Genomic DNA, 57671 nt, shown 5'->3' with positions numbered 1-57671 from the left:
GCGGTGCCGGGTATCCGGATCTAAGCCAACTTCTTCCATAACGCGTATCACTTCTTCTTCCCGCTGCCGGACGGTCAATACCGGCTGATGAACGCGCAGACCCTCTTCGACAATCTGTAATACGTTCAGCCGTGGGTTAAGCGAGGAGTTTGGATCCTGAAACACAACCTGCATGCGGGGACGAACGGGCAACATCTGGCGACGGTTCCAGTTGTGCAGCGGCATACCGTCAAAGAGGATCTCACCCTGCGAGGCGATTAAGCGCAGCAGTGCCAGGCCGGTGGTGCTTTTTCCCGAACCGGACTCGCCCACCAGCCCCAGCGATTCGCCCGGACGCAGGGAAAAATGGATATTTTTCAATACCGGATTCTGGTCGACGATGCGCCGCAGAATCCCTTTGCGAACAGGAAACGACACGCCCAGCCCCTCAACGCGCAGCAACGGCGCGCTGTCAGCCGGCAGGGGAACCGGGTCACCCGTGGGCTCGCTATCAAGCAGACGCTGCGTATAGGGGTGCTGAGGCGCTTTCAGCAGGGTGGCTGCGGTGTTCTGCTCGACGCAGCGTCCGTTTTGCATCACGGCGACGCTGTCGGCGAGCTTTCTCACAATGCTGAGATTATGGGTGATAAACAGCAGGCTCATGTTCAGTTCGTCACGCAGCTCCCGCAGCAGCCGCAGAATTTGCGCCTGCACCGTCACGTCCAGCGCGGTGGTGGGCTCATCGGCAATCAACAGTTCGGGTCGCGTGAGCAGGGCCATTGCAATCATCACCCGCTGACGTTCGCCGCCGGAAAGCTGATGGGGGAAATCGTTCAGCCGTTTTGCGGCATTGCGAATGCCGGTTCGTTCAAGACAATCCAGAATCTCCCCCCGCGCCGCCTCTTTGCGCATGCCCCGGTGCAGGGACAGCACTTCATAGAGCTGTTTTTCCAGCGTGTGCAGCGGGTTAAGGGAGACCATCGGCTCCTGGAAAATCATGGCAATGTTATTGCCGCGAATTCCGCGCAGGGTTTTTTCGTCGGCATGCAGCAGCGAGCGACCGTGAAACAGAATGTCGCCTTGCGGATAGCTGACGGGCGGAGACGGAAGCAGGCGCAGGATCGACAGTGCCGATACGCTCTTGCCGGATCCTGACTCGCCTACCAGCGCCAGCGTTTCGCCGCGCTGGATCTGCAGCGACAACTCCGTGACCACGGTACGCGCCTCACCCTGTTTTGAAAAGGCAATCGACAGGTTATCAATACTGAGAAGGGGCTGCGTCATCTTATACCGCCTTGTTGGGATCAAAAGCATCGCGCACGGCTTCGCCAATAAAAATCAGCAGTGAAAGCAGCACGGCCACGGCAAGAAAGGCGGTGATGCCTAACCACGGTGCCTGCAGGTTGTTCTTGCCCTGCAGCAGTAGCTCGCCGAGCGACGGGGAACCGAGAGGGAGCCCGAAGCCAAGGAAATCAAGCGAGGTGAGGGTAGTGATGGAACTGCACAGAATAAACGGCAGGAAGGTGAGGGTCGCTACCACGGCGTTAGGAAGCATATGGCGGAAAATGATCCCGCGGTCGCTCACCCCCAGCACTTGGGCAGCGCGAATGTAATCGTAATTACGGGTGCGCAGGAATTCCGCCCGCACCACACCTACCAGCGCCATCCAGCCGAAGATGACGGTAATGCCTAACAGCCACCAGAAGTTTGGCTGTACCACGCTTGAAAGCAGAATGATCAGAAACAGCGTCGGCATGCCTGACCAGACTTCAATAAAACGTTGGCCCCACAGGTCGATTTTCCCGCCGTAGTAGCCCTGAACGGCACCTGCTACCACACCCATCACGCTGGAAAAGACGGTCAGCATCAGCCCAAAGAGGATCGAGATCCGCGTGCCGTAGAGGATGCGTGCCAGCACATCGCCACCGTTGGCATCCGTTCCCAGCCAGTTTTGCGCGGAAGGCGGGGAAGGGAAGGGGGTGGTGGTCGCAAAGTTAATGCTGTTTGCGCCAAAACGCACCGGCGCCCAGAGTGCCCAGCCGTGCTGTTCAATTTGCTGGCGAAGCCACGGATCCTGATATTCAGCGGGCGTCGCAAACGGGCCACCAAAATCGCTTTCGCTGTATTGGGTGAGAACGGGCACATACCAGCGGTCGTTAAAGTGCACCAGCAGCGGTTTATCGTTGGCAATCAATTCCGAACACATGCTTAAGACAAACAGGACGGCAAAGATCCACAGCGACCAGTAGCCGCGGCGGTTGTGGCGAAAACGGGCCCATCGGGCCTGGTTGACGGGGCTTAAACGCGGCATCAGCGGCCCTCAAAATCAATTCGGGGATCAACCAGCGTATAGCTGATATCGCTGATGATATTCAGCAGCAGGCCAATCAGGGTGAAGATATAAAGTGTGCCAAACATGACCGGATAATCGCGCGACACGGTGGCTTCATATCCCAGCAAGCCCAGTCCATTGAGGGAGAACATCACCTCTATCAGCAGCGAGCCGGTAAAAAACATACTGATGAACGTGGCAGGAAATCCGGCAATCACCAGCAGCATGGCGTTGCGAAAGACATGTTTCCACATGATCTGCTTTTCGCCGACGCCCTTCGCACGGGCAGTCACAACGTACTGTTTACGGATTTCATCGAGAAAGGCGTTTTTGGTCAACATGGTCAGGGCCGCAAAGCCGCCAATGACGGTCGCAAGCACCGGCAACGTGATGTGCCAGAAATAATCGGAGATCTTCTTGTACCAGGGCAGGGTGCTGAAATCCGCTGACACCAGCCCCCGCAGCGGAAAGATATCGAAATAGCTGCCACCGGCAAAAAAGACAATCAACAGAACGGCAAACAGAAACGCCGGAATGGCATAGCCGATGATGATAAACGTGCTGCTCCAGACATCGAAGCGGCTGCCGTTGTGAACCGCTTTACGGATCCCCAGGGGGATAGAGACGAGATAAATAATCAACGTTCCCCACAGCCCCAGGGTAATCGACACCGGCAGACTTTGCTTAATCAATGTTAAAACCGACGCGCTGCGAAACAGGCTGTCGCCAAAATCAAAGCGGAGGTAGTCCCAGAGCATGTTGAAATACCGCTCGTGAAGCGGTTTGTCGAAGCCATAACGATGGGTGATCTCGGCGATGACTTCCGGATCCAGGCCACGTCCGCCGCGATAATGGCTTTCACTGATATTTCCCAGGCCGGTGCGGGCATGGCTCGCGCCCATTCCTTCGCCACCGCCGCCAGGCATGCCGCCGCTGTTGCCAAATTCAATGGCTGCAATAGCCTGGTCGACCGGGCCGCCGGGCGCGATTTGCACAATAAAAAAGTTAATCGTGATGATTGCCCAGAGGGTCGGGATAATCAGCAGGAGACGGCGGATCAGATACGCACCCATGATGATTCCTTATCGCCGCTCAGCGGGAAGTCTGGCGGCTTTGTTAACGTCATACCACCAGGTGTCGAAGCCCAGTGAATAGACAGGGCGTACGGCAGGCTCGGAGAACTTGTCCCAGCGCGCAAGCCGGTCTTCGCCCATATACCACATTGGCAGCATGTAGTAATTCCAGGTTAAGACCCTGTCGAGGGCGCGTCCCAGCGGCAAGAGTTTTTCTTTATCACCCTGCGCCGCCACGATTTTCGCAATCAAGGCATCAATCGCCGGGCTTTTCACCCCCGGCGCATTGTAGGAGGAGTCGATATAGCTGGATGCCCAGGAGATTTGCAGATCCGAACTGGGCCACGGCTGCGCGGGCCACAGGGTTTGCATCATGTCGTAATCACGGCTGCGTTTGCGGTTGGTGAGCTGCGCGTTGTCGACCTGGCGAATGTTCATGGTAATCCCCAGCCGTTCAAGATTGTGCTTAAACGGCAGCACCCACTGATCGTTGCTTCCGGACGCAAGCAGCAGCTCAAAGCTTAACGGTTTGCCCGTTCTGGAATCGACGCGTTTTTGATTCTTCAGTGGCCAGCCTGCGTCATCCAGCAGTTTACTGGCTTTAAGCAGGTTGTCGCGATCGTAGCCGTCACCCTTTGACGCCGGAGGCTGAAATACCGTCGTGAACACCTCCGGCGGCAGTTCTGCTTTTAGCGGTGCCAGCAGGACAAGTTCGTCCGCTTTTGGGTAATCGCGAGCGGCATATTCAGTGTTCTGGAAATAGCTATTTGCCCGGCTGTAAGCGCCGTAAAATAGCGCTTTGTTCATCCATTCAAAATCAAAGGCCAGGGTAATGGCTTCCCGCACCCGACGGTCAGTAAATACCGGACGCTGAATATTAAACGCCAGCCAGCGCGTATCCTGAGCGGACGCGTTTTTATGCTCGTCTTTAACGATATACCCGTTAGCGAAGTTTTTGCCGATATACCGTGTCGCCCAGTTTTTAGCGCTGCTCTCCACGCGCATATCGAACGCACCAGCTTTGAAGGCTTCAAATGCCACGTTATCGTCAAGGTAGTAATCGTAGCGAAGGGTATCAAAATTCCAGCGGCCACGGTTTACCGGCAGGTTTGCCGCCCAGTAGTCTTTGACCCGGGAATAGACAACATACTGCCCCATGCGCCAGTCGGTGATGCGGTAAGGGCCACCCGCCAGCGGGGGTGTGGAGAGCGGGTCGCTAAGTTTGTGATCTTTCCAGAACGATTCAGGCATCACGGGCAGGGAGAACAGGCTGAGCATGTTCTCTTTATTCGGCTCACTCAGCTCAATACGCACCGTGAGCGGGGCAATGGCTTTGACCGTCACGCCTTTGTAGACAATGCGGAACTGGGGAACGCCCTCAGTCATAAATTTGTGAAATGTGAAGGCAATGTCGCTGGCTTTGACCGGCGTCCCATCGTGAAAACGCGCCCGTGGGTTAATCGAAATTTCCGCCCACGCAAAGTTATCCGCGTAACGCACGTTGTCCGCAATCAGCGGGTAGTAACTGCCGGGTTCATCATCAGACGTAACAAACAACGTATCGTAGAGCGATTCTGTTCGCGCTGCCGCCACGCCGCGCAGGGCGAAGCGGTTGAAGTTGTCGAACGTCCCCGTGGCGGAGAGGGTCACGTTTCCGCCTTTTGGCGCGGCAGGATTGACGTAATCAAAGTGCGTAAAATTGACCGCGTACTTTGGCTCACCAATCACAGAGAACGCGATGTTCTCTTTGATGGTTTGCGCCTGGCTGGACAGGCTCGTTAATGCCAACAGCAGCAACATAAAGCGCATAAGCATCTCGCGGCGGCTCCCTTTCGACTGACCGGCTCAGTTAAGCTGAATAATAAGTGACGTCACGGGCAATGTGAAATCATTCAACGTTCAGGCTGCCATTGGCGGAACTGCTCCAGCGGCATCGGGCGGCTAATCCAGTAACCCTGAAGGAAAACAACGCCATGTTCGCGCAGCCAGGCTGCCTGCTCCGGCGTCTCCACCCCTTCGGCGACGGTCGACATATTCAGTCGTCTTGCCAGGGTGAGTACGGCATCAAGCACCGGGGAGGTGACGGTTTCCGTCCCGATCGCGTTGACAAAACCCCGGTCAATTTTGATGTAATCCATGGTGAAACGCTCAAGGTAAATCAGCGCACTGTGGCCGGTACCAAAATCATCAATCGCAATTTCAAAGCCTTCATTGTGCAGCCATTCGAAAAGATTGTTGGCTTCCCGATGGTTAACCATGTCGCGTTCGGTGATTTCCAGCACGATCTGGAAATGATCCGGCGGCATTAAGTCCAGGAAAGTGCGCATATCCTCTTTGAAGCTTTCTGCATGCAGATGCCCCGGCGCAATGTTAATGCCCAGTTTTGCGCCCGGCGGCAGAAGGGTCTGTAATACCGGCGCGTCGCGAATGATGAGGTCAAAGAGATGCAGCGTCAGCGGCACAATCAGCTTCTGCGCTTCGGCGAAGTTGATAAAGGCATCAGGCGGAATTTCCCCCATCGTCGGGTGTTTCCAGCGCATCAGGACTTCGACACCACGCATTTGCAGCGTCTCGGCATCCACAACAGGCTGATACACCACATAAAACTGGCCGCGTTTAATGGCGCTCAGGATCTCTTTGCCTGGGTTAAGACGCGTAGTGAGGATATAGAAATTAAGCGAGCCGGCCGCGATCCCGCAGACCAGTCCAAAGAACACCGCGAACAGGATTTCATCGCTCGTCCACTCTTCGGCGTACAGTTTGATCGTCAGCGGAACCTCTTTTAGGGTCGCGGTACGCGCCGGCGTTTCATGTAAATCCTGTGCCTTCACCAGTGTGGCGGACCTGGTCGACAACGCATTGTCGCCAATGATGATAGCAATACCCGCGAACTCGTTCTGGCGTGCGGTATAAAGCATGTACGGAGTCAGGTTGATGTTTACCGAAGTAAACACGCCGCCGTCCTTCACCAGCGGATTTCGATACCAGATGGCAATCGCGGGTCTGTGCGGCATCATCGGTGTACCCGGCAGTAACGCCATATCAATCTGTTTATCGATGTGCAGCTCGGGTATCAGCTCTTCCATCGGGACGTTCATCGGACCGGTGGCTGAAGAGCAGTACGCCAGTTTATCCCTGACCAGCAAAAAGGCGCGCACGTTAAGGCTAAAGGCCGCGCGAGAGGTCAGCTCAGCGTTGACGTCGTGGCAGCTGTTCAGCGTGAGCGGCTGAAGGAGATCGATAGAGCTTTTTAACTCATCGAAGTAGCTTTCCATGTAGATGCTCACGTCGTCAATCAGGGTGTCGAATCTGACTTCCCGCTTGTGGTAGCTCCAGAAAAATTGCAATGAACCCAGGAGCAGGGCTGTGATCAGGCCGGTGATAAGGCTGAGGAAAAGTATCTTGCGATTACTGGAGAAGTAGCGGGTGAACATAGACGTCGTGGTTCCTGGATTGCCGCTGAATGTATTCAGTGTAACGGGCAAAAAAAAACACCGCCGAAGCAGTGCTTTTTTTTATCATATCGCCGGCCAAGGGATAACCAACGATACAATGATTATTTTAACTGCGGGTCAGTACGCGGCGCGCTTCGTTATAGCGCTTCTTCCAGTAAGGTTCGTTCATGCTGGAAATGGTCACACCGCTGCTGGTGGAGGCATGTACAAACTGGTCATTGCCAATGTAGATGCCAACATGTCGACCTGTCGAACCCGCACGGAACAGGACTAAATCCCCGGTGCGCAGTTTAGTGCGTGAAATCGACTTGCCCATCTCCTGCTGTTCGTAAGTTGAACGCGGAAGATCTAACCCAAACTGCTCACGGAAAGTACGCTGTACGAAACCGGAACAATCAATGCCTTTTTTGGTGCTGCCGCCAAGACGATAACGCACGCCTTTCCAGTCAGCATACTGGTCCATAATACGGGACTTCACGTCCAGATTACGTACCATATTTTCAAATTCATCCTGAGAGGCTTGCAGTGACGAGGAATCTTCCATTCCCACAACACGCGTCTCAGGATGCATATTCTTTGCGGTGTTCGATGTACTACATGCAGATAACAGTACCGCCACTGCTATCGCCGGGATCCCCCGTAAGATATATCTCAAAATCGGTTGAGATTTGACCATTTTGTTTATTATCCCTTGAAGTCCTTAACGACAAATATCGTTATAAAAAATGCCAAACGTGACGAGACTAATTATCTGTTCACAATGAGACAATTCTTTCTGATCACATTTGTGGCGTAGCGCACAAATTTATTCACCAGCGAAATAATTATCTCTATGGGGCAAAACGAGTTCGAGATTAACCGATTGCCTGGGGTATTGCGAGCAAAAAAAGCCTTTTTTTTATAAGAAATTGTGATACAGAAAGTAAAAATTGATAATTGTTCAAAAAACGCACGATAAAGGTTAAAAACCGTGCAACACATTCATTTTTATCACGAATATTGTGACGAAATGATGACGGGAGGGGGCGGAAGGAGAGAAAAATACATCAAGGATCAAAACGATCCCTGATGCATAGTGTTAATTAAGGTTAATTATTGGTTTCTGATTTGTTGCGTTTTGCCGGGGAGGTAGCGATCGAACACGGCTATTATCTTGTCGCTCAGCGGTGTCATCAGACACCACGGCAGCGCAACCAGCACAGAAGAGAGCGAACCGACAGCAATATCAGTAAACCAGTGAGCGCCAATCATTACCCGTGGGAAGGCAAAAACCACAAAAATAATCAGGGCTATCGCAAAGGCTTTTCGGCCGAAATAGCGGAGCATCACGCCGGAAAAAATAAGCAGCATCATTCCGTGATCGCCCGGGAAACTGGCCTTCGACGCATCTTTCGTTGGAATATGCAGCAGCTCGCTGACGCGATAAATATCGGGGAAGAAGAGCGTTGGGCTGGAACGCTTAACCGGAATAATGGCCGTTGCCAGCTGGTTAATTACCACCGCAAGCAGCAACATCATCAAACCAATAATCAGAATACGGCGGCGTCCTGTTTTGTCCTCTTTCAGCCAGAAAGAGAGCATCAGGCCGCCCATCGCCAGCAGCGAGCAGCCGTCAAAGGCGCGGTTATTCGTGATAGCAACCAGCCACAGGAAGGCTTCGCTCTTCACCAGTTCCTGGTTGAAGAAGTGAAAAATGGCAGAATCCAGCGGAAACCAGACACCATGATTCGCCGGGATATACCAGGAGAAAAAGAGCGCCAGACCGGCGACATTAAGCAGTAATATCAGGGGAAGTCGAGTCGTCATAACATTCAGCATAGAGTGAAATCTGGGGCAACGTTAGCCGCCCAAACTTAAACGAAGCTTCAACAGGCTGGACTGCAGGGCATTCCAGTCGGCGTTAACCGCACTAATTAACTCTATTCGGCTATCAGGTGGCGCCAGATTTTGCGTTTCGATAAAGAAATCTTCGCCCTGACGGTTGATCCGCACCAGCCCGTCCGGTGTGCGCATGATCCCTTTAACACGATCGACCGGAGCCAGTCTGGCCCATTCGAGTATGCCGATGGTGTCGAATACGGTATCCGCATCGAAAATCCATCCGCAGGCCTGATAGCCCTGGCCGCTGTTAAGGTTACGACGCCAGCGCTGGTGCTCCGGCAGACTCAGGGCAGCCAGACCCTGTTTTTGCGGATGGCTGTGGGCATGTTCCGCGCTTGCCGGGAGCGCCGCCAGGTTCAGGCGAGGCAGGTCAAGCAGGGCGTTATCAATTTTCCCCTGGGTGGTCTGCACCCGCTGACGGTTGCCACCGAAGTGCTGCCACCATGTCTCCAGCGCGGACTGGCTTTCCGCCGTTGCGCGATCCTCTTTATTGGCGACGATAATATCTGCCGAGGCGAGCTGGTCGCGGAAGTTCTCGTTGGTCACGGCTTTTTCATCCAGCAGCTGACGGGGGTCCAGCAGGCACAGCGTGGCACGCAGATCGATCCACGGCTCGTAGACCGGTGCGGTCAGTAAATCGAGAATTTGCTTCGGATGACCCAGCCCGGTCGGTTCAATCAGCAGACGGTCTGGTTTGCCCTGACGCAGCAGCGTATTCAGCCCGACCTGCATCGGCAGACCATTTACGCAGCACATGCAGCCACCGGGGATCTCTTTGATCATCGCGCCGCTGTCTGCCAGTAATGCGCCATCAATACCCACTTCGCCAAATTCATTGACCAGTACGGCCCATTTTTCTGCCGGATCCTTATTGGCCAGCAGGTGGAGAATTGAGGTGGTTTTACCGCTGCCGAGAAAACCGGTAATGAGGTTGGTTTTGGTCACGTGCGCTCCAGTCGATAATTGTGATGCTATAACAATTATCCATCATCCTGGCGAAAAACGGGCGCAATGAGAAGGGGGAGGGCGAACGGAGGCAATCGCCGTTCGCCTTAAGCGCAATAATCGCTAAATATTTAACGTTTCGATAACAGCCTGACGCGCGCCATGGCGGGCGATGCGCTGATAGGCCTGGCTGATGGCCTCCACGAAAATGCTATTTTGTGCGAGATCGTGACCAAAGATTTCACTCAGCCCCAGCAGGGCGTTGACGCGCTCAGCGTCGCTGCTGGCTGCAACAAGGGTGCGGATTTTATCGCTCAGCGGATCGCGCACATCAATTGCGTCGCCACGCTCGTCGGTTCCGCTGACGTAGCGGATCCAGCCTGCAACGCCCAGGGCCAGCAGCGGCCACGCGGTTTTACGTTCAAGATGGATGCGGATCCCATCCAGCATGCGTTGCGGCAATTTCTGGCTTCCGTCCATCGCAATTTGCCAGGTCCGGTGCTGCAGTGCCGGATTGGCAAAGCGTTCAAGCAGGCTATCGGCATAAGCCGTGAGGTCGACATCCTTAATACGCAGCGTAGGAGCCTGCTCATTCAGCATTAACCGACGTGCGGCTTCGCGAAAAGCGGTGTCTTCCATACATTCGTTGATGTGCGCATACCCGGCGAGGTAGCCCAGATACGCGAGGAAAGAGTGGCTGCCGTTGAGCATGCGCAATTTCATCTGTTCCCACGGCAGCACGTCCTGCACCATTTGTACACCAGCCACTTCCCATGCCGGGCGTCCGGCAACAAAGTTGTCTTCCACTACCCACTGAATAAACGGTTCGCAGCTGATAGCACAAGGATCTTCTACTCCAAGCTCTTTCGTGATTTCTGCCAGCGACGCCTCGGTCGCGGCAGGGACAATTCGGTCGACCATGGTCCCCGGAAAGCTCACATGTGAATTAATCCACTCTGCCAGCGCCGGGTCGCGTTTCTGGGCCATCCCTAGTACCGCGTTTTTCACCACATGGCCGTTATCAGGGATGTTGTCGCAGGAGAGGACGGTAAAAGCGGACAAACCGCGTTCACGGCGGCGGTGGAGCGCCTCGACCAGGATCCCGGGTGCGGAGTGCGGTTCAGACGGGTTCTCCAGATCGTGAACGATCCGGAGGTTGTGCAAATCCAGATTACCGGTGGCGGGATCGATGCAATAACCTTTCTCTGTGATGGTGAGCGACACAATGGCGACCTGAGGTTCACAAAATTTCTCAATGATGGCAGGCAGAGAATCCAGTTTTGCGTTCAGACATTCATGGACGGCACCGACGATAATCGGCTGGTTTCCCTCCGCCCCTTTTTCCAGCACGGTGAAGAGATGATCCTGTGCGCGCAACTGGCTCATCAGCACGTCGCCGCTGAAGAGGCTAATCTCACAAATACCCCAGTCGCCGCCTTTCTCATTCAGCACCCGGTTTGTTAACAAGGCCTGATGCGCGCGGTGAAATGCGCCGAAGCCAAAATGGACGATGCGAGAGCGTAACTGCTTACGATCGTAGCGAGGGAGCTGGACATGGGCAGGAAGCGAGGTGGAGGCAATTGTCTTCATGAAATACACACCTGATTAACCATTAATTAACAACGCCAGTGTAAAGTTATATGACAGCAAATAAAATTGGTGAGCCGTAAATATCCCCGAAGTGTGAGTTTGATCAATCAATGTGTGGCGGTGTGTTGACCCTTTACGGCAAACATGTATGGTAGTCGTCATCGTAGTCATCCATATTGGTATAACAACTTTAGAGGTGAGGCAATGGAACAGACCTGGCGTTGGTACGGGCCGAACGATCCGGTTTCTCTTGATGATGTGCGTCAGGCTGGCGCAACGGGTGTCGTGACGGCGCTGCATCACATTCCTAATGGTCAGGTATGGCCGATTGAAGAAATCAAAAAGCGTCAGGCGCTGCTGGCGGAAAAAGGCCTGACCTGGTCTGTGGTGGAAAGCATCCCGGTTCACGAAGATATCAAAACCCATTCAGGTGATTATCAGACCTGGATTGCCAACTACCAGCAGAGCATTCGTCACCTGGCGGCCTGCGGTATTGATACTGTTTGCTATAACTTCATGCCCATTCTTGACTGGACGCGCACCGATCTTGAGTACACGTTGCCGGACGGCTCAAAAGCGCTGCGTTTCGATCAGATTGCCTTTGCCGCATTTGAGCTGCACATCCTGAAACGTCCTGGTGCAGAAGCCGATTACACGGCTGAAGAGCAGCAGCAGGCGCTCGCGTGGTTTAACGCAGCCAGTGACGCCGAGATTGAAAAGCTGACCCGCAATATTATTGCTGGCCTGCCGGGCGCTGAAGAGGGCTATACGCTGGATCAGTTCCGCGCGCGACTGGCGGAATACGGGAATATTGATAAAAACCAGCTGCGTGAAAACATGGCGTTTTTCCTGCGCGCTATCGTACCGGTAGCGGAAGAAGCGGGCGTACGCCTGGCTGTGCACCCGGACGATCCTCCGCGTCCTATTCTCGGTTTACCGCGAATCGTGTCCACGATTGAAGATATGCAGTGGCTGAAAGAGACCGTGGACAGTATCTATAACGGATTCACCATGTGTACCGGCTCTTACGGCGTGCGTGCGGATAACGATCTGGTGCAGATGATTGAAACCTTCGGCGATCGTATTCACTTCACGCATCTGCGTGCGACCTGTCGTGAGGATAATCCAAAAACCTTCCATGAAGCAGCGCACCTGGGCGGCGATGTGAATATGGTCGCGGTAGTGGATGCGATTCTGGCGGAAGAGGTACGTCGTAAGCACGCGGGTGACGTTCGTCCTATCCCGTTCCGTCCCGATCATGGTCACCAGATGCTGGACGATCTGCGTAAGAAAACGAACCCAGGTTATTCGGCAATTGGTCGTCTGAAAGGCATGGCGGAAGTGCGGGGCGTTGAGCTGGCGCTGAAGATGACGAAATACCCGGAACTGCTGTAACGTCTGTTGCCCGGTGGCGTTGTGCCACCGGGCGAATATCGCATTAGTCTGCGCGACCCATATAGCGTTTTTCTTCGATATGGATGCGGATTTTCTCGCCCGCGGAGAGGTATTCTGGCACCTGCACCACCAGACCGGTCGTCAGGGTTGCTGGTTTGTTGCGGGCACTTGCGGATGCACCTTTGATGCCCGGAGCCGTTTCCACGATTTCCAGATCTACGGTCTGCGGCAGCTCCAGCGCCAGCAGCACGCCATCCCAGGTCAGAACCTGCATGTCAGGCATCCCGCCTTCAGGAATAAAGAGGAGTTCTTCTTCAATCTGATCTTTGGTGAAGATATACGGGGTGTAATCTTCTTTATCCATGAACACGTATTCGTTGCCATCAATGTAGGAAAAATCAACATAGCGGCGGGTCAGGGTCACGGTATCAACGATATCGTCACCTTTAAAACGTTCTTCCACTTTCAGACCGGTACGCACATCGGCGAAACGCATTTTGTACAGCGTTGCTGCACCACGGGCGCTCGGGGCCTGAATATCGATATCTTTCACAATCAGCAGCTTGCCGTTGTAATTCAGTACCATACCTTTCTTAATTTCGTTCGCTCTTGGCATTGCAGTAATCCTGTTTACGGGTGGTAAAAAATATCGCGCCAAATTACTCGTGCTCGGCCTTTCAGGCAAGCGGAATTCGTGGCTTTTGCTATCAATACACAAAAGGTGTTACTGTGCGCGCAATGCCCGACTGCGCGGGCGTTCTTCAGCGAAAGAGAGCCTGTATGGATTGTCGTCCCGATTGTGGCGCGTGTTGTACCGCACCGTCCATTTCAAGCCCCATTCCTGGCATGCCGGACGGCAAGCCTAATGGTCAATTATTCGCAGTATAAAAATGACAAAGCTAAGCAGAAATGACTTTTTTGCTAAGAGTTTCGATTGAATGTGAAAAGCTTTCTCCATAGCCAGTTTTAGACAGTTGTAATAACTCATTTAGTCCAGAATGACTTGTAAACGAAAGGTTTTCATACAGACATATAGGAAGTTCTGAATTGTCTTTAAATCTTCTGTCTGGGCCTCCAGACTTGTTCACATACTTCCATGTCCTGCCAACGACTATGGCATCTCCAGGTACACCTTCGCTTTCAATGAATCGGCTATCACCAACATTAACGAATAGCTGGTTATAACCAACAGCGCCTACACCTTCACGGTCATAAACGAGTACTCTGTCTGGAAAAAAATGTAATGTTTGGCGACCGACATTGATAGCAATCGTCTCAATATTTGTTTTAACAAAGGGAGGCTTTGATTTGCTGATAGAGGTTACTTTTCTGCGTAGTAAGTTACCAGCTCCGGCATGATACTTGGGGTCATAAACGGCTCCAGAAGCCTCTATATGCCATACTTTTGAGCAGCTTGCGAGCTTTGCTCCACTATCATGAAGTTGCTGGTAACATGCCATCATTTGATCATCAAAGTCATAAAAAAGCACAGTAGTCTTTCTTAGCTGATCGTACATGTAAGCAAAAACAGAGATTGCTACCCCTGCGATAAATCCTATAGCGATGCACCACTCAGGCCATGCCTGTGAAAAACCGTAAAGTAACAGCGCAATCGAAAGGCACATGACCAAGGGCCATATTTGTGACTTCTTACGTTTGTTGTTCAACTCTTCAAGTAGTTCTCGGGAACTTGAATCAACGATTTCCGAGATATGGGATGACTCGATTTCCTCAAGAGGTGCATGTGTAGTGGCATGTTCTATTGGGGAGTCGTCTGGTAAATGTTGAACCTTCTTTCTGTTCTGTGGGACCAGGCTTGGTGAAAGCGAAGCACGATAATAGACCCCGCCAGCGCCGATGTGGATGTAATTTCCTCTTGGGCCAGTACCAAACCTCAGCCCTTTTATACCAATAGATGCACCGACTCCTGATTTGGATAGGTTGAATCTCATCGGTCCAACGCGAATGCTCTTCTTAACATAAAAGCTCATAGTAACTCCTTGTAATAAGTTGCATGAAAATGCATCTGAGCAAGATTTTACACTGAAAAAATGAAGAGGTTAAGAAAAGCATATGGGGGTATTTATGCTTCTATTCCCATATTTTCAATACATTGAAAATGAATAGTCACATTACTTTAAAATGTGGACATATACGGCAAACTATCAGCCAGTAAGACATTCTGTTACTGTCAATGACCAATGGACGATGAGCAAGGAATCAGTAATGAAATGTCGTACCGATTGTGGGGCTTGTTGTACTGCCCCATCGATTTCAAGCCCAATCCCAGGAATGTCGCAGGGTAAGCCTGCTAATGTAAGATGTGTTCAGTTATCTGAAGATAACCTGTGTAGCATCTTTGGGTCGCCCCTACGCCCAAAAATATGCATTAGTCTTAAACCATCAATAGAAATGTGTGCTACGAACCGCGATGAGGCTATGATTTACCTTATACAGTTGGAAGAGGCAACAGCGCCTTCGGATGAGAACGGCGTCCACCTATAATTTTATGTGACATTGTTTTGTTTTTTTAACCTCTCATTTTCTTTGCGCAAAGTTTTAACTTCCTCTAATAAGGAGGCGTCGGAAGCTGCAGTTAGCGACGATTTCTCAATCTTCGATGGCCCACGTCTTTTCGTGACAAGTTTATATTCAGAATCAAAACGCAAGTTAACGTAACTATGCTTCGAATCGGGTTTGGTGGCCTTGTAGGTCGTTTCATAAACCGAGCATCTTTTTGTTGAGCTTATGAACATAGAATCGCCACAGAAAACCATTTCAGGTGCTGACAGGTATGCTACGTTGCCTTCACAGACGAAAAGATAACACAACGCTGATTGGCGATTTTTTAATATAGTTATGCTCAGGCGAGCAACGCCTATGTGTTTGTGCTGAGGAAGACGTTGTTTAATCTTTCTAACTCGATCTACTTCGCTTTTATCGAGTCCCCGTCTTTGGGCTATGGTTGAGAAAGAACGCTCAAAATCGAGATGTAAATCAACTTCTTTATTGTCAACCCGGTTCAGTTTTACGTTGGAATCGCGAAGAAAATAAGATTCGCTTTCTGTTCTTTTGGGAAAGATTGTAAAGTACAATTTCATGGTTACATCCACTTGGATTTGTTGTTGATGCCATTATTTATCATCTTTCACGGACAATCAAAATTTGTATGTCCCATAAGTCGTGACATATAAAGACATGCATTTATAACTTATTGATATATATGTTTTTTTATTTGCGTTAAAACCCTTGAATGAGACATGCAAAGGACATCTATTTTTGTATGTTATTGTTTTTTAATGTTTTAATTTTTCATTATAATATATAGCAACTTCGGCTGCGCCTCGTTGAAATCATACCCAAGCAATAATTCTGAAAGAACTCGAGCGAAGCGAGTTCAGACGTGAGCGTAGCGAACGGATGACAGGGATCAGCCTAATCAGAACTTTTAATAACATAATATAACTACTACGAGTCGCGTAGCGACGAAGTATCACGCAGTGAGCGAAGCGAACAAGTGATAGTCCTACTGTTAACATTCAAAAATGCTGTGTGTCACTTCGGCTTCGCCTCGTGAAACTTCGTCGCTACGCGACTCGTCGGTAATAATTAGGTCGGTAGATTTGGTAAGGTAAAAGACAGTGATCTGAATATACGTTAATTGTATTTGTTTAAAGCTGTAATGTTCTTCGTTCGTGATTCATCATCCTTCCAGATCTCACACATTGGTTTTCCTGTATCGTTTCATTGCTGTGCTCCCCAATTTCAAAGAGGATACAGTCTTCGATTGGCTCAACCTTTTCGCTCTAACGAATACATACGCAAACTGTTCAAACGATTACGTGCCCGCCTGGAGTCAGGGAACAACGGTTTATCGGAACCTATTATCGATTTTGCTTACGGTTGGGTTTGCGAACAGGAAAAGGCTTCACAGCCCCATTACCATTGCTGGATTGCACTTCCACATCGTTCGGTAAGGTGGTTTGGAACTCCTGAAAGAGGGATCGCTGGTATTATTACGGAAATCTGGATGAAACTGACAGGTGGTAAAGCAACGCTGGTAAACTTGTCTAAAGCCACTAAAGACTATCCCGAGCACTACGTCATTCATGGAGATGCTCATGAATCACTTGATGACCCGGTATTCTGGCTTTCTTATCTGGCAAAAGAACGAGGGAAGTCGCAAACAGGGAAGGGAACGCGCTTGTATTCAACATCAAAATTGAGTAGTAAAGCACTGAATTCGTAAATATCGCACAGGAAGCCCGTAGAGCGTTTTTCTTTACAAGGCATGCAATTGTATTACCAATATCATAAAAATCGATTACAGCTTAGCTCAGAGCGTTTTAAGGCATGATTTGAACCTGATTAACTTTGGCTTCGGTCAGTTGCTTGATAGTTCAACGATAGTTGCTTTGCTTATAGATTCATACATTTCTTCAAAATTCCGAGCGAAGCGAGGGACTCGAACGTAGTGAGTGTCTAATGTCTACTATTATATTTTTATATTTTATATATAGAGAAAAGTAGACATATCCGTATGCTTTTTAACCAGCTTAGCTATCCGTCTTCGCTTCGCTTGACGAAACTCGCTTCGCTCGAGGTCTTGTCTTTTTAGTTGATCTAAACGAAGTAAAGGAGGGGGATGATGAGTTTCAATCAGTCTGATTTGGATATTTAACTTGATACCCTTCAAAAAACGTACTTAGCGTACGGTTGAACTTCAGACCCCGATACTATCAACAAGTATAAAACTTGAATATCCGGGAAACAGCTGAAGCAACTGGCTACAGCTCTTCACAGGCCTGTCGGATACAAGCATCTTATCGAGATATGCCAGTGAATAAAATCAATAAGCAATAAAAAGCAAACTCAATTCAATCAGTCAATAGGTTGCGTTTACATTTATTTACATAAATTCACTTTATCCATACATTTCTGTCGTGTGATAGTGCAATCGCACTTTATGTTAAAATGTAAAAGAGGGATTTTTATGTCAAATATCAAAGAATTAACTTTAAGTGAAATAGAACTAGTTAGCGGTGGTGGAAACTCTGGTGACCATGAACATAACTTCAACAGTCACTCTGAAACTGGAGCACGTAACACGCTGGGACGGAATGCACCGACACATATTTACAGTGATCCGGACACATCTAGGTGTGGTGATGCTGTGTTTAGTGGGATGGTCGGTGGTGCAATCAAAGGTGGCCTTGTTGGAATGGCAAGAGGAACTATTGGTGGAGCAGTTACCGGCCAGTGTCTCTCCGGTGGTGGAAATGGTAACGGGGGAGGAAATACAGCCGGTTCCAGTCATTGTTCAGGAGGTGACATCGGCGGTACTTGTAGCCGATAAGTAAGTATCAACGGAGGATGCTGCAATGGTTATTAAAATATTGTCTTTTATATTAAGTTTATTACTGGGTTTTGCGCTATTAAGTGGCTCCTCCATTATTGACCTATCCTGGTTTTCCTTACCTGAGGAGTTTTCAAAGATAGTAATTACATTGATTACTCTGTTTTCCACTGCTAAATTTACAGATATGATTTTAGCAAAAATAAAAACTTTCATAAAGTGACGCCTTGTAATGAATGAGCGTACGGGCCAAGTTATATATAGTAAACAAAGTGCTATCGTTTTTCTTATAGTGGTTGTTATATCAACCGTTGTAACCCTATCCCCGGCTTTTATGCTGCGCTATGTCGGACTGGATACTGCTTTTACTATTATATTTATTACCGAAATTCTAATTTCAACTTTCGTTTATTTTTTTTATCTGAAAAAGATTCCTGGATGTATAATAAAAATGAGTGGAAGTCCGGCTTCAGTTAAATTTTCAGTATTTTCATTCCTCATAATTATTTTTATACAACTTACTGTTTATTGCTACAGAAACTATTTATACCATTACGAACCATCACAGATAAACTGGATAACGGTTATAGTAATGACATTAGTAGTTCCCTATTATGAGGAGATCATCTACAGAGGCTGTGCCTTCGAGGTTGCATGCTCAATTTACAGAAAAAACCTGGTCATTCCGTGTGTAATAACTTCTTTGTTTTTTTGTCTAATGCATGGGCAGTATTACAATATGCTGGATCAGATGATTCTTTTTGTTGTATCGATGTTATTATTTGCTGTTAAAATAAAAAGTAGATCTCTTTTCTACCCTATATTAATACATTCAAGTATGAATGCATTTGTTATATTATTAAATATTCAGAGTGTTTTATAACTATGAGTATATTCAGGGAAGAAGCTTTAAATCATCACAGTGATACTGGGTACGGAGATATTGTCTTACCCACATCATTCGGCATGACAGTATACGCCCTTACAACAATATTCCTGGTTTTGAGCATCGCATTATTTATTTATTTTGATAGTTATACCCGTAAGGCACATCTTACAGGCATCGTTATGCCTTCATCAGGACTGGTGAAAATAACACCTCAATATGCCGGATACGTCACCCGACAGACTGTTTCAGAAGGTCAGCATGTCATCGCAGGTGAGCCCGTTTACCATATCAGCGGCGAGCATTATAACGAACAGGGCACAGGTACGCTGGCTGCCATGGGCATGTCCCTGAGAACTCAGTATGCCATGCTGTCTTCTCAACAGGCTCTCGAAATGCGTGACAACAGTCAGCAGCAGCACGCCATAAAACAGCGAATTGCCTCCCTGAAACCTCAGATTAAAAGTGCAGAGCAGCGCCTGTCGCTTGCCGGGCATCAGGTTGCGCTGGCCGTGTCCGTCATGGAGCGTTATAAAAAACTTGCCGGTACGCATTACGTTTCAGATATCGAATACCAGCAGAAGCAGATTGACGTCTCCACGGCACAGCAAAATGTTGAGGATCAACGTCAGGGGCTTCTGCAATTACGCACAGCAATGGAGGCCGCTGAAGACGACCTTATCCATCTCATCGTTCAGGGCGAAAGCCGGAAAGCTGAACTGGACAGGCAGTTACAGGGGATAAGACAGCAGCAGGGCGAACTGGCCGGACAGGAGCATTTTACGCTCACCGCTCCGGTATCCGGAACCGTTGCCGCCGTGCTGGTCAGGCAGGGGCAGTCGGTCAGAGCATCTGAACCTGTCATGACGCTGGTCCCCGACAATGCGCGTCTGCAGATAGAACTCTATGCCACCAGTCAGAACGCCGGATTTGTCCAGCCGGGGCAACGTGTTGCACTCAGGTTCGCTGCTTTCCCCTATCAGAAGTTTGGTGTTCAGTACGGGACTATTCGTGAGATAAGCCGTACAACGCTGACGCCGTCAGATTTACTCTCCGTATCCCCTGTCACCTGGAGGGAGAATGAAGGGCACTACCGTGTGATTGTCGAACCTGAGAATACTTTTATTCTGGCTTATGGCAAAAAAGAACCTCTTCGTCCCGGTATGACCCTCGAAGGGGATGTCAGCCTGGATACACGTCATTTGTGGGAGTGGCTGACAGAACCGCTCTGGAGCCTGAAAGGAAAACTGTAATGGGAGCATTGAACTGGACAGGGAGAAGACAGCTTCCCCTCATCCGCCAGACAGAGTCAGCGGAGTGTGGCCTGGCGTGTCTGGCAATGATGGCCAGCTGGCACGGTCTGCAGACGGATCTTCCCACCCTTCGTGAACGCTTCAGTATCAGTACTCAGGGAATGACCCTGCAGAGGCTGATTGAATGTGCTGCCGGTATCCGTTTGTCTTCCCGCGCCGTCAGGCTGGAGCCGGAAGACCTGAAGTCTCTTTCTCTACCCTGTATTCTCCACTGGAACATGAATCATTTCGTTGTACTTCATAAGGTTCGTGGGAGCAGGCTGGTTATACATGATCCCGATAAGGGGAAGGTGACAATTTCCCTGACGGACGCAGGGAAGCACTTCACCGGCGTCGCGCTGGAGCTAATGCCGGCAAGCGATTTCACTGCAAGTGATGAAAGAAAGAAAATTCGTCTACGCCAGCTGACAGGAAAAACACCCGGCCTACTGGCGGCAATGTCCCGCATCATCGTTTTTGCCCTGGCGCTGGAGATACTGACATTAGGAAGTCCTCTTCTCAACCAGCTGGTTATCGATGAAGTCCTGGTCGCCGCCGATCGAAGCCTGTTGACCGTTATTATCATCGCCCTATTACTGCTGTCACTTACCCAGATGCTGCTGTCGTTGGCCCGTCAGTGGGCCAGTATTACCTTGTCCGTTAATTTTAATATGCAGTGGACTGCCCGGGTGTTCCATCATCTGGTTCGTCTCCCTCTCTCCTGGTACGATGCACGCAGTAAGGGGAGTATTAACGCGCGTTTTGATGCGGTAGACACCATCCAGCAGGCGCTGACCACGCAGGTACTTGAAGGCATTCTGGATGTGCTGCTTGTGGTGACTGCGCTCTGCATGATGTTGTTATACAGTCCTGAAATGACGCTGATAGCGGTACTGGCAGCAGTCATTTACGGCGTGCTGAGAGCGCTCTGGTATCCGTCTCTTCGACAGTCTGCAGAAGACGTCTGGGATGCTGGGGCCAGGGAATCAGGATATTTTCTTGAAACCCTTAACGGGATCCTGAGCCTGAGAATAAACGGTGTGACTGCATTTCGGGAAGCCGCTTGGCTGAATCTTAACGTCACCCGGAGAAATACGCAGTTGCGCCAGAGTCGTCTGCTGATGTGCTATGACATTGCGCACACCCTGACCGGCAGTGTGGTATCGGCGGTTATTTTGTGGAAAGGTGCCGGTGAAGTGCTGAATGGCACCTTTACCGTCGGTATGCTGGTTGCCTACTTGTCTTATCAGATGCGTTTTTCTTCAAGTATTAGCAGCCTTACTGACAAGTTTTTTTCGTGGCGAATGCTTGCTGTTTATAATGAGCGTCTGGCTGACATTGTGCTAACCCAAACAGAAGGGCATCAGCAACGGCCCGTTCATGAAGACGTCAATACTTCTGTCATTACCTCCGTAGTCAGTGGGAATCCGGAAGCTCATCCCCCGTTATCTATCGAGCACATCTTATTCAGCCACAAGGGCGGGAACAAACCGATACTTCGCGGAATTTCACTGGCGCTGCAGCCGGGTGAAGTGGTGGCCATTACGGGTAAATCTGGGTGCGGAAAATCGACGCTGGTGAAACTTATCCTGGGGATTCATATTCCTGATGAAGGGACAATCAGAACATTTGGCATACCGCAAACGCACCCCGATTATTTTCAGGTACGACGTCGGATTGGTACCGTATTGCAGGATGATCACCTTTTCAGGGGATCCATTGCAGATAACATCATTTTCTTCAGCGAAGACCGCAATCAGGAAAGAATGATCCAGTGTGCCCGTCTTGCGCTGATTGACACTGATATCATGGCAATGCCAATGGGATATCAGACATTAATCGGTGAAACCGGTGGTGGACTCTCCGGAGGGCAAAAGCAACGTATTTTGCTGGCAAGAGCGTTGTACAAACAACCGGGGTTTTTATTACTGGACGAAGCGACCAGCCACCTTGATGTTGAGAGTGAAATCCAGATAAGCCAGACACTACGCCAGTTGGGGCTACCTGTCCTGCTGGTTGCCCATCGCCCGGAAACCATTGCCTCTGCAGACCGGATTCTGTATCTCGCAGATGGATATTTGGAAGAACAGAAATGCCAGTACACAGGGGATAATGATTATACAGCTTATGAAGCCAATGATGATAATGTGGTTAAGGAGACCTGACTATCAAATATGCTATATTCAGCGGGATATTTACACTTGAATGACCAAAAGATAGTATGCAATGTCTGCACCTTACTCAAGGCGGGCGGTCATATCCGAGAGCATTCTTCCGATGTAATTCTAATATAATTAGCTTACTAACTCCTTCTTGATTCGGTAGAAGGTGGCACGGCTGATATCTGCCGCTTTCATGATGTGGGCTGGTTTAACGTTCTGGGCCAGCATTTCGCGAACAGTCTCACGGGCTTCCATATCTTTTTCTTTCCCCGTATATAAACCTGCCTGTTTTGCTCTCTCGATCCCCTGTGCCTGGCGTTTACGGCGGGTTTCATAATCTTGTCGTGCCATTGTCGCAAGGATATCGATCAGCATAGAGTTGACTGCCCGAAGAATGCCGCTGGTAAGGTCGTTACCGGACATTTCAACCATCTGCCAACTCGTCGGTAAGTCCATTGATACGATCACCAGCCCTTTACTGTTCAACGTAGCTTTGAGTTCAGCCCATTCTTCATGTTGAAGACGACTGAGACGGTCAATCGCTTCAATTAGAAGCAAATCGCCAGGCTGTGCTTCCGCAAGTAGGCGCATCAGTTCCATACGTTCCAGCTTCGCACCACTTGCATTCTCAATGTATTCTCCGGCAACCGACCAGTTTTTGCTTTGCGCAAATTCGCGCAAGCTTACTAATGCACGATCAGCATGTTGGCCTTCAATAGATGCACGGCAGTAGATTCGGATATTCATTATGAATTCTCTTTTGAATATCGAGTTGATACCCATATGATACATCACGTCGTTATGCTGTCAATAGAGTTTAATTTAACCCTATTGAGACTTTGTATCATGGTCTTAATCAGGTATACCCAAAAGAGATATCTTATCAGCAATTTCCCTTGCGGATATTTGGGGGCTTGATGGTACAAAACAGGGTAGTCAAAAAATCTAGGCTAAATTCATTCTCCAATCGCGCCCCTATATGGGCTTCCTTGTAAGTGTTGTTGCGCATCATCATTGTTCAGGTGTAATTTTAGGTAACCTCCTAAAAACACAGAACATCAAATGATGAAACGCCTCGTAAGAAATCCTGGAAAATTTGAAGCTCTGGAAGTATTTACAGCATTTAGCCGTGAACATGACTACAAACTAAAATCACCAGAGGACACTGAAAAATTTCTTGAACAGTTTGGCGAATCGCTCAAAGCTTCACAGGAAAATCAGATACTACTTCACGGGAAACGCATGGAAGCGTGTTTTGGTCAAGTTGCCGCCGGACTACAAGGGTGTCGCCTGATAAAAACTGAAGACACTGGTGACGTCATTTCTGATGATGCTGATATTTTACTACCTGACTATAGACTCGTCCTGAAGGACGGTCGGCAGATATTCGTTGAGGTGAAAAATACTAGTGTCCCAAACCCAACATCAACATACCTACTGAGAAAGGACTACGTAGCAAAACTTCAACGCTATAGTGAGCTAAATGGTGTTCCATTGTATTTTGCAATCTATTACCGTTGTCTCAGGATGTGGACATTGCTGCCTGTGAATTCATTTATTGAACTGAAACACAAGTACGAAACAACACCGATACATTCACTTGCAAACAATGAAATGGCGATGCTCGGTGACGTGAACGTCGGGACTAAGCCCCCTCTTGTTTTCGAACTGGTAGCTGACAATAGTAAAGATGCCTCTGTCGATGAAGAAAATCGTGCAAGTTTCATTTGCGGTGACGTGAAGATGTACTGTGCCGGGAAAGAGATTGAAGATCACGATGAGAAGAATATTGCTTTCTACCTGATGCGGTTTGGTCGCTGGGAATGTGGCGAACCAGAGGGAGAAATGGATGAAAACGGGAAACTTCACAGCGTGCGCTTCACGTTTAACCCTGAATCATTAGAGGACTTTGAACGCAACGGTTTTGCCATGTTTGGTAGCCTCAGTTCGATGATAACTGAAGCATACAACGAGCATACCGTATATGAGCAAGAAGTGACTGCTATAACTCCGAAAGCTGACCCTGACGTATTCTCTGTTGAGATTCCCAAGGATTACAAAGGTAAGGCTCTTGGTTTGTGGTGTTTCATTATGCAAGCAAATCCTGATTTCAAAATAGGGTCTGAGGAGAAAATGCATTACGAGTACACGGTGGATAAATCATGACATTCACTGACTGGCTAATTCTAAACCAGCACACCAGCGATATATCTAAAGCCATTGAGTCATTACGACCAACAACAGATTATGTGAAAGATTACATCTTCCCTGTTACGATGGCATTTGCTTCAGCCTTTCTGGGAGGGGTGTCAGCGGTCTATATCAACAAAAGACAAGAGCAACAAAAAATCGCTAGAGATAATCTGATTACTTCCATACAAGCTGTAGCGCTAGCACAAGATTGCCTGAGTAACCTAGTTGCCATCAAAACCAATTACCTTAAGATAGACAGTGATGAGCCACTTGTAAGGGCTGGTGCTTTTACAACGATAATCACTAAGTTTGATGATGTAACATTTAGTACAAACAGCTTGTATTTTATACGTCCAATACCGACCGCGAACAAAAAACTGTATGAGTCAGTCGTATGGAAAATTAAGCATCGTATTTTACGAATGAAGATTAGAGCCCCGTCATCTGAAGAGCTAAGGGGAACCTGGCGAAACAGTGTCAGAGTAGGGGCTTTGTTCGGAAACTACAACGAGGCAATGGGTTTACTCAGATACAGAAACGAGTTGAACGAACAAGTTAAAGATAAGATTTCGATGTATGGTGACATTCTGACGCTCGAACATGTCCAACAGACGCTTGGAAAAAAACTTTGTGGGGGCTTCATTGACATCACTGAAACCTCTATCGCGCTGATAGATCATGTAATCGTTGAACTTTATCACTTTCTTTCTGAGTTTCCTGCTATCGCAGAAAGCAACATTGAGTTAAGTCGAGTCAGGGAATGGGGAGGTGTGCCGACTTATGAGAACAAACAAGCGGCGTTTTTGAAGTGTATAGAACCAATTAAGAAACCAGACTTTAAAAAGTTCTTTGCTTACACAGGGATGTCAGAGCAGGAAGCGCGGGACAAGTACACGTTCAAGTCATGGTTTGACTAATAGAGAAGCGTAATCTTAGTGTTAAGTATGACTCTCGTGACACAAAATGTCCCGTAAACTTGTTCCAGTTACATTGCTGTAGATGTGCAAGAAACTTGTTAATGGTTAGTCAGATCAGAAGCAAATACATACCTACTACAAATGAGATACAGAATGGGATACATTGTGGGCTACAACCCGCATTCCACCGCCCCTGGTGCCTGATGAAATGGGATACAAAGCTGACTTATCGGTCGGGTATACTTTTTTATCGAATCCTAAACAGCAGAACATGTATTGATTAAATAACTTAATCCGTTGGCGAGTAATGCAGGGGGGATTCGCCCCTGCATTTGAAAATCCTGTAGAACGTTACTTATGGCAAATTTCCCGGTCATAGACTCCACCATTTACAGCCAGCATTTGCCTTTTCTTCTTTGAAATCATACCCGTCATGATTTGCGAGCCATCTAAAAAAATACCTTCAAATGTTCCAGGGCGTGCATTCCTTCCGGCAATAATCACAGTATCTCCCACGTTTAACGCAGCAACTTTATCGTTATCATAATCCGTATTTTCGAAAATGAATTTTAATCCTTCATTCGAATCAGGGACATATAACGTTACTAACGGTTTTTTACTGAAAGTGGCTGTACCGATGCTTTTAATTTTACCAATCACCATCAAACGACACTTCTTGAAGTCATTCGTTGCCCTGAATTCGTGTTCTTTAAACCGCGCATAAACTTCCCCGGTAGTATACGCTCTTGGAAGTATATCGATTATTGATGGTTTGGATGGTTGTTGTTTTTGTTGAAAATAAGTTGAGCCTCCATTTGATACCTGTATTGATTCGGATGTACTGGCTTGGCATGGTGTTATTAATAATCCGTTCAACACATAAAGCCCGAAGGAGATGGCGACAGTTGCAATCGATTTTTTAAAGTGACGTTTAGAGTGTGCTCTCATTTTGCTTTTCCATAACTTCTATCTTAACAATATGTTCCCCATTGCGGTATATTTTCACGTTGTCAGTTGGGGACTTAACTGCATTACGGATCTCATTCATTGTATCGTTAGATAACATACCGCAGCCTTCCATATACATAACCTTACGGATATTGGTATCTGATGTATTAGTGAAGCAGCTGCTTATCCATGAAACAGGTATTTCGACTCCATGTATCAGCTTCATATATTCAACGATAAACGTATCTGTCAAGTGAAAATGTCCAACCATGTATTTCCCGTTATAGGTTTGACTAGAAGACGAAGTTATCCAGTCGTTTTTTAAAACCAAAGTCAGTGCATTATTTTTCATTTTCAGATTCTAGTTCAATAATACGGTTGTTCGTCATGTCGGTAAGACATTTCTGTTCATTATTGCAACCGGATTTTTGCTTTATCCATTCTCTTTGGGAAGGGAGTAATCGTTTTCTAGTTTCAGGGCTAAGGTTTTTCCAGACCGAATTTAGTTTCTCATCGCTTGCTTTATAACTATGTGTATCGACATTTGAGGTTACTGCATTGTTTTTGGTGGCTTCGCGGTTGTTATTATAGAAAATGGGTGCGCGAACTCCTTGAGCGTAGTCTTTAGCTGCTTTGTCCCACACACCTTGACCATTGGCAGTCAGTATTTTTCTGAACTCTGTAGTGTTGAAACTGTAACTGCGGATCTCGCCATTGAAATCTAGTTTCACGTTGACGGTGGTTGAGTTCGCAATGCCAGTCAAGAAATCCCCAGCTTCTGAACCAAGTGAACAGACTAATTCCTTCGTATCGTCGTTATTCTTTGGGCGTAGTCCGTGCATCGTGAATCTGCCGTTATCAGTTGTAGCAGTGATATCTACCAGCGGCACGATCGAGGATGATTGCTTTGTTATCGCGAAGCATATTCCCTTCAGATTTACATCCCTGTCCATTCCGAGAAACATCAGGGCGTTTTTGTCGTTGCTGGCGACACCTGCTGATTTCGCCTCTGGCAAGAAATAGACGGTACTGGAGGCGGCGGTAATACCTGAAATGAGCACAACGCCTGACGCCATGATTTTTAATGTTTTTATAAGGATAGTCATTCTGGATACCTTCTTTCTACTGCAGTCCATCGGGGGGCAGAGCACCATCCCGTGAGTCTTGCTTGTAAGAAACACTACTCGAAGAATCATGATCTTACATTGATCTGTAAAAACTATCAATAACTTGAAATTGATCTATAAAAACGATCATTTATGGTGTGAAGAATCCCGAGAATGCTTTGATGTAACTGAAACGGAGATAAGGCTATTGGGAGCGTTGGTAAGCTCCCCCTTGACAGGTATGCAAGGGGAGAGTGATTTACTGTGAGAGTTTTTTTAAGTCTTCCAGAGAGTTAATCTCGTATTTAATACCGTTGACTGTTGCATACGATTTACTTGTCGTACTATCTACCTTGATAGCCAATCCATTGCCTTCGTCTTGGTTTACACCATCCTCCAGCTTGGTTATAAACGTCGGGTTTAGAATGCTGACTTCATGCTTGTCCTTAATATGCTGTGCAAATTTTTCAGGTGAAATCAGTTCATCAATGAAGGAGTGCAACACTAGTCCTTGCATTTTTAGTAAGTCATGATCATTTACTGTCTGTGCTTCTACATACGAAACACCAGGTGATCGGTTTCGATTGAACTTAATCACGATTCTCTGTTTTGTCTCGTCGGCGAAGGTTACTTCAAAATGACTATGCCGCCCATCAATGTCATAACAATCAATACGTTTGATAGCTTGCTTAATCTTCAGCCTAATTCGCTTACGGTCAGGGTTCTTAGTGTCATGAACATCGAAATTTCGAAATTGATCCCAGCCAGTAGTTTGGATTTCAGAGCGACGGATTTTGTACTGCTGAAATTCTCGCTCAAGCGTTATTTTTTTCTGGTTATTGGCATTAATCTGATCTGCCAATTCTTCGAGTTCATCTGTCAAAGTTGCAAGCTTTAGCAGCTTTTTAACAGCTTCTGATGCCTTTTCAATTTCAGATTCATACCAGGCCGTTTTATCTTCTTGGTGATTGTTCCAGACATGATCAGCGATTAGTTGCAAAACAGTGTGCTCAAGCTGGTATGACGTAAAACCTTTTTTACCGCAAGGTTTACCCTGAACAATTTTCGAACCACATATATAACGGTACTTGTTTTCACTTGAACCAGATTTGAACATGAAAGAACCACATTTGCCGCAAAAAAGAATACCGATACCTGAGAGTAGCGGGATTTCTGGTTCAGGGTTACCTGCTGGGTATTTTGATGAATTACGAGTGATGGCGCGGTGTCGATCTAATTTCGAAAGTGTCAAGTAGTCCACTTCCGACATAAGAGCAGGGTAGTAATCAGGAATAATGAAGGTTTCTTTTAACGGCTCATCTGATTCGGAATCGTATATGATGACACCTGATTCATCGCGTTTATCCAGCGTGAAGGTTTTTTGTCCATGAACAGTGGGGTTCAAAAAGGTTCTGATCAAATGTTTACCCCATTGTTCAGTTTTGGGGGGGAGCGCTTGACCGGTCTGGTCTTTATAAACCCTCTTTTTAGGGGCAGGGTAATGTTCGTTAAGATATCGTTGGATTCCAAGAAGAGTTTCGCCGTTTTGTTTAAGTTCGATAATCTTCTGAGCAGCGGTAAAATATATAGGATGTGGAGTAACGTATCCTGATTTTGTATCTACCCACCAAACATTCTGACCGACAGATTCTATTGCTTTTGCTGGTGTGCCCGATTTTCTTGTCAGGTTCTGTCGTATCAACGAACGGGCCTGGGCTTCAACTCGATTCTTTTTTGTCAACGATTCGTCGTGGGCGCGTGTGAACATCAACAATGAAATGATTAAATCAGTTGGATTATTCTTTACGTCAGCGTACTTATAGACCTTTTCATCCATGCCAGTAACAACGACTATCCCCCTGCTAAGTATGTTCTTGAATATATCCAAAGCGCTCCAGGCATCATCACGACTAATGCGGTCAAGATTTTCGACTACTAGCCACGAGCCAACGGGAACTTTAGCCCCAATCTGCTTGATGAACTCCGATAGCTTCCCTTCATGAGCATTTTTTCCTTTGAACGCAGACATGCCGAGATCGTGGAAAGCCGTTGTATCAAGTTCGAGATTATAGCGGGCCGCAATTTTTAAAGCGGTATCTTGCTGACGCTCCAGGGAGTTACCTTCCCGTTGTTTCACAGATGAAAAACGTACGTATGAATACAGCTTGGGTTTCATTGAGTGTGATTCCCTTCGGATGATATTGATTGATCAGATAGACCTGATGCTAACAGCATGAATGTGAATTTTAAACAGTGAATAATTATATGTTAGTCAAGCCAGCAAATGTAAGGTGTGTTCAGTTATCAAAAGATAATCTATGTAAGATTTTTGGATCCAACCTTCGTCCTAAAGTTTGCAGTAGTCTACAACCGTCTCTGGGAATGTGTTCAACAAATCGAACAGATGCCGTGACCTACCTTATCAAACTTGAGAATCAAACTTGCCCTGTAACCGTAAGCATCTCACATAATAGTTTCATTCACATTTAGAGAGACGCGGGCATAATCAATCAGCCAACAAAGGAGATCGCCATGCGTATAGTCCGTTTTACTGAATAGCAGATCATCGCCATGATTAAGTCGGTTTAAGCCGGACGAAATGCCAAAGGTGTAGGGCTGAAGGCAGACCTTTCTGAAGACACCTGCTACAACTGGAAGCCCCATTACTGCGATATAGACGTTTCTGATACTAAAGATACTGGATCTTAAGTACGAGAACAGACATCTTAAACAGATGATTACCAGCCTCTAATCCTGAGCTGGTCATTTATCTAATCAATACATCCGGACTCAGTATCCGTCAGCCCAGTAGTTGTATAAACTAAGCTGAGGGGTTTTACCATTACCGTCCGGATATCTCATGTGACGAACCCGTTATTGCTGCATTGCAGGCGGTAGTAGAATGATATCCACGATACGATTTTTGCTAGCTGTACTTGATTCTGCGACGACAGGGATACCCGTGGCATCACAATAGGATCCACCCTATTTATACTCTGCTGAAGCTGAATTATTGCCGTCAGGGCAAACAACTGTTATCGGTGTGTAATCCCTCAACACTTGTCCTTATGGAAACACTAAACCAAAGATGATCGATTTTATGCATGATTCCTTAGTCTGTTGTCGTCGTTTTCGAACGTTTAAAGTAGTTCCAGAATGTAACCGAGAGGAGTTGCCGATTTAAATTGGCCTTATTTACCCGCTCCATGAGTGGTCTAGGGATCCGATAGGATTACGATAAAGTGCGGCTATCCGGCTATGGTGCGCATGGATAAAGGTCCGGAGTGTATTTTGCTGGTAATGACGAATGTACAGAGAAACATACTGAAACTGGAATTTAACCAGTCGGGTAAACCGAAGCAGATTGCTTTCAAGAGCATTTTAACCGGAGATACCATATAGGAGAACCTGATTATTATCTGTACAAATCACTGAATGAAGCACGAGAAATGACGGAAAAAATTGTTGTCAGAATATAGCCGTGAACGCCTGCATTAATTGTTGAATGATATGATAACGGAGGAATACTGCAAAAAAATATCTGGTCGGGATCTCAAAAATGCATGGGACAAAAAGGATCTATTAACAAATTTTACTAGGAAGTTTAGCAACGTTAGTGACAATTATGTTAAAAAATATAAATACATTATATTATTAAGAAATTGTATGCTATTTGTTCATGTTAAACAATTGTCTTTGCATTTCCTCGCGTGTAAAATGTACAAATGTATTAATGAAATGTTAGGTTGTATAAAGTTTATAACATTAATAGAAAGTATATTTGGATATTGATTTATAAAAAGCATGTTGCTTACGAGGTAAGGTTTTATGATCATTCGAGTATGCTTGATTATATTAATGCACTATCAGTTGGTTGTTCTACAGAGGGGGCAATCACTTATTGTTGAGCTTCTTGAGGAATCTAATGTTTGTCCGATAGGAATTGATAGTGTATCTCACGAATGTCGATGATATATCAGGTGGAAAATTTTTAAGTATAAACTGACATGATGGCTTATATCCATGATATTAATCTAGGTTATGCATGTCAGTAATATACACTATATACAGAGAAAATGCTATTCTGTTACTAAAATTGTACTCGAATCAAGGCTGAGTTATTCTTATCAGAAGTAAGTTTATTGTTAAATCAAAAAAAGATAATAAATACCAGCAGTTTATCTGCTGGTAATTTATAAAAAACTATACAGGATTCACTAATCCAACACAGACCGTGTAAATACTGCTTTGCTTATCTTTCTGAAAGTCTAAATCTATAATATAATCGATCTTAAGTTGTGGCCATTGAGTTATTGCTTTAGTAAAGCTTGAGTTTTCACATTGTCCATCTGCATGACCGATAATCAAAGCACCAAATTTCTGAATGTCACTAAACTCGATGTTTTTGTTGTAAATATTAGGTTGGGTATTTTCATCCCAGCGGGTTATGACTTGTGGTCGTGAAGAAGCATAAAAAGTGATCCATTCAGAAAGATACTCGCCTCCAACATACTTGAAAGGAGAATTATAATGTTTCTGCCATATTGCTTCAACTTTTTGGCTAAAAGTGATTACTCCTTGCATTTTTTGACCAGAATTGCTGATGTTCAATGCTAATACTGATATATATCCTATTAGAAAAAGTAAACCTGCTGCAAATAAAGCTAAAAATGCTTTGCTAAAAGATTGTCCATTATAATTTCTAACGCAAGCGACAATAATAGGAGGTGCTATAATGAAAAAAGGCTGAAGCCACTCTGTTAAACGACCTCCGTGATGAAAAAGGAACCATAGCCAAATGAAGAACTGTGGTATGAAAGCGATGTATATAATGACGAGTATAGAAACTTCAGTGGGCCATTTTAAATGGAGCTTATAATGATGCAATATTAATAGCATAAACAAAAGTGGGTAAAATATGCTAATTATTTTTACAATGATTTTAGGATTAAATTGTCTAATTATCTGTGAATCAACCCAATCTACAGCAGCAAAGTTATGATTCCAAAGCCATAAAATATTAGGAGTTACAATGCATACACAGAGGAATATCGCGAGGTAGAAAAAAGGCGAACGGTAACAATAGCGAATTTTTGGCACAAAAATTGTGGCGATGAAGATGGCAAAGACGAATACAAAAGTAGAATATTTAGCCATCATTCCCAATCCAGCTGCAATGGAGAACAATAACCACCACGCCGGATGACGAGTAATTGAAAAATAAAAAAATAAAAACATCCATGGCCACAACATAACAAGTAAATAATTGTCGTTGTAACTTATTATGTCGAAATTTATAATGCCAGAAAGGTTCAAAGTTAATAATGCTAGCCATGCCAATTGATCGTTACCGCTTAGGTATTTTGCTAAATACCAACAACCAAGCATGCCTATAGCAATTGCAGTAAAATGCGTACAATACCAATATAAGCTCATAGGAAAATCAATAAGCCATAATGCCGGTCGCCATATCATACCAACTAACCATGGATTCTTAGGTGAACCCCAACTAGCATTTTGTGCCCAATTGAGAGCCTCAATTGCGTCATAAGGAACAGTTGGATCAAGCCAAGTAGTCGCAATTGTCCAAAGAAGAGCGTATACGCTGATCCAAGAGAATAAATATAATTGTCTCATCAGTTCTCAAAATTTATAAAGTAAATGGTAATTTTTAATAAATGACTCTAATTAATAAAAGGTAAAATTAATGCGAGCCTTAATAATATAATAGAATCAGAACGTAAATTCTCAGCAGTTTTTTGTAATTCTTACAAGCGATGCTTTATGAATGTGTTCTTCATCCGATGAAAATGAAGCTACTCCTCTAATTGGTTTTCAAAAAAATAAGAACACCAGCGCTTAACACTTCGTCAAATGAATCTAGGTCATATTCATTTTGAACCGTTGTATAAGCTTTAAAGCAGTGTTCAGATAAATCTATAGATTCCTTACTGAGCAGTGTAACTATCAATTTAAAAGTTTTTATAAATAAATGTTTATCTCCTACTGGTATAGCCCACAGGGATTTTTCAGTTGCACGAACAGCAATGGAGTCTAAGTTATTGGCTTGAAGAGGAAAGCTGATCAATGCCAACATATTGATAAATAATAATATATACAATTTCGTCATTCTATTTAAGTGTATTGAGAAAGCGGTTTATGTAATATTTTTGCTATTTTTATAATATAAGATCATGGTTAAACTGAAGTTAAATAGAATTCCTTTTGCAAAAAAAATTTACGAGAAATATCTGAAGGATTTGCTTTTTTTATATTATCGTAATTGAGCGGTCATAGGTAGATTGAATGAAGAAAAAAGGAAGCTGCTTTCTAAGCCATGCTGGAGGGAATTTTGCTTGTTCACATGTGTTTTAATAGTGAGAACTTAGTGCCACGATATGATTTATCATGTTTGTTTTCTTTAGTAAGCTTTTCTAGTTATGATGTTGATAATGTTTTTTTAAGATTAAGTGCTATAATTATAATTGGTTCATTAAACTACTGTGTAATAAATAAGGTATACAAATGAATAAAACCAATTTTGAAGAAAAACTTGAGAAATCATTGTCAATTATGAAGCAAAAGAATATGTGGGAGTTAAATTATGCACCACCTTTATATAAAAGGTTATGGAAAAAAGGCTATCAAATCCCGCCACCTCCGTTTGCATCTGTATGGCTAAATGCATTAATATTTGGGATGTATTTTTCGATTGTATGGGGTGGGCTTATGTTAGTCCTGCTATTATTGCTTGATCTCTTCGAGATTAAAACTTTTCTAATATATTCAGTCTCGGCAGGTTTCCTTTTTGGTATATCAATGAGTATTTATCATTTATGGCGAAGAGTGGTAAATGAATTGCCTGAATGGGACGATTTATAATGAATTTTAGATAGTGTTTGGATATGCAGTTTATTAAGTGATTATAAATATACTGCATATCCTTTTTTAATCAATAATGGGTAATAAACTGTTTTTATAATATTAAATCATCGTCGACCATTACATATCTTACAAATCGAACAGGATAAGTCATTTCAATAGTATGACCGTCAATATAATGATTGATCATGTCAAATGTATAATACAAATAAGGTATGCTTTGAATTTGCGTTGAGCTCCAGTAAGGCGATGCTCCTTCACCATTATCTTGGGGTATGTCAAAATATGATTTGAAAAGGTTATTTTTAAGACAGCTTTTTGAAGAGAGTAAAGATAATTCCTCGATACTTGGCAGTCTCCATCCATTCCCTTGTTTTATTGCTTCACCAAAAGCTGTACTCAAAGTAAGGGGAGTTGGTTCTCCAGTACATCCATTCTCTATATTCCATTGCATGCCGAAAGTACAAGCCTGCCATTCTAGATTGTTTTTAAGATCTATCACTGTCGAATCTTCGGTGATAAAATCACACTGAGCATATGCTGACAAACTACTCATAGCTAATGATAAAAAAATTAAAATTTTCATTTTTTTCATGATGAAGTTAAGCCATCATAATGAAATGATGGCTACAGTTAGGTTTATTTAAGGTTATCAATTGCAATTCTTGAAGCTTCTGCGATTACTTTATCCTCATGCTTGGCTTCTTTTTCGTTTTTTGTTGTGTATACAGAAATTATAAGAGGAGCCCGGTTCTTTGGCCAGACTACCGCATAATCATTTGCCGTACCGTATGCTCCGCAACTACCAGTTTTATCGCCAACTACCCAATCGCTTGGTACGCTAGCACGAATACGCGCTGCACCGGTTGTGTTACCCTTTAACCATGTCTGATAGGTTTCCTTTTCATGTTCACTAAGTATGTTACCCAGAGCAAGGGTTTTCAGACTCTTGGCTACTGCTGCAGGTGTAGATGTGTCACGCTCATCGCCTGGAATAGCTGTGTTTAGATCTAACTCCCAACGATCGAGTCTAAAATCTTCATCTCCAATCGACCGCATGAATTTAGTCATACCCTCTGGACCACCGATATAACGTTCAAGAATAATATTAGTAGCACCATTGTCGCTATATTGTAAAGCAGCAGCAGCCATATCACCTAATGACATTCCATTATCTTTATATTTAGTTGTGATGGGTGAATGGAACTCTAAACTTCTTGTATTATAATTCACAATCTGATTAAGATTAAGTCGATTATCTTGAGAGCCTTTTAATACAGCAGCAGCTAAAAAACCTTTAAAAGAACTACATAATGGAAATCGTTCATTTGCTCTGTACGAAAATGATTTACCCGAGCCAGTGTCTAAAGCGTAGACACCAATCCTGCCATTGAAATCTGTTTCAAGGTTTTTAATCTCATCAATGCCCTTCGTATTGGCCTGTGAGAAAAATGATATTGAAATTAAACAAGAGCTAAACAAGATGGCTATTCTACTTTGCTTTACATTAAGTGACATGGTTTTACCTTATATACAATTTTCTATATTAACTAGGACATAGCGTGTATTAACTTTCAACAGCGAGCGATTATACAGTTGTTATTTTTTCTTTGAAGCAATATAATTTTTATACAGACATAACTTTTTCTTTGGGTTACCATGCGTGCCAGATTACCTTTAAATGCATTACGAGCTTTTGAAGCCTCAGCAAGATATCTAAATTTTACTAAAGCCGGACTAGAACTTCATGTAAGCCAGGCCGCCGTAAGCCAGCAGGTCAGAACACTTGAACAAATGCTTGGTGTGGCTCTTTTTACAAGAGTACCGCGTGGGTTACAGTTGACAGACGAAGGCATGCATCTTTTGCCTTCGATTACAGAAGCTTTGCAGATGATGAGTTCTGCGATGGATAAATTCCATGAAGGTAAGATTAAAGAGGTGCTTACTATTGCTGTCGTAGGGACTTTTGCAATAGGATGGCTCCTTCCTCGGATTACTGCGTTTCTTAATGAAAATCCATGGATTGATATTAGAATTTTAACGCATAATAACGTTGTCAATCTTGCTGCAGAAGGTATTGATGCATCTATTAGATTTGGAACAGGCGGCTGGATTAATACGGAAAATATTTTACTCTTTCAGGCGCCGCATACAGTATTGTGTTCCCCGGAAACATCCAAGAAATTGTACATTCCATCAGACTTAAAAAAAGTTTGCTTACTGCGTTCCTATCGAAAGGAGGAATGGAATAATTGGTTTAAAGCTGCTGGGATCGACCCTTGGACTATTACAGGGCCTATCTTTGATTCTACCAGACTTATGATAGATGCTGTAAAGTTAGGTGATTATGCAGCACTAGTTCCTTATCATATGTTTCAAAAAGAATTAAATGAGCGATCCGTGGCAAAACCTTTTGAAATTTATGCCACGCTTGGCGGTTATTGGCTTACTTTGCAGAAATCTCGGGTTAATCATAATAGTGAAGCACTTAATGTTTTCAAGGAATGGATTATCGAGCATAGCAGAGAGTTTGTATTAAAATCCTAGTCTCTGCTAAAGGTATATCAATGCTTTTTATTTAAGTAATCGTACCAAAAACTTCTCTTACCTTTATAATTGACCGTTGTAAGACATCTGATGATATGCCGGCTAATTTTTTTTGAATCAATGTTTAATATTTCACTAATCTGAAAATAATTAAGCTGCAAGTAAAAATAGTAATAAAGAATTTTTAATCCTAAAAAATGATGTTTTTTATATCTCATAAATGATTCGACATATAAACTACTTAAGACGTTATCTTTAGACAAGGTTTCACTTTGAAAGTGAAAAGCAGAGGTTCCATTAAACATTAATGAAATCAAGTCACGATATTTTTTGTCATAAATAAAAATTATTTTATAGTATTTTGAAATAGATAAAAAATCAATAAAGTCAATAAACTCCTCTTTTGTATAAACAATTGCATCGTTACGCGATATTATATTGTATACACCCAATGATAAATAGCTGTTATCACTAAAGATTAAAATTAAGTTTTGTTTCTTGTCCATGTAAATTTGTTAGTTTCAAATATTATTTATAGGTTATGTAAATTTTTTCAGTTTATGTAAATTACAAGTAAATTTTTGGTTGAAATGCTCCTTGTGTATTTTATGGCTTTTGTTTTATGATGCTATCATTAAATTTATTATTTAAAACTATTAAATGTTAAACGCTTGCTAAACGAATGTACTATTACATCACAAGTAATTGCAGTTTTTAACTTTTTGTTTATGATGTTGTGAGGGTAATTTGTTTAAATAAAATGTGTATATCATAAACTTTTTAAAGATAATGCTATGTTAGAAAAGAAGAATGTATTTTTTAATAATAAGAATTTTATTCTTATTACAGTTATTTTAATGTATTTACCCGTATCTTTAGATGCTACTATCCTACATGTTGCAACTCCATCTGTAGCTTTAGATCTTAAAGCTTCTTCAAAGGAAGTTTTATGGATTATAGATATCTATTCGTTGGTTATGGCATGTCTTTTGCTGCCGATGGGGGTATTCGCCGATAAAATTGGGTTCAAAAAGATATCTCTGATTGGAATGCTATTATTTTGTATTGCATCATGTTTAGCATATATATCTTCTAATACCATAATGTTAATTTGTGCAAGAACTTTATTGGGCATTGGGGCCGCAATGATCATTCCTGCAACTCTCTTGGCATTAAGGCTATCTTTCGTCAAGCCAAAAGAGCGTGCTGTTGCACTAGGTGTATGGTCCGCTATAGGTACTGGTGGAGCTGCATTCGGTCCATTTGTGGGTGGTCTTTTAATAGAAAATTATTCGTGGAACTCTGTCTTTTTTATCAATATTCCTATTTGCTTCATTGTTTTTTTTATGTTAATCGGTCTTAAAGAATATAAAGTATTAGGCAGTTCTAAAATTATAAATTTACTTGATCCTTTGCTTTTAATGTTTTCTATATTAATGATTGTTTTAGGTGTTAAAAACTTAGGGGCTTCTGAAGAGTTTATTACTTATTTATCATTCATTATGTTGGGACTAGTTATGTTAACGATATTTTGGAAAAGGCAGGTGATGCTCGTTCATCCAATGATAGATATTGAACTCTTCAAACATAAGCCTATATTGGCGGGGCTAATTCTTGCGTTTATCGCTATGGCCACGCTGGTTGGATTCGAATTTTTTGTTTCTCAGGAATTACAATTAGTATTTGGGTTATCACCTTTTCAAGCTGGACTGTTTCTATTTCCATTTATTATTGCGAGCTCTATATCCGGTCCTTTCGTTGGATTCACACTTACATGGTTAGGAGTTAAAAAAATTGGATTTTATGGTGTTTTATTAAGCTCGTTATGTTTCTTTTTCATGGCATTTATGGATTTTAGTTCTAATAGATGGGAGGTTTGGGTTGCAATGATTATTTTAGGGTTTTGCATAGAAGCAGCTTTAATCTCTTCTACATATGTAATTATGAATGCCGCAAAAAAAGAGAAAGCAGGGGAAGTTGGAGCAATTGAAGGAATGGCGTATGAACTCGGAGCAGGAACTGGTATCATATTATTCGGGATGATTATGACGGCTTCATTCACAGCTAATCTGTCTCTTGATTTTCTTGCTGATATCAAGCAAGCTCCTCCATTATCACTAAGTGAGGCGATCGGTATTGCAGATTCATTACCACACTGGCAAGGACAAGAATTAGTTCATGCCTCAAAAATTGCCTTTCTAAATTCTCACGGTAATGTAATGCTTGTTGCAGCAATTTTGTTGATTTTATTATCATTTATTGTTTCACATTTGCTTAAAGAGTACTCGGAACCTAATGAATAGATTTTTATGTTCTTCGTTAATTATTATATGCACACCTCAGATTAGATATTGAAATAATTAATTTAGAACTCCGATACAAATTGATATGTCTAATATCAAAGTTAATTTAGTTAGTTCTTTATCTCGATAAGTTCTAAGAATATCGGGCCTATTAGCATTTTAATTAATTATCAAATGTTGATGATTAGTAGAGGTTGACTAAATTAAGCTATGCTTCCTTATTTTTTGTTCACTTTGTTATAAACTGAAGGTTTCGTATTATATTATGCATACTCTAGAACAATTTCTCCGAGCAGTATTATTACTGAAAGAAAGAATTACAGATTATGAAAGGAATCAATACCCCTATAACATTCCAGCTTTGAAAAATTTTCATTGCTTGGATCTGCATCCGAGGGTAACTTTTTTAATGGGAGAGAATGGTAGTGGAAAATCAACTTTGATTGAAGCCATTGCAGTAGCGGCAGGATATAATGCAGAGGGAGGGTCACGTAATTTTAATTTTCATTCAAATGAAAGTCATTCTTCACTTCATCATGCAATTCGACTGGTCAGAGGAGTTAGGCGACCAAAAGATGGATTCTTTCTCAGAGCAGAAAGTTTTTATAATGTTGCAACTGAGATTGATAGTTTAGGTGTGCAAGGAGCCTATGGAGGACGTTCCCTACATGAACAATCGCACGGGGAATCATTTATGTCATTATTACTGAATCGCTTTTCACCAAATGGCCTATATATTCTAGATGAACCTGAGGCAGCTTTATCACCTACCAGACAAATGGCTGCGCTTGCTCATATTCATCGTTTGGCTCAGAGCAATTCACAATTTATAATAGCAACCCATTCTCCTATACTAATGTCATATCCAGATTCGAAGATCTTGCATTTTAGTGAAGATGGGATCGAAGAAACTAAACTTGAGAATACTGATCATTACATTGTGACTCGTCGATTTGTAAATAACCCTCGCTCTATCTTAAATGAGCTGTTGGACTATGAATAATAAGGTTTTTGTTGAAAATGTACATATAAATTGCTTAGTACCTTTTTAAGGTGTTTGTTTAAAAACAATATATTAAAAATATAGTTTTGGTAAAATGAGACAATATATAATAGGATGCGATTATTTTTCTCGAATTCTAATGTCATCGTATGGTTTGTTATATCATTTCTATATGTTTTGAATACGAAACTCATTTTCAATCATCTCTCTTTTTATTGCATGTGATTATTTTTTTAAATGATATTTTACGGAAGAGATATATTCTCTTTGTATCCAAAATAACCATTTTCATAATCATACAAAATGTCATATCCATTTAAAAAATTGAATCCTGTATTAACGAATATATGTTGCCTAGTTGTGTTTAAAAATATTTCTTTAGGAGAAGTGTTTCTTTTGTGCCCCCCAATTTTAATTTCATATTCTATTCCATCTGCTAGTTTAATATCTAATGTTGTTCCGTTAGGTAATTGTCCACCATTTAAAGTGTAGTTTGGTATTGTTAAAAACATACTTTTTACTCCTGTGTCAATAAGGACCGTACCACACTGATACCCTTGCCAACCAGTTATTTTGATACATGCTGGCGGTGCTATCCATTCATGTTTATTTTCTTTTGAAGGTTGTAATTTAATAAATGAGAACCCTTCGGCAATATCCTTATTAATTCCAACATATATGCCGTTGCGCGTAAGTTTATAACCATTATTGCTTCCTGAATTTGTGTTTAAAAGAGGATTTGTGTTTGGAGTACTTTCGCTCTGCAAGCTACTTTCTCGATCAAAACCGATGCCCATCATTGATACATGCTCAGGGTTTAGTTCAGGTTTACAATTTCTTGCAAGAGCAAGGCACTGGATTTCGTTAACAGCCAATACTGGGATAATATTCGTAGAAATGTATTTATCCCCATCACCAATAGTAACAGTTGTATTGAGCCAAGATCCAATCATAATACGTCCGGAACTGTTGTACGTGATTTTACCTGGCCTAGGTGATAGCTTACTTGCATTTGGTATTGCAGAAGCTGAAATTACTAAGCCTGTGGAGCCAGTATCAACTACCACCTCTCGTTCAGCGCCGTCTGGAAATGAGACAAATAACTTCGGCGTAGTCGCATCAATATTTAGATTGTCGTTATTGATAAATTTTAAATATACTGAATCATTGTTTTCTGAATAAATCGGATTGCTTATTTTTGCATCAGAGATGGCAGCATAAGAAGTTGTTCCTAACGGAAAAACCACATATACAATAATTAGGATGGTTAATTTTATCAGTATAGAATGTTTTTGCATGTTCGCGGCCTTTAAGATTTAGAGAAATCGTGAAATTTACATCATATATCATGCATGATATATCTTATCCTTTTTTTATTCATATCCTATACAAATATTAAAGTAACATACATCTAGTTTTTTTCTAGGAAAATTTTAATAAACAAACTATGCGTGATCTCGATCAGATTTTTCGATTATATAATGTGATTCTTTAGGTGCGTCTTGACATAGTAGCACTTATAGCTAACATTTAAAATTACTGAATCTAATACTGTACAGGTATTATTTTCAGTTGATTAAGAATTGTTTGATCTTACCCGTAATTCGTAAAAGTTATCGATTCTTCTTATATGAAAATATTACATGCTTCTAAAATTCTTGGAGTAATCGAATGAAACTCTCAAAATATTTGTGTTGTATTATAGTATTGTTTAATTCTACTGTATTTGCTGCTGAGGAAATTGATGCGGAAAATGCAAGTAAATACACCAAAATTGGAACGTTATCAGTAACTGAAGATGGTTTTACAATGTCTGACGATGATCTTTCCCAAAAGGTAGATAGTAAGGGTGGAAAGTACTACGTTATTACTTCGAAGGAAGGGAAAGAGGAGCATAAGACTATTAACGCTGACATTTATAAGTGATACCTTAGTAATACCTTATAAGGTGGTGATTTTTTTGCCACCTTCATTGATAGTCTTCAAACCCAAATTCACTATTTATCATTTTATTTTTTTGTGGCGTTGCGTGGATGGTGGATGAATGTATATTTTATTTATGCTTTCACATTATATGTAAAATTATTAAATGCTCCATTTTGTATTTGTTTTTTTTAGTTCTCGAATTTTTTCTTCCATACAAACGATTTTTCCTATGAAGAGTGAAATATTAAGACCGCCGAAAGTAGTTGTAAGAAGTTGATATAGATTTGAAATTTAAGATCTATACAGTGTAGACGTTTGATTAAGTTTACTTTCTTTACTTCGATATATTAATAAGTTACATCTGAATAAAGGTGGGGTAACATACAATACGATCAACTTAGAGTGGTATATAATAGATAAATTAGCCAGATATTAATGGAACAATGTTTTTGATAAACTATGAATAATGGTTCATTAGGCAAACCTGCCAATACCCGCTGTGTGCAGCTTGCTGAAAATAACCTGTGCATGATCTTTGGTTCCCCGCTGCGCCCGAAAGTCTGTTCCGGCCTTCAGCCGTCCGCGGAGATGTGCGGCAGCACGCGCACGCAGGCGATCACCTACCTTCTTGAGCTGGAAGCGCTCACCGCCCCTTAAACGTCCTTAATTCGCGCCAGACACCCTATCGTCAGCGTACACATCACCAGCGCAATCCAGAATACCGTGTGATAGCTCCAGATCTCGGCCACGATGCCGGCCATTGAGCCTGCAATAATCCAGCCCACGCGAGTGGTATTGGTATAAAGGGTGGTGGCGGAGCCTGCCTGGCCTGGCATCAGGTCCTGGAAATAGAGCATGCCAATCCCGGCGAGTATGCCGATATAAATGGCGTTGAGAAGCTGCAATGCCAGCAAGAGTCCTGGCGTGTGCACCGTCAGCATACCGATATAGAACAGCAGTCCTGCGACAGCCGCGATGCGCATTAAAAAACGCTTTCCGAAACGCTTCGCGTAATAGCCCGCGATCAGCATGGTCGGGATCTCAAGCCCGGCCGCGGTTCCCATCATAATGCCCGCCAGCTTCTCTGGCAGATGCAGCTCATCAATAATAAACAGCGGCATGTTGATAATATAAAGGCTGTTTGTTCCCCACATCAACGTACAGATAACAAACAGGAGCAGCGCATCACGACGGTTACGGCGCGGGGCTTCCAGTACGCCTGAAGCCACTTTGGGCTCTTTGCGCATCGACGGCAGGAAGAACCACACCATGGTGCCGCACACCACAAACGCGACAGCCGCACTCAGGTACATCACCGTAAAGCCAAACCCCATCGCCAGGGCATACGCCAGCGGCGGGCCAATGACCCATGCCAGCGACACCTGGGCACGCAGAATAGAGCTGAACATCACCGCTTCACGACCGGTATGGTCGGCGTGCTCGCGGGCGAGGGCGAACATCTGCGGGTTCGCCGTGGAACCGAAGCTGCTCAGGAACACCCCCACGAACAGCAGGATGAAATAGTTGCGGTTAAAAGCAAACAACACGCAGGCAAACACCCCGAGAAGGCAGCAAAAGACGATCAGACTTTTACGATCGCCTTTTCTGTCGGAACGCCCCGCCAGAAACTGACTCACCAGAATGCCGATGATGGCACTGCCGGTAAAAAAGAAGCCAACCATTGCCGGACGGGCGTGGACTTCATTGGTCAGAAACAGGCTCAGCGTGGGCGTCTGTAACGCCCCGGCAATGCCGGTAAGGAAGGCAACAATCAAAAACGCCGTGGACGTCAAATCAAAGGGTTTTGGCGAGGCGGCGGCAGGGGTGTTATGCATACTTTCAGTATCAGCAAGTCATAAAGAGACGCGGAGTGTACGACGCTTGTCAGAAAATAAACAGGTACTGCGGTCAATTTCGCCACGAAAAATCAAAATGCCATTTCAATTAACAGGCTCGGGCTGAACTTAGCTGAAACTGACTTGCTGAACGTCAGCAAGATTCAGCTGAGCGAAGAAGAAATGTGCTGTATCTCTAAATTCTGCATCGCCATTTGTAACTTTTCTTGCAAGGTTAAGCAGAAAGCGCAAGACTTTTTGAAACGTTTCAGCGCTATCTTGTTTTAACAAACGGAGCAGGCTAGCGCATTTTTTCTCATTTAAGCTGAAACGATTCAAGTTCAGCAGGAGAGGAGAACCATGTTCCAGTTATCTGTTCAGGATATCCACCCGGGCGCTCAGGCCGGGAACAAAGAAGAGGCCATTCGCCAGGTTGCCGCTGCCCTTGTGCAGGCGGGTAATGTCGCGGACGGCTACGTTAACGGCATGCTGGCGCGCGAGCAGCAGACCTCCACTTTCCTCGGCAATGGCATCGCCATTCCGCACGGTACAACGGACACCCGCGATCAGGTGCTGAAAACCGGCGTTCAGGTTTATCAGTTCCCTCAGGGTGTGGTGTGGGGCGACGGTCAGGTTGCTTACGTGGCAATCGGTATCGCTGCCAGCAGCGACGAGCACCTGGGCCTGCTGCGTCAGCTGACGCATGTGCTGAGCGATGATTCGGTGGCTGAACAGCTGAAGTCCGCGACGACGGCGGAAGAGCTGCGCGCGTTGCTGATGGGCGAAAAACAGAGTGAAGCGCTGAAACTGGATAATGAAACATTGACCCTGGATGTTGTGGCGAGCGATCTGGTCACGCTGCAGGCGCTGAACGCAGGCCGTCTGAAAGAAGCCGGTGCGGTAGACGCGTCCTTTATCACGCGCGTTATCAATGAGAAGCCGCTGAACCTGGGACAAGGTATCTGGCTGAACGACAGTGCTGAAGGCAACCTGCGCAGCGCTATCGCGGTGAGCCGCGCGGCCAACGCGTTTGACGTTGAGGGCGCGCACGCTGCGATGCTGGTCACCGTCGCGATGACCGATGAACAGCCGGTTTCCGCGCTAAAACGTCTTGGCGATCTGCTGCTGAATGACAAGGCTGAAAAACTGCTGAACGCTGACGCAAGCACGCTGCTGGCGCTGCTGACCAGCGATGATGTGCTGACTGATGACGTGCTGACCGCTGAGTTTGTAGTGCGTAACGAGCACGGCCTGCATGCCCGTCCTGGCACCATGCTGGTGAATACCATTAAACAATTCGAAAGTGAGATTACCGTGACTAACCTTGATGGCACGGGCAAACCGGCCAACGGCCGTAGCCTGATGAAAGTTGTCGCGCTGGGCGTGAAGAAAGGTCACCGTCTGCGCTTTACCGCACAGGGTGCTGATGCTGAACAGGCGCTGAAAGCGATTGGCGACGCCATCGCGGCAGGTCTGGGGGAGGGCGCATAATGAGCAGACGTGTTGCGACTATTACGCTGAACCCGGCATACGACCTGGTGGGGTTTTGCCCGGAGATTGAGCGCGGCGAAGTAAACCTCGTGCGTACCACTGGCCTGCATGCTGCAGGTAAAGGGATTAACGTCGCGAAAGTGCTCAAGGATCTCGGTATCGATGTCACCGTGGGCGGATTCCTCGGTAAAGATAACCAGGATGGTTTCCAGCAGCTGTTCAGCGAACTGGGGATTGCTAATCGTTTTCAGGTTGTTCAGGGCCGTACCCGTATCAACGTCAAGCTGACGGAGAAAGACGGCGAAGTGACCGATCTGAACTTCTCAGGCTTCGAGGTGACTCCGTCAGACTGGGAGCGCTTCGTGAACGACTCTCTGACCTGGCTTGGTCAGTTCGACATGGTCTGCGTCAGCGGCAGCCTGCCGTCCGGCGTGAGCCCTGAAGCGTTCACCGACTGGATGACGCGTCTGCGAAGCCAGTGCCCATGCATTATTTTTGACAGCAGCCGTGACGCGCTGGTCGCCGGCCTGAAAGCCTCGCCGTGGCTGGTGAAGCCGAATCGCCGCGAACTGGAGATCTGGGCTGGCCGTAAGCTGCCAGAATTAAAAGATGTGATTGACGCTGCCCATGCGCTGCGCGAGCAGGGTATCGCTCACGTGGTTATCTCTCTTGGTGCAGAAGGGGCGCTGTGGGTTAACGCTTCTGGCGAATGGATCGCCAAACCGCCATCGGTTGACGTTGTCAGCACCGTTGGCGCAGGGGATTCAATGGTTGGCGGTCTGATTTATGGCCTGCTGATGCGTGAATCCAGTGAACATACTTTACGTCTTGCCACCGCCGTTGCTGCCCTGGCCGTTAGCCAGAGCAATGTCGGTATTACCGATCGTACCCAGTTAGCCGCGATGATGGCGCGCGTTGACTTAAAACCTTTTAACTAACAGCAGGAGAGGAATAATGAAAACGCTGCTGATCATTGACTCCGGTCTCGGACAGGCTCGCGCCTATATGGCGAAGACCTTGCTGGGAGCGGCGGCGAACAAAGCACATCTTGAGATGACGGATAACCCGGGCGACGCCGAAATGGTGATTGTTCTGGGGGATAAAATTCCCGCTGACAGTGCGCTGAATGGCAAAAAAGTGTGGCTGGGCGACATCAATCGCGCGGTGGCACACCCGGAACTTTTCCTGAGCGAAGCGAAAGGTCATGCGTCTGTTTACAGCGCACCGGTCGCGGCGCCGGTTGCCGCGTCCGGACCAAAACGTATCGTGGCGATCACGGCCTGCCCGACGGGCGTGGCTCATACCTTTATGGCGGCTGAAGCCATTGAAACCGAAGCGAAAAAACGCGGCTGGTGGGTAAAAGTTGAAACACGTGGATCCGTTGGTGCGGGCAACGCAATCACCCCTGAAGAGGTGGCTGAAGCCGATCTGGTGATGGTTGCGGCTGACATCGAAGTGGACCTGGCGAAATTTGCCGGTAAGCCGATGTACCGCACGTCAACGGGCCTGGCGCTGAAAAAGACCGCTCAGGAGTTTGATAAAGCGCTGGTGGAAGCGAAGCCGTATCAGGCAACGGGGTCCACGCAAACTGCGACGGAAGGTAAGAAAGAGTCAGCTGGCGCCTATCGCCATCTGCTGACCGGCGTGTCTTATATGCTGCCGATGGTGGTGGCGGGCGGTCTGTGTATTGCCCTCTCGTTCGCGTTTGGTATTACCGCGTTTAAAGAAGAAGGCACGCTGGCTGCTGCCCTGATGCAGATTGGTGGTGGTTCCGCGTTTGCCCTGATGGTGCCGGTGCTGGCAGGCTTTATCGCCTTCTCCATCGCTGACCGTCCGGGCCTGACGCCGGGTCTTATCGGCGGTATGCTGGCGGTGAGCACCGGTTCTGGCTTTATCGGCGGTATCATTGCCGGTTTCCTGGCGGGTTACGTTGCGAAGCTTATCAGCTCGAAGCTGAAACTGCCGCAGAGTATGGAAGCGCTGAAACCGATTCTGATCATCCCGTTGATTTCCAGCCTGGTGGTGGGCCTGGCGATGATTTACCTCATCGGTAAACCGGTAGCGGGTATCCTGGCGGGTCTGACCCACTGGCTGCAAACCATGGGTACTGCGAATGCGGTACTGCTGGGAGCTATTCTCGGTGGCATGATGTGTACCGACATGGGTGGCCCGGTGAACAAAGCAGCATACGCATTCGGTGTTGGCCTGCTGAGTACCCAGACCTACGCGCCAATGGCAGCGATTATGGCGGCCGGTATGGTGCCACCATTGGCTCTTGGCCTGGCAACCATCATTGCACGTCGTAAGTTCGACAAAGCGCAGCAGGAAGGGGGGAAAGCCGCCCTTGTACTTGGCCTGTGCTTTATCACCGAAGGGGCAATTCCGTTCGCGGCGCGTGACCCAATGCGCGTGCTGCCATGCTGTATCGTGGGGGGCGCGGTAACCGGTGCTATCTCCATGGCGGTTGGCGCGAAACTGATGGCACCACATGGCGGTCTGTTCGTGCTGCTGATCCCTGGTGCAATCACGCCAGTGCTGGGTTATCTGCTGGCGATTGTGGCCGGTACGCTGGTGGCAGGTCTCTCTTACGCGGTGCTGAAACGTCCGGAAGCGGAAGGGGTCGCGAAAGCGGCGTAAGCGGTAAAACAATAAAAAAGCCGGGTGCTTATGCGACCCGGCTTTTTTTATGCCGCCTGTTCAGCGGTTTGCTGTGCCTTCAGCCAGGCAATCTCTTCTGCCCAGATGTCCGGATTAATGGTTTCCAGCACCATCGGGATACCGTCGAAACGGGCATCCTGCATAATAAAGCGGAACACATCGTGGCCGATATTGCCTTCACCGAGGCTGTGATGGCGGTCCACGCGACTGCCAAACGCGCTTTTCGCATCGTTCAAGTGCATTCCGCGCAGATACTTGAAGCCCACAATGCGTTCAAACTCATCGAAGGTCTTTTTCGTCTCATCAAGCGTTCGCAGATCGTAACCCGCGGCAAAGGCATGGCAGGTATCAATACATACGCCCACGCGGGATTTATCCTCCACGCCGTCAATAATGGCCGCCAGATGTTCGAACTTAAAGCCGAGGTTACTGCCCTGACCGGCGGTGTTCTCGATGACCGCCGTCACGCCCTGGGTTTTATCCAGCGTGATGTTGATGGATTCGGCAATGCGCGCCAGACAGGCATCTTCGTCAATCTGCATCAGATGACTTCCCGGATGGAAGTTCAACAGCGTCAGTCCAAGCTGCTCGCAGCGCTGCACTTCATCAAGAAAAGCCTCGCGGGATTTCTCCAGCGCCTCCTGCACGGGATGGCCGAGGTTAATGAGATAGCTGTCGTGGGGAAGGATTTGACCCGGCCCGTAGTGGTATTTCTCACAGGCGGCTTTGAAATCATCAATCACTTCAGAGGTGAGCGGGGCGGCGCGCCACTGGCGCTGGTTCTTGGTGAACAGGGCGAAAGCGGTCGCCTCAATTTCGGCGGCGCGAATGGCGGCATTCGCAAGGCCACCTGCAGCGCTGACGTGCGCTCCAACATATTTCATAAAGGGACTCCTGTTAACCCGAAATACGTATGATAGCGGGTTAACAGGAGAAGGATGAAGTGGTTTATGCCATCAGGCTATGTACCGCGAGGTTAATCGCACCGCCGCCAACGATCAGCCAGATGAAGAGTACCAGCGCCATCAGCAGCGGTTTTGCACCTGCTTTTTTCAGCGCGCTAACGTGTGTCGTGACCCCGAGCGCCGCCATCGCCATCGCCAGCAGGACGGTATCAAGCGTGACCAGCATATCCACCACGGCTTTCGGCAGCAGGTGGAAGGAGTTAAATACCGCCACCACGATGAAAAGAATCGCAAACCACGGAATGGTGATTTTACTCTTCTGGCTACTGCCTGCCGGCGCGAGTTGTTTTACGCGAGCGGCCAGGATAATCAGGAACGGAGCCAGCATCATGACGCGCAGCATTTTGGCAATGACCGCGGCATTTTCCGCATCCGGATTAATGGCGTGACCCGCCGCCACCACCTGAGCCACTTCATGCATGGTTGAACCAATATAAATGCCGTAGGTCTCCGGGCTAAACCAGTGCGCAACCAGCGGGTACATGGCCGGGTAGAGGAAAATCGCCAGCGTACCGAAAATAACCACGGTCGCGACGGCAACCGTCACTTTGCTGGATTCTGCCTTAACGACAGGCTCGGTTGCCAGTACCGCGGCAGCCCCGCAGATGCTGCTGCCGGCACCAATCAGCCAGCTGGTTTGTTTATCCAACCCAAACACTTTCTGGCCAATAAAGCAGGCCAGTAAAAAGGTGCTGGTCAGGGTCAGGACGTCAATAGCGATCCCGCTGACGCCGACATCCGCAATCTGTGAAAAGGTCAGGCGGAAGCCGTAAAGGATAATCCCGAGGCGCAGCAGATGCTGTTTGGCGAAAATAACCCCGCCATCACAGGACTTCCAGATATGGGGGTAAACGGTATTTCCCACCACCATGCCGAGCAATATTGCCAGCGTTAAGGCACTAAAACCTGCCCCGGCGACGGCCGGAATACTGCCGCCCCATAACGCTACGCCAGTTACCACCGCGCTGAGCGCAAGACCCGGCACGAAGTGCCACAATGTACGTTGATGCTGTAAGGTGTGTTCTGACATAACCTTCTCCTTTATCTGGCTAAAAGGTTACGGCGTTGTGGCTTAAAAATAAAATTGATTATATACTTATAATCAATCTATATAAGTGGTAAGTGACCATGCACATTACGTTGCGTCAGCTGGAAGTTTTTGCCGAAGTGCTGAAAAGCGGGTCGACGACGCAGGCCTCGCAAATGCTGGCGTTGTCCCAGTCCGCGGTCAGCGCGGCCCTGACCGATCTGGAAGGGCAACTGGGGGTTCAGCTTTTCGACAGAGTGGGGAAACGGCTGGTCGTCAATGAACATGGCCGCCTGCTGTACCCGCGCGCGCTGGCACTGCTGGAGCAGGCGACTGAAATCGAACAATTGTTCCGCGAAGAGAACGGGGCCATCCGCGTTTACGCCAGCAGTACGATCGGTAATTACATTCTGCCGGAAGTGATTGCCCGCTATCGCCGGGATTTCCCGACCCTGCCGCTGGAGATGAGCGTTGGCAATAGCCAGGATGTCATCAATGCGGTGATCGATTTCCGCGTGGACATTGGTTTGATTGAAGGGCCGTGTCACAATGTCGATATCATTGCTGAACCCTGGCTGGAAGATGAGCTGGTGGTGTTCGCCTCGCCTGCCTCTTCTTTATTACAGGGTGAAGTGACGCTGGAACGGCTGGCTCAGGCGCAGTGGATCCTCCGGGAACAGGGCTCCGGTACCCGTGAAATTGTCGATTACCTGCTGCTCTCCCACCTGCCGCATTTCCGGCTGAGTATGGAGCTGGGCAACTCGGAAGCCATCAAACACGCGGTCCGTCATGGGCTGGGCATCAGCTGTCTCTCCCGGCGGGTGATTGCTGAACAGCTTGAGGCCGGCACGCTGGTCGAAATACCGCTCCCGTTGCCTAAACTGGTGCGCACGCTGTGGTGCATTCATCATCGTCAGAAACACCTTTCCAGCTCGCTGCAGCGTTTTCTGCGCTATTGCGACATGTAAACCCGCAATGCGGATCCTCTCTCCGTTGGGAGAGGGGAGATGCAGATGCGTGCTTTACTTATAATCCTGGCCGAGTCATGAAGCTCTCTTATAACTGAGCATTTCTGCCGGAAGGAACGCGTATCGTCTGCTACAATCGCGCCTCATTTGTTGAAGGGACAGCATTTTCACATGGTTTCAGAAATTAAAACCACAGAAGCGCCCGCGCTACGTCGCGAACTTAAGGCGCGTCACCTGACGATGATCGCTATCGGCGGTTCAATCGGTACAGGTCTTTTTGTTGCCTCTGGCGCAACAATTTCGGCAGCCGGCCCAGGTGGGGCACTTTTCTCTTATATCCTGATTGGCCTGATGGTGTACTTCCTGATGACCAGTCTGGGCGAACTGGCGGCGTACATGCCGGTATCCGGTTCGTTTTCGACCTACGGTCAAAAATACGTTGAAGAAGGCTTCGGCTTCGCGCTGGGCTGGAACTACTGGTACAACTGGGCCGTTACTATCGCCGTTGACCTGGTCGCCGCACAGCTGGTGATGAACTGGTGGTTCCCGGACACGCCAGGCTGGATCTGGAGTGCGCTGTTCCTGGCGGTGATCTTCCTGCTCAACTACATCTCCGTGCGTGGTTTTGGCGAAGCGGAATACTGGTTCTCTTTGATCAAAGTGGCAACCGTCATCATCTTTATCGTCGTCGGTGTGGCGATGATCGTTGGTATTTTCAAAGGCGCTCAACCTGCAGGATGGAGTAACTGGAGCATTGGCGATGCGCCATTTGCGGGTGGATTCTCGGCCATGATTGGCGTGGCGATGATTGTCGGCTTCTCCTTCCAGGGAACCGAGCTGATCGGGATTGCTGCCGGTGAATCCGAGAACCCGGAGAAGAACATTCCACGCGCGGTGCGTCAGGTATTCTGGCGTATCCTGCTGTTCTATGTGTTTGCGATTTTGATTATCAGCCTGATCATTCCTTACACCGATCCAAGCCTGCTGCGCAATGATGTGAAAGACATCAGCGTTAGCCCGTTCACGCTGGTCTTCCAGCATGCCGGTCTGCTCTCCGCCGCGGCGGTGATGAACGCCGTTATCCTGACCGCCGTGCTCTCAGCGGGTAACTCCGGCATGTATGCGTCTACCCGTATGCTCTATACCCTGGCATGCGACGGCAAAGCGCCACGCATCTTTTCTAAGCTGTCCCGTGGCGGCGTACCGCGTAACGCCCTGTATGCCACAACGGTGATTGCCGGTCTGTGCTTCCTGACCTCCATGTTTGGCAACCAGACGGTGTACCTGTGGCTGCTCAATACGTCCGGTATGACGGGCTTTATCGCCTGGCTCGGGATTGCTATCAGCCACTATCGCTTCCGTCGCGGTTACGTTATGCAAGGTCATGACATCAATGACCTGCCGTATCGCTCAGGGTTCTTCCCGCTGGGGCCTATTTTCGCCTTCATTCTGTGCCTGATTATTACGCTGGGACAGAACTATGAAGCGTTCCTTGCGGACCGTATCGACTGGGGTGGTGTAACGGCGACCTACATCGGTATTCCGCTGTTCCTGATAATCTGGTTTGGTTACAAACTGACGAAGGGGACGCGCTTTGTTCGCTACAGTGAAATGGAATTTCCGGGACGCGTAAAACAATAACCGCACTTCCTCTCTTTAGCCCGCTCGGTTGAGCGGGCTTTTTTATTGGCGATCAGAAGCTGTAGGTCATGCCGACAGTGTAACGGCGGCCATCAAGTACGGTATCGTAAGTCTCGTAATCAATCTGTTTATCCAGCACGTTATACACGCCTGCGGTTACCAGCAGGTTCTTGTTGGCGTTATAACGCAGACCCACATCAACCTGCGTGTAAGACGGTGTGCCCTGTGACATTGAGGTTCGGCTGAGATACTCAGAAGATTTGCCGCGGAAGTTCAGGCGGCTCCAGAAGCCCACATCCTGCGTGGCCTGCCAGTCCAGCGTGGTGTTGAACATATGCTTAGGCATTTTATTTAGTGGCTTACCGGAGAACTGACCGCTCTTCTGCTCGGATTCGGTATAGGTGTAATTAGCCGTCCAGTTAACATCCTGGGTGATTTTCCAGCCGAAGGTGGATTCCACTCCGCGCATGTTGGCTTTGTCGACGTTGACCCGGTCGCTGACAAAATCGTAGGCATGGCCGCCAATCGTACAGGCAGGGTCGGCACTGCTGTTACAGCGGCGTACTTCAGTGATTTTGTTTTTGAAGTCGGTATTGAACAGCGTAATGCCAGCGTTAAGACTGTGATTGTTATCCCAGAGCAGGGCGATCTCTTCGCTCAGGCTCTTCTCCGGCTTGAGGTCCGGGTTACCCACGATCATGCCATCCAGCCGACCGCCGCCCGTTGCCTGGCCCCAGCTGGCGGAGGACTGACGCAGATCCGGTGCACGGTAACCGGCAGAAACGCCCCCTTTTAACGTCCACTGTTCTGCAAGGTGCCACACCCCATAACCGCGAGGCGTCCAGTTGGTGCCATAGTTCTGGTCTTTATCCATACGCAGACCACCGGTCGCCGTGAAGCTATCGGTCATCGCCCACTCATCTTCAGCAAACAGCGCCCAGCTCCAGCGCGTCAGTTTGTTGAGCCCGTCCGCCGCCTCAAGCTGGTTACCGTTGTCACGCAGCTTCTCATAGCGATATTGACCGCCGAGGGTCAGGGTATGGTCGCCGAGGAAGATCTGGTTCTGGTTGTTGAAAGTGGTGTTATACGAACGCATTTTGCGAACCGGGTTATTGGTCTCTTCCTGCTGGATGTAGCTGGTGGTGTTGAAGTCGCTGTAGTAACCGCTGTGGGTAAGGGAATAGGTCGTATGTTCGTAGCGGGTTTCGCTTTTGCTGTTTGGCGTGCAGGTTGTCCCGCGGCAGGTTTCAGTCGCTTTCGACTTGCCAGGCGTGCTGTTTCGGTCCTGAAGTTCGCGGGCAAAATCGAGGTCAAAATCGTTCTGCTCGTCCGGGGTAAAGTTCAGCGTGACCCCGCCGTTACGCATTTTCTGCTCATTGAAACCGTTCAGGATCTGATCTTCCGCGCGACGTGAGAGGAGGCCTGTCACTTTTGCACCGAGCAGTCCGTCAATTAACGGGCCGGAAGCGTAGGCGTTGGTCTGGAAGATATCCCCGGAATCATGGTTCTCCTGGAACGTGGCATCGCCGTGTAACGATCCGGTCCAGGCTTTGGTATTCGAGACTTTTTTGGTAATGATGTTGATTACGCCGCCCATTGCATCTGAGCCATAGAGCGATGACATGGGCCCGCGGATCACTTCGATGCGCTCGATAGACTCCAGCGGCGGTAGCCAGCCTTGCTCAATGCCCGAGTTATCGCTGTTCGGGCGCGTGCTGCGTGTGCTGACGCGCTTGCCATTGACCAGGAACAAGGTGTATTGGGACGCCATGCCGCGAATGCTGATATCGCTGCTGCTTCCGCCGCCCGTGACGACGACGCCCGGGACATCTTTTAGCGCATCGGTCACATCGCGGTAAGCCTTGTCTTCAATCTGCTGCTTTGAAATGACGGAGATAGAGGCCGGGGCATTCTGGATTTTTTGCTCAAAACCCGTGGCGGTCACCACCACGGTATCCGGGTCGGCTGCGTGAGCAAGAGGGGAGAGCATGGCGGCGCTGATGGCAACAGCCAGTAACGTAACGCGTGGTATTGTCATTTGAACATTCCATATCAAAAAGAAAAACACTCCATCGGGTAACCCTGAGAACTGTATGTATTTGTCTTGTAAGAACTCTTTGTGATGGAGAAGAGCCTGGAATTGTACAAAAGAATGTGAAATTGTAAACACAAATGATAATCGAAATCATTTGTGTTTTGATGTTGGTTGGTGAAACTGGCTTTTATTCAAAGGGATAGGGTTTTGAGGCCCGGCAGACGGAGCGCCTCCGGGCAAGAAGGGAGGAACTTACTTAAACAGATGCGCCGCATGGAAGCGGAGATGATCTTCAATAAATGACGCCATAAAGTAATAGCTGTGGTCATACCCTGGCTGGATACGCAGCGTCAGCGGCCAGTCCTTCTGGCGTGCCGCTTCGGCCAGCACCGCAGGTTGTAGCTGACCGGCGAGGAACTGATCCGCATCGCCCTGATCGATCAGCGTCGGGATGGCGTCCCCCGTGTTGCTGGCCAGCATCAGCGCACAGCTGTCCCACGCCTGCCATTTATCCGTGTCACTGCCCAGATAATGGGTGAAGGCTTTCTGACCCCATGGCACCTGGGTGGGGTTCACAATCGGGGCAAATGCCGACACGCTGGTGTATTTTCCCGGATTTTTCAGCGCCATTATCAACGCGCCGTGTCCACCCATGGAGTGTCCGCTAATGGCGCAGCGGTCGCTTACCTCAAATTCGGCCTGAACCAGCGCAGGCAGTTCGTCACGAATGTAATCATACATGCGGTAATGACGTGCCCAGGGCTGCTCTGTCGCATTCAGGTAGAATCCGGCGCCTTTGCCCAGATCGTACCCGGCATCATCGGCGACATCATCGCCACGCGGGCTGGTGTCAGGCATGACCAGCGCAATCCCCAGTTCAGCCGCAATACGCTGCGCGCCCGCTTTGGTGGTGAAGTTTTCGTCGGTACAGGTTAAACCGGACAGCCAGAACAGCACGGGTGGCTTTACGCCCGTTTCAGTTGGCGGCAAAAAAATGCTGAACGTCATGGCACAGTTCAGTACGCTGGAGTCGTGCCGCCAGCGCTGCTGTCGACCTTCAAAACAACGATGCTCTTCGAGCAGTTCCATGCAGGGCTCCTTAATACGAATTGCTATTCACTCGGCCCATAATACAGAGTTTTCATTTACCTGTGAGTAACTTTCACTTTCGCAGGACGGTAAGATGCGGCATCATAAATTAACTTTTCTTTAACAATTGGAGCGGTCATGGCGCTGCGTATCGCGCTCAGTGGGTTTGTGGTTCTGGTGGTAGCAATGGGGATAGGGCGCTTTGCTTTTACCCCTCAGGTGCCGCTAATGATTGCTGCCGGGCAACTCACGCTCACCAGCGCGGGCCTGGTGGCGGCGATGAACTATCTGGGCTATCTGGTGGGAGCATGGGATGCAATGCGTGCGCACCGCTTCGTTGAAACACGCCTCTGGTTGGGTATTTTTGGTGCGGTTGCGCTGACGCTGCTTTCCGCTGCGGCCGATAACGCCGTGGTACATGGCCTGCTGCGCTTTGTGATTGGCTGCATGAGCGGCTGGTCGATGGTGCTGATTGCCGCCTGGACCAACGAGCGGCTGGGACAACTGGGGAAACCGGGTCTCAGCGCCGCGGTATTTGCCGGGCCAGGTGCAGGTATTGCGCTCAGCGGGCTGCTCGCCGTCTATATCCAGGCTAAGGCGCTCTCCGCCGGTGCAGCATGGCAAATCTACGGCGTACTGGCGCTGGTGCTTATCGCGCTGGTGGCCCGGTATCTGCCGCGTGCGGGTCAACTTCACCGGCCGGGCAGCGCACCGGAACCGCTCGTCCTGACGAAGAATTTAAAGCGCCTGGTCTGGAGCTACAGCCTGGCCGGGTTTGGCTATATCCTTCCGGCGACCTTTTTATCGCAAATGGCGGCCGTGCGTTTTCCCGGCAGTCTGTTTGCCCAGTTTGTCTGGCCGATATTTGGTATTGCCGCCGTGGCGGGCATTGCGCTCAGCATCGTTTTACGCCACACCTCAACCTCAAACCGCAGGCTGGCTATCGTATTGTGGTTGCAGGGGGCCGGCGTACTGGCAGCCTGGCTGTTGCCGGGGATTGGCGGGTTACTGACCGGCGGCTTGCTCGTTGGGGGCGGGTTCTTGTGTGCCGTTCAGCTCTCTTTACTTTATGGGCGCGAGCTGGCTCCAGATCACACGCGCTACATGGCGGGACTGCTTACTACTGGTTATGCCATCGGTCAGTTGATTGGCCCGGTAACGTCGGCGTTGTCGACGTGGCTCACGCACCGACTGGAGCCTGCGCTGGGGCTGGCGGGCGTCGCGCTGTTCATCGGCGGCGCACTGGTCTGGGATCGTCAGGCCGAAAGGCAACAGCAATTGCAATAATTATCGTCGTGAATACTGGATTATGTGCGCCGCCTCACGCACAATGAGCGCACACTTTTGCCACAACGAGGGCAAAAGACGCCACACCTGCAGGAGAAAAGAATGCCATCACTCAGTAAAGAAGCAGCCCTGGTTCACGAAGCTCTGGTTGCGCGTGGTCTTGAAACGCCACTGCGTCCACCCGTTCAGGAACTGGACAATGAAACCCGTAAGCATCTGATTGCTGGGCATATGACCGAGATCATGCAACTGCTGAATCTCGATCTGAGCGACGACAGTCTGATGGAGACGCCGCACCGTATCGCAAAAATGTACGTTGACGAAATTTTCTCCGGCCTGGATTACGCCAATTTCCCGAAAATCACCGTCATTGAAAACAAGATGAAGGTGGATGAGATGGTAACGGTACGTGATATCACGTTAACCAGTACCTGCGAACACCACTTCGTGACCATCGACGGTAAAGCGACCGTGGCTTATATTCCTAAAGATACGGTGATTGGT

General features: G+C 46.9%; 50 protein-coding genes and 5 pseudogenes (2 of these 55 cut by a window edge). 26 read left to right on the top strand and 29 right to left on the bottom strand.

Going from position 1 to position 57671, the window contains the following annotated elements:
- The 9 genes from yejF to AM379_RS00510 all read right to left on the bottom strand — a co-directional run.
- Positions 1–1263: the 5' portion of a microcin C ABC transporter ATP-binding protein YejF gene (gene yejF, locus AM379_RS00550; RefSeq protein WP_106503358.1), read on the bottom strand. Its footprint begins 327 nt before the window's first position; 1263 of the gene's 1590 nt are visible here — the first part of the coding sequence; it begins with the start codon at positions 1261–1263; its stop codon lies off the left edge, out of view.
- A gap of 1 nt (position 1264) precedes the next feature.
- Entirely contained in the window at positions 1265–2290 is a 1026-nt protein-coding gene (locus tag AM379_RS00545) for an ABC transporter permease (protein ID WP_014170934.1), read from the bottom strand.
- The gene (locus tag AM379_RS00540) at positions 2290–3384 is read right to left on the bottom strand and encodes a microcin C ABC transporter permease YejB (protein ID WP_032678585.1); all 1095 of its coding nucleotides are present in this window, start codon (positions 3382–3384) and stop codon (positions 2290–2292) included. Before AM379_RS00540 ends, AM379_RS00545 begins: the two co-directional genes overlap by 1 nt.
- Before the next feature lie 9 nt (positions 3385–3393).
- The gene (locus tag AM379_RS00535; RefSeq protein WP_025203632.1) at positions 3394–5199 is read right to left on the bottom strand and encodes an extracellular solute-binding protein; all 1806 of its coding nucleotides are present in this window, start codon (positions 5197–5199) and stop codon (positions 3394–3396) included.
- A 77-nt stretch (positions 5200–5276) separates the two neighbouring features.
- Positions 5277–6818, bottom strand: coding sequence for a cyclic di-GMP phosphodiesterase (locus AM379_RS00530; protein WP_020883182.1), 1542 nt, complete (start codon positions 6816–6818; stop codon positions 5277–5279).
- Positions 6819–6945: 127 nt separating this feature from the next.
- Positions 6946–7515 (bottom strand): bifunctional murein DD-endopeptidase/murein LD-carboxypeptidase, encoded by a 570-nt coding sequence (gene mepS / locus AM379_RS00525; RefSeq protein ID WP_014170930.1) that lies wholly within the window; start codon positions 7513–7515, stop codon positions 6946–6948.
- Positions 7516–7931: 416 nt separating this feature from the next.
- Complete coding sequence (locus tag AM379_RS00520) at positions 7932–8645, bottom strand: phosphatase PAP2 family protein (RefSeq protein WP_025203633.1); 714 nt, start codon at positions 8643–8645, stop codon at positions 7932–7934.
- A 33-nt stretch (positions 8646–8678) separates the two neighbouring features.
- Positions 8679–9665: a CobW family GTP-binding protein gene (locus AM379_RS00515; protein ID WP_106503357.1), complete on the bottom strand. Its 987-nt coding sequence runs from the start codon at positions 9663–9665 to the stop codon at positions 8679–8681.
- 123 nt (positions 9666–9788) lie between these two features.
- Positions 9789–11255, bottom strand: a complete 1467-nt coding sequence (locus tag AM379_RS00510) for a mannitol dehydrogenase family protein (RefSeq protein ID WP_106503356.1) — start codon at positions 11253–11255, stop codon at positions 9789–9791.
- Positions 11256–11459: 204 nt separating this feature from the next.
- Here AM379_RS00510 and uxuA point away from each other — a divergent pair, with 204 nt between their 5' ends.
- The gene (gene uxuA / locus AM379_RS00505; RefSeq protein ID WP_032678583.1) at positions 11460–12650 is read left to right on the top strand and encodes a mannonate dehydratase; all 1191 of its coding nucleotides are present in this window, start codon (positions 11460–11462) and stop codon (positions 12648–12650) included.
- Positions 12651–12693: 43 nt separating this feature from the next.
- Here uxuA and yeiP read toward each other — a convergent pair whose 3' ends face one another.
- The gene (gene yeiP / locus AM379_RS00500; RefSeq protein ID WP_008500940.1) at positions 12694–13266 is read right to left on the bottom strand and encodes an elongation factor P-like protein YeiP; all 573 of its coding nucleotides are present in this window, start codon (positions 13264–13266) and stop codon (positions 12694–12696) included.
- Between the two features lie 164 nt (positions 13267–13430).
- Between yeiP and AM379_RS24060 the strand changes: the two are divergent.
- A pseudogene (locus tag AM379_RS24060) lies at positions 13431–13514 on the top strand (YkgJ family cysteine cluster protein); the annotation flags it as partial.
- Between the two features lie 35 nt (positions 13515–13549).
- Here the strand turns inward: AM379_RS24060 and AM379_RS00495 are convergent.
- The gene (locus AM379_RS00495) at positions 13550–14641 is read right to left on the bottom strand and encodes a DUF4236 domain-containing protein (protein ID WP_045143047.1); all 1092 of its coding nucleotides are present in this window, start codon (positions 14639–14641) and stop codon (positions 13550–13552) included.
- Positions 14642–14876: 235 nt separating this feature from the next.
- Between AM379_RS00495 and AM379_RS00490 the strand changes: the two genes are divergently transcribed.
- Positions 14877–15155 (top strand): YkgJ family cysteine cluster protein, encoded by a 279-nt coding sequence (locus tag AM379_RS00490; protein ID WP_072048460.1) that lies wholly within the window; start codon positions 14877–14879, stop codon positions 15153–15155.
- A gap of 2 nt (positions 15156–15157) precedes the next feature.
- Here AM379_RS00490 and AM379_RS00485 read toward each other — a convergent pair whose 3' ends face one another.
- Entirely contained in the window at positions 15158–15751 is a 594-nt protein-coding gene (locus AM379_RS00485; protein ID WP_045143046.1) for a hypothetical protein, read from the bottom strand.
- Between the two features lie 707 nt (positions 15752–16458).
- Between AM379_RS00485 and AM379_RS00480 the strand changes: the two are divergent.
- From AM379_RS00480 to AM379_RS00470, 3 genes and pseudogenes are all read left to right on the top strand, one after another.
- A pseudogene (locus tag AM379_RS00480) lies at positions 16459–16899 on the top strand (YagK/YfjJ domain-containing protein); the annotation flags it as partial.
- A gap of 485 nt (positions 16900–17384) precedes the next feature.
- A pseudogene (locus tag AM379_RS24290) lies at positions 17385–17513 on the top strand (recombinase family protein); the annotation flags it as partial.
- 130 nt (positions 17514–17643) lie between these two features.
- On the top strand, positions 17644–18006 hold the full coding sequence (locus tag AM379_RS00470; protein WP_072048459.1) for a hypothetical protein: 363 nt from the start codon (positions 17644–17646) through the stop codon (positions 18004–18006).
- On the opposite strand, the gene AM379_RS24055 is transcribed toward AM379_RS00470, so the two are convergent.
- On the bottom strand, positions 17971–18222 hold the full coding sequence (locus tag AM379_RS24055) for a hypothetical protein (protein ID WP_154820316.1): 252 nt from the start codon (positions 18220–18222) through the stop codon (positions 17971–17973). The genes AM379_RS00470 and AM379_RS24055 overlap by 36 nt on opposite strands.
- Before the next feature lie 16 nt (positions 18223–18238).
- Between AM379_RS24055 and AM379_RS24285 the strand changes: the two genes are divergently transcribed.
- Genes AM379_RS24285 through AM379_RS00450 form a run of 3 tightly spaced genes read left to right on the top strand, consistent with a single transcriptional unit; the run spans position 18239 to position 22349 of the window.
- On the top strand, positions 18239–18889 hold the full coding sequence (locus tag AM379_RS24285; protein ID WP_050737110.1) for a CPBP family intramembrane glutamic endopeptidase: 651 nt from the start codon (positions 18239–18241) through the stop codon (positions 18887–18889).
- 2 nt (positions 18890–18891) lie between these two features.
- Positions 18892–20145 carry an HlyD family secretion protein gene (locus tag AM379_RS00455; protein ID WP_045143229.1) on the top strand — a complete coding sequence of 418 codons (1254 nt, stop codon included), beginning with the start codon at positions 18892–18894 and terminating at the stop codon, positions 20143–20145.
- A complete protein-coding gene (locus AM379_RS00450) occupies positions 20145–22349 on the top strand; it encodes a peptidase domain-containing ABC transporter (RefSeq protein WP_236900320.1) in 2205 nt (734 codons plus the stop codon). The genes AM379_RS00455 and AM379_RS00450 overlap by 1 nt, the downstream gene beginning before the upstream one ends.
- Before the next feature lie 129 nt (positions 22350–22478).
- Here AM379_RS00450 and AM379_RS00445 read toward each other — a convergent pair whose 3' ends face one another.
- On the bottom strand, positions 22479–23093 hold the full coding sequence (locus tag AM379_RS00445; protein WP_045143235.1) for a recombinase family protein: 615 nt from the start codon (positions 23091–23093) through the stop codon (positions 22479–22481).
- Between the two features lie 315 nt (positions 23094–23408).
- Between AM379_RS00445 and AM379_RS00440 the strand changes: the two genes are divergently transcribed.
- The gene (locus tag AM379_RS00440; RefSeq protein ID WP_181010274.1) at positions 23409–24512 is read left to right on the top strand and encodes a hypothetical protein; all 1104 of its coding nucleotides are present in this window, start codon (positions 23409–23411) and stop codon (positions 24510–24512) included.
- On the top strand, positions 24509–25456 hold the full coding sequence (locus tag AM379_RS00435) for a hypothetical protein (protein ID WP_045143231.1): 948 nt from the start codon (positions 24509–24511) through the stop codon (positions 25454–25456). The genes AM379_RS00440 and AM379_RS00435 overlap by 4 nt, the downstream gene beginning before the upstream one ends.
- A 351-nt stretch (positions 25457–25807) precedes the next feature.
- On the opposite strand, the gene AM379_RS00430 is transcribed toward AM379_RS00435, so the two are convergent.
- The 4 genes from AM379_RS00430 to AM379_RS00410 all read right to left on the bottom strand — a co-directional run bounded on the left by AM379_RS00430 (position 25808) and on the right by AM379_RS00410 (position 29686).
- Entirely contained in the window at positions 25808–26404 is a 597-nt protein-coding gene (locus tag AM379_RS00430) for a hypothetical protein (RefSeq protein WP_045143232.1), read from the bottom strand.
- Positions 26388–26756, bottom strand: coding sequence for a hypothetical protein (locus AM379_RS00425; RefSeq protein ID WP_106503355.1), 369 nt, complete (start codon positions 26754–26756; stop codon positions 26388–26390). Before AM379_RS00425 ends, AM379_RS00430 begins: the two co-directional genes overlap by 17 nt.
- Complete coding sequence (locus AM379_RS00420) at positions 26746–27510, bottom strand: lysozyme inhibitor LprI family protein (RefSeq protein ID WP_172972899.1); 765 nt, start codon at positions 27508–27510, stop codon at positions 26746–26748. Before AM379_RS00420 ends, AM379_RS00425 begins: the two co-directional genes overlap by 11 nt.
- A gap of 259 nt (positions 27511–27769) precedes the next feature.
- Positions 27770–29686 carry a recombinase family protein gene (locus AM379_RS00410; protein WP_045143234.1) on the bottom strand — a complete coding sequence of 639 codons (1917 nt, stop codon included), beginning with the start codon at positions 29684–29686 and terminating at the stop codon, positions 27770–27772.
- Positions 29687–29784: 98 nt separating this feature from the next.
- On the opposite strand from AM379_RS00410, the pseudogene AM379_RS24535 reads away from it, so the two are divergent.
- Both AM379_RS24535 and AM379_RS24200 read left to right on the top strand, forming a co-directional pair.
- A pseudogene (locus AM379_RS24535) lies at positions 29785–30000 on the top strand (hypothetical protein); the annotation flags it as partial.
- Positions 30001–30081: 81 nt separating this feature from the next.
- Positions 30082–31080: pseudogene (locus AM379_RS24200) on the top strand (integrase core domain-containing protein); the annotation flags it as partial.
- Positions 31081–31713: 633 nt separating this feature from the next.
- Here AM379_RS24200 and AM379_RS00390 read toward each other — a convergent pair.
- Both AM379_RS00390 and AM379_RS00385 read right to left on the bottom strand, forming a co-directional pair.
- Positions 31714–33147, bottom strand: coding sequence for a glycosyltransferase family 39 protein (locus tag AM379_RS00390; RefSeq protein ID WP_045143254.1), 1434 nt, complete (start codon positions 33145–33147; stop codon positions 31714–31716).
- 187 nt (positions 33148–33334) lie between these two features.
- Positions 33335–33640: a DUF4354 family protein gene (locus AM379_RS00385; protein WP_072048476.1), complete on the bottom strand. Its 306-nt coding sequence runs from the start codon at positions 33638–33640 to the stop codon at positions 33335–33337.
- Between the two features lie 395 nt (positions 33641–34035).
- Here AM379_RS00385 and AM379_RS00380 point away from each other — a divergent pair, with 395 nt between their 5' ends.
- On the top strand, positions 34036–34392 hold the full coding sequence (locus AM379_RS00380) for a DUF6404 family protein (RefSeq protein ID WP_045143250.1): 357 nt from the start codon (positions 34036–34038) through the stop codon (positions 34390–34392).
- 94 nt (positions 34393–34486) lie between these two features.
- On the opposite strand, the gene AM379_RS00375 is transcribed toward AM379_RS00380, so the two are convergent.
- Together AM379_RS00375 and AM379_RS00370 are read right to left on the bottom strand one after the other, a co-directional pair.
- Complete coding sequence (locus tag AM379_RS00375; protein WP_072126443.1) at positions 34487–34987, bottom strand: Lcl domain-containing protein; 501 nt, start codon at positions 34985–34987, stop codon at positions 34487–34489.
- Between the two features lie 44 nt (positions 34988–35031).
- Positions 35032–35910, bottom strand: a complete 879-nt coding sequence (locus AM379_RS00370; RefSeq protein WP_050737109.1) for an IMI family carbapenem-hydrolyzing class A beta-lactamase NMC-A — start codon at positions 35908–35910, stop codon at positions 35032–35034.
- A gap of 141 nt (positions 35911–36051) precedes the next feature.
- On the opposite strand from AM379_RS00370, the gene imiR reads away from it, so the two are divergent.
- The gene (gene imiR / locus AM379_RS00365; RefSeq protein ID WP_045143249.1) at positions 36052–36939 is read left to right on the top strand and encodes a LysR family transcriptional regulator ImiR/NmcR; all 888 of its coding nucleotides are present in this window, start codon (positions 36052–36054) and stop codon (positions 36937–36939) included.
- 17 nt (positions 36940–36956) lie between these two features.
- Here imiR and AM379_RS00360 read toward each other — a convergent pair whose 3' ends face one another.
- Positions 36957–37445 (bottom strand): hypothetical protein, encoded by a 489-nt coding sequence (locus AM379_RS00360; RefSeq protein ID WP_050737108.1) that lies wholly within the window; start codon positions 37443–37445, stop codon positions 36957–36959.
- 288 nt (positions 37446–37733) lie between these two features.
- Here AM379_RS00360 and AM379_RS00355 point away from each other — a divergent pair, with 288 nt between their 5' ends.
- Together AM379_RS00355 and AM379_RS00350 are read left to right on the top strand one after the other, a co-directional pair.
- The gene (locus AM379_RS00355) at positions 37734–39242 is read left to right on the top strand and encodes an MFS transporter (protein ID WP_050737107.1); all 1509 of its coding nucleotides are present in this window, start codon (positions 37734–37736) and stop codon (positions 39240–39242) included.
- Between the two features lie 265 nt (positions 39243–39507).
- On the top strand, positions 39508–40245 hold the full coding sequence (locus AM379_RS00350; RefSeq protein WP_072048473.1) for an AAA family ATPase: 738 nt from the start codon (positions 39508–39510) through the stop codon (positions 40243–40245).
- Positions 40246–40490: 245 nt separating this feature from the next.
- Here AM379_RS00350 and AM379_RS24050 read toward each other — a convergent pair whose 3' ends face one another.
- Positions 40491–41543: a hypothetical protein gene (locus AM379_RS24050; protein WP_126028368.1), complete on the bottom strand. Its 1053-nt coding sequence runs from the start codon at positions 41541–41543 to the stop codon at positions 40491–40493.
- A 373-nt stretch (positions 41544–41916) separates the two neighbouring features.
- Between AM379_RS24050 and AM379_RS00340 the strand changes: the two genes are divergently transcribed.
- A complete protein-coding gene (locus AM379_RS00340) occupies positions 41917–42171 on the top strand; it encodes a YdgH/BhsA/McbA-like domain containing protein (RefSeq protein ID WP_045143149.1) in 255 nt (84 codons plus the stop codon).
- Positions 42172–42630: 459 nt separating this feature from the next.
- Positions 42631–42828 (top strand): Fe-S-cluster oxidoreductase, encoded by a 198-nt coding sequence (locus AM379_RS00335; protein WP_106503354.1) that lies wholly within the window; start codon positions 42631–42633, stop codon positions 42826–42828.
- On the opposite strand, the gene setB is transcribed toward AM379_RS00335, so the two are convergent.
- Positions 42825–44006, bottom strand: a complete 1182-nt coding sequence (gene setB, locus AM379_RS00330; RefSeq protein WP_014170922.1) for a sugar efflux transporter SetB — start codon at positions 44004–44006, stop codon at positions 42825–42827. The genes AM379_RS00335 and setB overlap by 4 nt on opposite strands.
- 360 nt (positions 44007–44366) lie before the next feature.
- Here setB and fruB point away from each other — a divergent pair, with 360 nt between their 5' ends.
- Genes fruB through fruA form a run of 3 tightly spaced genes read left to right on the top strand, consistent with a single transcriptional unit; the run spans position 44367 to position 48134 of the window.
- The gene (gene fruB, locus AM379_RS00320; RefSeq protein ID WP_014170920.1) at positions 44367–45497 is read left to right on the top strand and encodes a fused PTS fructose transporter subunit IIA/HPr protein; all 1131 of its coding nucleotides are present in this window, start codon (positions 44367–44369) and stop codon (positions 45495–45497) included.
- Positions 45497–46435, top strand: a complete 939-nt coding sequence (fruK, locus tag AM379_RS00315; protein WP_014170919.1) for a 1-phosphofructokinase — start codon at positions 45497–45499, stop codon at positions 46433–46435. Before fruB ends, fruK begins: the two co-directional genes overlap by 1 nt.
- Before the next feature lie 16 nt (positions 46436–46451).
- Positions 46452–48134, top strand: a complete 1683-nt coding sequence (gene fruA, locus AM379_RS00310; RefSeq protein WP_025203638.1) for a PTS fructose transporter subunit IIBC — start codon at positions 46452–46454, stop codon at positions 48132–48134.
- A 47-nt stretch (positions 48135–48181) separates the two neighbouring features.
- Here the strand turns inward: fruA and nfo are convergent, their stop codons facing one another.
- Both nfo and AM379_RS00300 read right to left on the bottom strand, forming a co-directional pair.
- Entirely contained in the window at positions 48182–49039 is an 858-nt protein-coding gene (gene nfo / locus AM379_RS00305; RefSeq protein WP_032678579.1) for a deoxyribonuclease IV, read from the bottom strand.
- Positions 49040–49103: 64 nt separating this feature from the next.
- Positions 49104–50150, bottom strand: a complete 1047-nt coding sequence (locus AM379_RS00300; protein ID WP_032678578.1) for a YeiH family protein — start codon at positions 50148–50150, stop codon at positions 49104–49106.
- A 98-nt stretch (positions 50151–50248) separates the two neighbouring features.
- Here AM379_RS00300 and yieE point away from each other — a divergent pair, with 98 nt between their 5' ends.
- Both yieE and AM379_RS00285 read left to right on the top strand, forming a co-directional pair.
- A complete protein-coding gene (gene yieE, locus AM379_RS00295) occupies positions 50249–51115 on the top strand; it encodes a DNA-binding transcriptional regulator YeiE (RefSeq protein WP_014170915.1) in 867 nt (288 codons plus the stop codon).
- 171 nt (positions 51116–51286) lie between these two features.
- Positions 51287–52756 (top strand): amino acid permease, encoded by a 1470-nt coding sequence (locus AM379_RS00285; RefSeq protein ID WP_020883191.1) that lies wholly within the window; start codon positions 51287–51289, stop codon positions 52754–52756.
- 52 nt (positions 52757–52808) lie between these two features.
- Here AM379_RS00285 and AM379_RS00280 read toward each other — a convergent pair whose 3' ends face one another.
- Together AM379_RS00280 and fghA are read right to left on the bottom strand one after the other, a co-directional pair.
- A complete protein-coding gene (locus tag AM379_RS00280) occupies positions 52809–54794 on the bottom strand; it encodes a ligand-gated channel protein (RefSeq protein WP_106503353.1) in 1986 nt (661 codons plus the stop codon).
- Between the two features lie 249 nt (positions 54795–55043).
- Positions 55044–55880 (bottom strand): S-formylglutathione hydrolase, encoded by an 837-nt coding sequence (gene fghA, locus AM379_RS00275; protein ID WP_014170912.1) that lies wholly within the window; start codon positions 55878–55880, stop codon positions 55044–55046.
- A 138-nt stretch (positions 55881–56018) separates the two neighbouring features.
- On the opposite strand from fghA, the gene AM379_RS00270 reads away from it, so the two are divergent.
- Together AM379_RS00270 and folE are read left to right on the top strand one after the other, a co-directional pair.
- Positions 56019–57167, top strand: coding sequence for a YbfB/YjiJ family MFS transporter (locus tag AM379_RS00270; RefSeq protein ID WP_032678574.1), 1149 nt, complete (start codon positions 56019–56021; stop codon positions 57165–57167).
- Between the two features lie 102 nt (positions 57168–57269).
- Positions 57270–57671, top strand: the 5' portion of a protein-coding gene (gene folE, locus AM379_RS00265) for a GTP cyclohydrolase I FolE (protein ID WP_020883194.1). The gene runs 267 nt beyond the window's last position; only the first 402 of its 669 coding nucleotides appear in the window; the start codon lies at positions 57270–57272; the stop codon falls past the right edge of the window.

This window comes from Enterobacter cloacae complex sp. FDA-CDC-AR_0132, from assembly GCF_003010695.1.
GTDB lineage: Bacteria > Pseudomonadota > Gammaproteobacteria > Enterobacterales > Enterobacteriaceae > Enterobacter > Enterobacter ludwigii.
This window is presented reverse-complemented; position numbering and strand designations above follow the sequence as displayed.

Coding starts and splice junctions, on each gene's coding strand:
- AM379_RS00545 (WP_014170934.1), bottom strand. CDS start 2,290: ATGCCGCGTTTAAGCCCCGTCAACCAGGCCCGATGGGCCCGTTTTCGC.
- AM379_RS00540 (WP_032678585.1), bottom strand. CDS start 3,384: ATGGGTGCGTATCTGATCCGCCGTCTCCTGCTGATTATCCCGACCCTC.
- AM379_RS00535 (WP_025203632.1), bottom strand. CDS start 5,199: ATGCTTATGCGCTTTATGTTGCTGCTGTTGGCATTAACGAGCCTGTCC.
- AM379_RS00530 (WP_020883182.1), bottom strand. CDS start 6,818: ATGTTCACCCGCTACTTCTCCAGTAATCGCAAGATACTTTTCCTCAGC.
- mepS (WP_014170930.1), bottom strand. CDS start 7,515: ATGGTCAAATCTCAACCGATTTTGAGATATATCTTACGGGGGATCCCG.
- AM379_RS00520 (WP_025203633.1), bottom strand. CDS start 8,645: ATGACGACTCGACTTCCCCTGATATTACTGCTTAATGTCGCCGGTCTG.
- AM379_RS00510 (WP_106503356.1), bottom strand. CDS start 11,255: ATGAAGACAATTGCCTCCACCTCGCTTCCTGCCCATGTCCAGCTCCCT.
- uxuA (WP_032678583.1), top strand. CDS start 11,460: ATGGAACAGACCTGGCGTTGGTACGGGCCGAACGATCCGGTTTCTCTT.
- yeiP (WP_008500940.1), bottom strand. CDS start 13,266: ATGCCAAGAGCGAACGAAATTAAGAAAGGTATGGTACTGAATTACAAC.
- AM379_RS00495 (WP_045143047.1), bottom strand. CDS start 14,641: ATGAGCTTTTATGTTAAGAAGAGCATTCGCGTTGGACCGATGAGATTC.
- AM379_RS00490 (WP_072048460.1), top strand. CDS start 14,877: ATGAAATGTCGTACCGATTGTGGGGCTTGTTGTACTGCCCCATCGATT.
- AM379_RS00485 (WP_045143046.1), bottom strand. CDS start 15,751: ATGAAATTGTACTTTACAATCTTTCCCAAAAGAACAGAAAGCGAATCT.
- AM379_RS00470 (WP_072048459.1), top strand. CDS start 17,644: ATGTCAAATATCAAAGAATTAACTTTAAGTGAAATAGAACTAGTTAGC.
- AM379_RS24055 (WP_154820316.1), bottom strand. CDS start 18,222: ATGAAAGTTTTTATTTTTGCTAAAATCATATCTGTAAATTTAGCAGTG.
- AM379_RS24285 (WP_050737110.1), top strand. CDS start 18,239: ATGAATGAGCGTACGGGCCAAGTTATATATAGTAAACAAAGTGCTATC.
- AM379_RS00455 (WP_045143229.1), top strand. CDS start 18,892: ATGAGTATATTCAGGGAAGAAGCTTTAAATCATCACAGTGATACTGGG.
- AM379_RS00450 (WP_236900320.1), top strand. CDS start 20,145: ATGGGAGCATTGAACTGGACAGGGAGAAGACAGCTTCCCCTCATCCGC.
- AM379_RS00445 (WP_045143235.1), bottom strand. CDS start 23,093: ATGAATATCCGAATCTACTGCCGTGCATCTATTGAAGGCCAACATGCT.
- AM379_RS00440 (WP_181010274.1), top strand. CDS start 23,409: ATGATGAAACGCCTCGTAAGAAATCCTGGAAAATTTGAAGCTCTGGAA.
- AM379_RS00435 (WP_045143231.1), top strand. CDS start 24,509: ATGACATTCACTGACTGGCTAATTCTAAACCAGCACACCAGCGATATA.
- AM379_RS00430 (WP_045143232.1), bottom strand. CDS start 26,404: ATGAGAGCACACTCTAAACGTCACTTTAAAAAATCGATTGCAACTGTC.
- AM379_RS00425 (WP_106503355.1), bottom strand. CDS start 26,756: ATGAAAAATAATGCACTGACTTTGGTTTTAAAAAACGACTGGATAACT.
- AM379_RS00420 (WP_172972899.1), bottom strand. CDS start 27,510: ATGACTATCCTTATAAAAACATTAAAAATCATGGCGTCAGGCGTTGTG.
- AM379_RS00410 (WP_045143234.1), bottom strand. CDS start 29,686: ATGAAACCCAAGCTGTATTCATACGTACGTTTTTCATCTGTGAAACAA.
- AM379_RS00390 (WP_045143254.1), bottom strand. CDS start 33,147: ATGAGACAATTATATTTATTCTCTTGGATCAGCGTATACGCTCTTCTT.
- AM379_RS00385 (WP_072048476.1), bottom strand. CDS start 33,640: ATGACGAAATTGTATATATTATTATTTATCAATATGTTGGCATTGATC.
- AM379_RS00380 (WP_045143250.1), top strand. CDS start 34,036: ATGAATAAAACCAATTTTGAAGAAAAACTTGAGAAATCATTGTCAATT.
- AM379_RS00375 (WP_072126443.1), bottom strand. CDS start 34,987: ATGAAAAAAATGAAAATTTTAATTTTTTTATCATTAGCTATGAGTAGT.
- AM379_RS00370 (WP_050737109.1), bottom strand. CDS start 35,910: ATGTCACTTAATGTAAAGCAAAGTAGAATAGCCATCTTGTTTAGCTCT.
- imiR (WP_045143249.1), top strand. CDS start 36,052: ATGCGTGCCAGATTACCTTTAAATGCATTACGAGCTTTTGAAGCCTCA.
- AM379_RS00360 (WP_050737108.1), bottom strand. CDS start 37,445: ATGGACAAGAAACAAAACTTAATTTTAATCTTTAGTGATAACAGCTAT.
- AM379_RS00355 (WP_050737107.1), top strand. CDS start 37,734: ATGTTAGAAAAGAAGAATGTATTTTTTAATAATAAGAATTTTATTCTT.
- AM379_RS00350 (WP_072048473.1), top strand. CDS start 39,508: ATGCATACTCTAGAACAATTTCTCCGAGCAGTATTATTACTGAAAGAA.
- AM379_RS24050 (WP_126028368.1), bottom strand. CDS start 41,543: ATGCAAAAACATTCTATACTGATAAAATTAACCATCCTAATTATTGTA.
- AM379_RS00340 (WP_045143149.1), top strand. CDS start 41,917: ATGAAACTCTCAAAATATTTGTGTTGTATTATAGTATTGTTTAATTCT.
- AM379_RS00335 (WP_106503354.1), top strand. CDS start 42,631: ATGAATAATGGTTCATTAGGCAAACCTGCCAATACCCGCTGTGTGCAG.
- setB (WP_014170922.1), bottom strand. CDS start 44,006: ATGCATAACACCCCTGCCGCCGCCTCGCCAAAACCCTTTGATTTGACG.
- fruB (WP_014170920.1), top strand. CDS start 44,367: ATGTTCCAGTTATCTGTTCAGGATATCCACCCGGGCGCTCAGGCCGGG.
- fruK (WP_014170919.1), top strand. CDS start 45,497: ATGAGCAGACGTGTTGCGACTATTACGCTGAACCCGGCATACGACCTG.
- fruA (WP_025203638.1), top strand. CDS start 46,452: ATGAAAACGCTGCTGATCATTGACTCCGGTCTCGGACAGGCTCGCGCC.
- nfo (WP_032678579.1), bottom strand. CDS start 49,039: ATGAAATATGTTGGAGCGCACGTCAGCGCTGCAGGTGGCCTTGCGAAT.
- AM379_RS00300 (WP_032678578.1), bottom strand. CDS start 50,150: ATGTCAGAACACACCTTACAGCATCAACGTACATTGTGGCACTTCGTG.
- yieE (WP_014170915.1), top strand. CDS start 50,249: ATGCACATTACGTTGCGTCAGCTGGAAGTTTTTGCCGAAGTGCTGAAA.
- AM379_RS00285 (WP_020883191.1), top strand. CDS start 51,287: ATGGTTTCAGAAATTAAAACCACAGAAGCGCCCGCGCTACGTCGCGAA.
- AM379_RS00280 (WP_106503353.1), bottom strand. CDS start 54,794: ATGACAATACCACGCGTTACGTTACTGGCTGTTGCCATCAGCGCCGCC.
- fghA (WP_014170912.1), bottom strand. CDS start 55,880: ATGGAACTGCTCGAAGAGCATCGTTGTTTTGAAGGTCGACAGCAGCGC.
- AM379_RS00270 (WP_032678574.1), top strand. CDS start 56,019: ATGGCGCTGCGTATCGCGCTCAGTGGGTTTGTGGTTCTGGTGGTAGCA.